The sequence below is a fragment of the Sphingopyxis sp. genome, from assembly GCF_035998965.1.
Classification (GTDB): Bacteria; Pseudomonadota; Alphaproteobacteria; order Sphingomonadales; family Sphingomonadaceae; genus Sphingopyxis.
The window spans coordinates 1-41,330 of record NZ_DASYHE010000013.1; the positions used below are offsets into that span (position 1 = coordinate 1).

The 41,330-nt window shown below is 63.6% G+C and carries 42 protein-coding genes and 1 tRNA gene; 19 read left to right on the plus strand and 24 right to left on the minus strand.

Annotated elements, in window-relative coordinates:
* Positions 1-64 precede the first annotated feature (64 nt).
* Together VGN68_RS01195 and VGN68_RS01200 are read left to right on the plus strand one after the other, a co-directional pair.
* Positions 65-760: a GcrA family cell cycle regulator gene (locus VGN68_RS01195; RefSeq protein WP_327473083.1), complete on the plus strand. Its 696-nt coding sequence runs from the start codon at positions 65-67 to the stop codon at positions 758-760.
* A gap of 10 nt (positions 761-770) precedes the next feature.
* Positions 771-1,169: a PaaI family thioesterase gene (locus VGN68_RS01200; protein WP_327473085.1), complete on the plus strand. Its 399-nt coding sequence runs from the start codon at positions 771-773 to the stop codon at positions 1,167-1,169.
* 56 nt (positions 1,170-1,225) lie between these two features.
* Here the strand turns inward: VGN68_RS01200 and VGN68_RS01205 are convergent, their stop codons facing one another.
* Positions 1,226-2,056, minus strand: a complete 831-nt coding sequence (locus VGN68_RS01205; RefSeq protein ID WP_327473088.1) for an outer membrane protein — start codon at positions 2,054-2,056, stop codon at positions 1,226-1,228.
* Positions 2,057-2,224: 168 nt separating this feature from the next.
* On the opposite strand from VGN68_RS01205, the gene parE reads away from it, so the two are divergent.
* Together parE and VGN68_RS01215 are read left to right on the plus strand one after the other, a co-directional pair.
* Positions 2,225-4,204: a DNA topoisomerase IV subunit B gene (gene parE, locus VGN68_RS01210; protein ID WP_327473090.1), complete on the plus strand. Its 1,980-nt coding sequence runs from the start codon at positions 2,225-2,227 to the stop codon at positions 4,202-4,204.
* Between the two features lie 10 nt (positions 4,205-4,214).
* Positions 4,215-5,531: a serine hydrolase gene (locus tag VGN68_RS01215; RefSeq protein ID WP_327473092.1), complete on the plus strand. Its 1,317-nt coding sequence runs from the start codon at positions 4,215-4,217 to the stop codon at positions 5,529-5,531.
* Positions 5,532-5,541: 10 nt separating this feature from the next.
* Here the strand turns inward: VGN68_RS01215 and VGN68_RS01220 are convergent, their stop codons facing one another.
* The 9 genes from VGN68_RS01220 to uvrC form a co-directional block, all read right to left on the minus strand.
* Positions 5,542-6,021 (minus strand): YkgB family protein, encoded by a 480-nt coding sequence (locus tag VGN68_RS01220; RefSeq protein ID WP_327473094.1) that lies wholly within the window; start codon positions 6,019-6,021, stop codon positions 5,542-5,544.
* A gap of 61 nt (positions 6,022-6,082) precedes the next feature.
* Positions 6,083-6,877, minus strand: a complete 795-nt coding sequence (locus tag VGN68_RS01225; RefSeq protein ID WP_327473096.1) for a LysR family transcriptional regulator — start codon at positions 6,875-6,877, stop codon at positions 6,083-6,085.
* Entirely contained in the window at positions 6,874-7,275 is a 402-nt protein-coding gene (apaG, locus tag VGN68_RS01230) for a Co2+/Mg2+ efflux protein ApaG (protein ID WP_327473164.1), read from the minus strand. The genes VGN68_RS01225 and apaG overlap by 4 nt, the downstream gene beginning before the upstream one ends.
* Before the next feature lie 17 nt (positions 7,276-7,292).
* Positions 7,293-8,498 carry a trans-sulfuration enzyme family protein gene (locus VGN68_RS01235; protein WP_327473098.1) on the minus strand — a complete coding sequence of 402 codons (1,206 nt, stop codon included), beginning with the start codon at positions 8,496-8,498 and terminating at the stop codon, positions 7,293-7,295.
* Between the two features lie 5 nt (positions 8,499-8,503).
* A complete protein-coding gene (gene leuB, locus VGN68_RS01240) occupies positions 8,504-9,550 on the minus strand; it encodes a 3-isopropylmalate dehydrogenase (protein ID WP_327473100.1) in 1,047 nt (348 codons plus the stop codon).
* A 164-nt stretch (positions 9,551-9,714) separates the two neighbouring features.
* Positions 9,715-10,452 carry a DNA repair protein RecO gene (gene recO, locus VGN68_RS01245; protein ID WP_327473103.1) on the minus strand — a complete coding sequence of 246 codons (738 nt, stop codon included), beginning with the start codon at positions 10,450-10,452 and terminating at the stop codon, positions 9,715-9,717.
* A complete protein-coding gene (locus tag VGN68_RS01250; protein WP_327473105.1) occupies positions 10,452-11,237 on the minus strand; it encodes a putative phage abortive infection protein in 786 nt (261 codons plus the stop codon). The genes recO and VGN68_RS01250 overlap by 1 nt, the downstream gene beginning before the upstream one ends.
* Positions 11,238-11,258: 21 nt before the next feature.
* Positions 11,259-11,636, minus strand: a complete 378-nt coding sequence (locus VGN68_RS01255) for a PaaI family thioesterase (RefSeq protein WP_327473107.1) — start codon at positions 11,634-11,636, stop codon at positions 11,259-11,261.
* 165 nt (positions 11,637-11,801) lie between these two features.
* Positions 11,802-13,736: an excinuclease ABC subunit UvrC gene (uvrC, locus tag VGN68_RS01260; RefSeq protein ID WP_327473109.1), complete on the minus strand. Its 1,935-nt coding sequence runs from the start codon at positions 13,734-13,736 to the stop codon at positions 11,802-11,804.
* A 70-nt stretch (positions 13,737-13,806) separates the two neighbouring features.
* Here uvrC and VGN68_RS01265 point away from each other — a divergent pair, with 70 nt between their 5' ends.
* On the plus strand, positions 13,807-14,526 hold the full coding sequence (locus tag VGN68_RS01265; protein WP_327473111.1) for an SDR family oxidoreductase: 720 nt from the start codon (positions 13,807-13,809) through the stop codon (positions 14,524-14,526).
* A gap of 478 nt (positions 14,527-15,004) precedes the next feature.
* Here the strand turns inward: VGN68_RS01265 and VGN68_RS01270 are convergent, their stop codons facing one another.
* The 8 genes from VGN68_RS01270 to VGN68_RS01305 all read right to left on the minus strand — a co-directional run bounded on the left by VGN68_RS01270 (position 15,005) and on the right by VGN68_RS01305 (position 21,558).
* Positions 15,005-15,535 (minus strand): F0F1 ATP synthase subunit B, encoded by a 531-nt coding sequence (locus VGN68_RS01270; RefSeq protein ID WP_327473113.1) that lies wholly within the window; start codon positions 15,533-15,535, stop codon positions 15,005-15,007.
* Positions 15,528-16,028, minus strand: coding sequence for an ATPase (locus tag VGN68_RS01275; protein WP_327473115.1), 501 nt, complete (start codon positions 16,026-16,028; stop codon positions 15,528-15,530). The genes VGN68_RS01270 and VGN68_RS01275 overlap by 8 nt, the downstream gene beginning before the upstream one ends.
* Before the next feature lie 79 nt (positions 16,029-16,107).
* Positions 16,108-16,335 carry a F0F1 ATP synthase subunit C gene (locus VGN68_RS01280; RefSeq protein ID WP_003044110.1) on the minus strand — a complete coding sequence of 76 codons (228 nt, stop codon included), beginning with the start codon at positions 16,333-16,335 and terminating at the stop codon, positions 16,108-16,110.
* A 42-nt stretch (positions 16,336-16,377) separates the two neighbouring features.
* Complete coding sequence (locus tag VGN68_RS01285) at positions 16,378-17,163, minus strand: F0F1 ATP synthase subunit A (protein WP_327473118.1); 786 nt, start codon at positions 17,161-17,163, stop codon at positions 16,378-16,380.
* A gap of 67 nt (positions 17,164-17,230) precedes the next feature.
* A complete protein-coding gene (locus tag VGN68_RS01290) occupies positions 17,231-17,551 on the minus strand; it encodes an AtpZ/AtpI family protein (protein ID WP_327473120.1) in 321 nt (106 codons plus the stop codon).
* 208 nt (positions 17,552-17,759) lie between these two features.
* Positions 17,760-18,179, minus strand: a complete 420-nt coding sequence (locus VGN68_RS01295) for a YdbL family protein (protein WP_414712994.1) — start codon at positions 18,177-18,179, stop codon at positions 17,760-17,762.
* Entirely contained in the window at positions 18,179-18,394 is a 216-nt protein-coding gene (locus VGN68_RS01300; RefSeq protein WP_327473122.1) for a YnbE family lipoprotein, read from the minus strand. Before VGN68_RS01300 ends, VGN68_RS01295 begins: the two co-directional genes overlap by 1 nt.
* Entirely contained in the window at positions 18,391-21,558 is a 3,168-nt protein-coding gene (locus VGN68_RS01305) for a YdbH domain-containing protein (protein WP_327473124.1), read from the minus strand. The genes VGN68_RS01300 and VGN68_RS01305 overlap by 4 nt, the downstream gene beginning before the upstream one ends.
* Before the next feature lie 190 nt (positions 21,559-21,748).
* Here VGN68_RS01305 and radC point away from each other — a divergent pair, with 190 nt between their 5' ends.
* Positions 21,749-22,447 (plus strand): RadC family protein, encoded by a 699-nt coding sequence (gene radC, locus VGN68_RS01310; protein WP_327473126.1) that lies wholly within the window; start codon positions 21,749-21,751, stop codon positions 22,445-22,447.
* A 76-nt stretch (positions 22,448-22,523) separates the two neighbouring features.
* Here the strand turns inward: radC and VGN68_RS01315 are convergent, their stop codons facing one another.
* Together VGN68_RS01315 and VGN68_RS01320 are read right to left on the minus strand one after the other, a co-directional pair.
* A complete protein-coding gene (locus tag VGN68_RS01315) occupies positions 22,524-22,988 on the minus strand; it encodes a calcium-binding protein (protein ID WP_327473128.1) in 465 nt (154 codons plus the stop codon).
* 30 nt (positions 22,989-23,018) lie between these two features.
* Complete coding sequence (locus VGN68_RS01320; protein ID WP_327473130.1) at positions 23,019-23,315, minus strand: hypothetical protein; 297 nt, start codon at positions 23,313-23,315, stop codon at positions 23,019-23,021.
* Between the two features lie 199 nt (positions 23,316-23,514).
* On the opposite strand from VGN68_RS01320, the gene purB reads away from it, so the two are divergent.
* The 8 genes from purB (at position 23,515) to VGN68_RS01360 (ending at position 31,013) form a co-directional block, all read left to right on the plus strand.
* Positions 23,515-24,831 carry an adenylosuccinate lyase gene (gene purB / locus VGN68_RS01325; protein ID WP_327473132.1) on the plus strand — a complete coding sequence of 439 codons (1,317 nt, stop codon included), beginning with the start codon at positions 23,515-23,517 and terminating at the stop codon, positions 24,829-24,831.
* A gap of 65 nt (positions 24,832-24,896) precedes the next feature.
* Entirely contained in the window at positions 24,897-25,250 is a 354-nt protein-coding gene (locus VGN68_RS01330; RefSeq protein WP_327473134.1) for a LapA family protein, read from the plus strand.
* Positions 25,247-25,921: an orotidine-5'-phosphate decarboxylase gene (gene pyrF, locus VGN68_RS01335; protein WP_327473136.1), complete on the plus strand. Its 675-nt coding sequence runs from the start codon at positions 25,247-25,249 to the stop codon at positions 25,919-25,921. The genes VGN68_RS01330 and pyrF overlap by 4 nt, the downstream gene beginning before the upstream one ends.
* Before the next feature lie 114 nt (positions 25,922-26,035).
* Positions 26,036-26,665 carry a phosphoribosylanthranilate isomerase gene (locus VGN68_RS01340; protein ID WP_327473168.1) on the plus strand — a complete coding sequence of 210 codons (630 nt, stop codon included), beginning with the start codon at positions 26,036-26,038 and terminating at the stop codon, positions 26,663-26,665.
* Complete coding sequence (gene trpB / locus VGN68_RS01345; protein ID WP_327473138.1) at positions 26,662-27,894, plus strand: tryptophan synthase subunit beta; 1,233 nt, start codon at positions 26,662-26,664, stop codon at positions 27,892-27,894. The genes VGN68_RS01340 and trpB overlap by 4 nt, the downstream gene beginning before the upstream one ends.
* Positions 27,891-28,682: a tryptophan synthase subunit alpha gene (gene trpA, locus VGN68_RS01350; protein ID WP_327473140.1), complete on the plus strand. Its 792-nt coding sequence runs from the start codon at positions 27,891-27,893 to the stop codon at positions 28,680-28,682. Before trpB ends, trpA begins: the two co-directional genes overlap by 4 nt.
* Positions 28,679-29,530: an acetyl-CoA carboxylase, carboxyltransferase subunit beta gene (gene accD / locus VGN68_RS01355; protein WP_327473142.1), complete on the plus strand. Its 852-nt coding sequence runs from the start codon at positions 28,679-28,681 to the stop codon at positions 29,528-29,530. Before trpA ends, accD begins: the two co-directional genes overlap by 4 nt.
* 142 nt (positions 29,531-29,672) lie before the next feature.
* Positions 29,673-31,013, plus strand: a complete 1,341-nt coding sequence (locus VGN68_RS01360) for a bifunctional folylpolyglutamate synthase/dihydrofolate synthase (protein WP_327473144.1) — start codon at positions 29,673-29,675, stop codon at positions 31,011-31,013.
* A gap of 48 nt (positions 31,014-31,061) precedes the next feature.
* Here the strand turns inward: VGN68_RS01360 and VGN68_RS01365 are convergent, their stop codons facing one another.
* The gene (locus VGN68_RS01365; RefSeq protein ID WP_327473146.1) at positions 31,062-32,624 is read right to left on the minus strand and encodes an AmpG family muropeptide MFS transporter; all 1,563 of its coding nucleotides are present in this window, start codon (positions 32,622-32,624) and stop codon (positions 31,062-31,064) included.
* A 113-nt stretch (positions 32,625-32,737) separates the two neighbouring features.
* Positions 32,738-33,175, minus strand: coding sequence for a response regulator (locus VGN68_RS01370; protein ID WP_293700513.1), 438 nt, complete (start codon positions 33,173-33,175; stop codon positions 32,738-32,740).
* A gap of 154 nt (positions 33,176-33,329) precedes the next feature.
* Between VGN68_RS01370 and VGN68_RS01375 the strand changes: the two genes are divergently transcribed.
* The 4 genes from VGN68_RS01375 (at position 33,330) to VGN68_RS01390 (ending at position 38,402) form a co-directional block, all read left to right on the plus strand.
* Positions 33,330-34,193: a pseudouridine synthase gene (locus VGN68_RS01375; RefSeq protein WP_327473152.1), complete on the plus strand. Its 864-nt coding sequence runs from the start codon at positions 33,330-33,332 to the stop codon at positions 34,191-34,193.
* Positions 34,194-34,198: 5 nt separating this feature from the next.
* Entirely contained in the window at positions 34,199-34,741 is a 543-nt protein-coding gene (gene rsmD, locus VGN68_RS01380; protein ID WP_327473154.1) for a 16S rRNA (guanine(966)-N(2))-methyltransferase RsmD, read from the plus strand.
* Positions 34,742-34,795: 54 nt separating this feature from the next.
* The gene (locus VGN68_RS01385; RefSeq protein WP_327473156.1) at positions 34,796-37,108 is read left to right on the plus strand and encodes an ATP-dependent helicase; all 2,313 of its coding nucleotides are present in this window, start codon (positions 34,796-34,798) and stop codon (positions 37,106-37,108) included.
* A 130-nt stretch (positions 37,109-37,238) separates the two neighbouring features.
* Positions 37,239-38,402 (plus strand): acyl-CoA dehydrogenase family protein, encoded by a 1,164-nt coding sequence (locus tag VGN68_RS01390; RefSeq protein WP_327473158.1) that lies wholly within the window; start codon positions 37,239-37,241, stop codon positions 38,400-38,402.
* Between the two features lie 17 nt (positions 38,403-38,419).
* On the opposite strand, the gene VGN68_RS01395 is transcribed toward VGN68_RS01390, so the two are convergent.
* Positions 38,420-38,495: transfer RNA gene (locus VGN68_RS01395), tRNA-Ala, on the minus strand.
* A 96-nt stretch (positions 38,496-38,591) separates the two neighbouring features.
* On the opposite strand from VGN68_RS01395, the gene VGN68_RS01400 reads away from it, so the two are divergent.
* Entirely contained in the window at positions 38,592-39,608 is a 1,017-nt protein-coding gene (locus tag VGN68_RS01400; RefSeq protein WP_327473160.1) for an NADP-dependent oxidoreductase, read from the plus strand.
* A 206-nt stretch (positions 39,609-39,814) separates the two neighbouring features.
* Here the strand turns inward: VGN68_RS01400 and VGN68_RS01405 are convergent, their stop codons facing one another.
* The gene (locus VGN68_RS01405; protein WP_327473162.1) at positions 39,815-41,224 is read right to left on the minus strand and encodes a DEAD/DEAH box helicase; all 1,410 of its coding nucleotides are present in this window, start codon (positions 41,222-41,224) and stop codon (positions 39,815-39,817) included.
* Between the last annotated feature and the right edge of the window lie 106 nt (positions 41,225-41,330).

The window sequence follows — 41,330 nt, forward strand, 5'->3', positions numbered from 1 at the left end:
GTCCGCAAGGATCGCATCGATAACCGCGACATAGCCCGCGGCGTGGAATGATAAGGAATAGAATATGTCTTGGACCGATGAGCGCATCGAAAGCCTGCGCACCATGTGGGAAAAAGGGCTGACCGCCAGCCAGATCGCCGACGAACTCGGCGGCGTCAGCCGCAATGCGGTAATCGGCAAGGCGCATCGCCTGGGCCTGAAATCGCGCCCTTCGCCGGTGAAAGCAACCGATAAGGTCAAGCCTGCCAAGGCAACTGCTCCTGCGGCGCCGAAGCCGGTTGCTCCCGCCGCGGCCCCGCGCGCCGCAGCGCCCGTCGCACCGCGCCCCGTCGCCCCTACCCCGCCAAGGTCTGAAGCGCGCCCGACGGTCGACACGCCGACCGCCGACGGGTCGGTCGGTGAGCAGATTCCCAAGGCCGACCAGCCGCGGATCGTCTCGATCGGCCCCGGTGGCTTTATCCGCCAGGGTCCGGGCGATCAGCAGGCGCCGATCCCGCCCGCGCCGCCGCGCCGTCTAGTGCCCGCCAAGCCGAGCCCCGAGATCGCCGACAAGACGACCCTGCTCGATCTCAATGATCGCATCTGCCGTTGGCCGATGGGGCATCCGGGCGAGCCCGACTTCCATTTTTGCGGTCAGGCCGTGAACCCTGGCTTCCCCTATTGCGTCGAGCATTGCGGCCGCGCCTATCAGGCGCAGCTGCCGCGCGGCACGCGCCGCCCCCCCCCGCCGCCGCCGTTCGGAGGCCCCCGAGTTCGGTAGGGCGCGTTCGGTGAAGCCGTTCGCGCAGGATTTCGAATTTGCGCGCGCGCTCGGCCTGCAAATGGTCGAGCGCGGCGACGGCCGCTGCACGATGGCGATCGACGTCAATCCGCAGCAGCATTTCAGCCCGCAAGGCGCCGCGCATGGCGGCGTCGCTTATTCGCTTGCCGACACCGCCATGGGCGGCGCGCTGACCAGTCTGCTCGATCCCGAGCAATGGTGCGCGACGCTGGAAATCAAGTTCAACTATCATGTCCGCGTCGGCGAAGGTCGGCTGACCTGCGAAGCGGCGGTGCTTCACCGCGGCAAACGCGTCGCCAATATCGACGCCAAGCTGTATCAGGGTGGCCGACTGGTCAGCAGCGCCAACGGCAATTTCGCGATCTTCGCGGCGCCCGGTTCCAAATAATCAAAAGGCGCCGGATCTTTCGATCCGACGCCCTTCGATTACCGCTTCGATAAATGTCAGAAGCGGAAGCTGAGCGTCCCGCGCACACTGTGGGTGCGGAAATGGTCGCTGCTGCGCTTCATATCCGTTCCGCCACCATTGAGCAGGAAGGGGTTGGTCGGCGGCGCGGTGCCGGGACCGACGTTGACAACAAAATCGTCGTCTTTGATGTCGGTGTAAAGATACTCAAGGCCGAGTGCGATGTTGTTCGTCACCATGACTTCAGCGCCGCCACCAGCGGTGTAGCCCCAGCCATGGGTTTTCCCGTTGTCGGCAAAGCTGTTGGCGCCATTGCTGGTCGAGAAACGGTTGTCGAGACGCGCGTAGGCGCCGCCGCCGGTCACATAGAACAGGGCGCCGCCGCCGGGCGTATAACCTGCGCGCAGGCGGGCATTGGCCTGATAATCGGCTTCGCGGCTGAACGTGTAGCTGGCGGGCGTCGTCGAAAACGCCGAGACGCTGTCACGCGCTTCGCTACGACCACCTTCGATCACTGCGCCGAGCACGAAATTGCCCATACGCTTGTCGAAACCCAGACGCGCAAAATACTCGGGGCCGTCCTTGTCATTGCGGCAGTCGATATTCGCGCTACTAGTCGCGGCGCCATTACAGAAGCCGGTCGAAAACGCGTTCAGACCGCCGACGGTGGTGACCTGGTCGCCATAGGTGCCATCGCGATTGGTATCGAACAGCACGGTTTCGCCGCGATCATTGCCCTGCAACGTGCCGCCACCGCCGATGCTGACATAAGGACCGTTAAAATCCTGCGACGGGTCGCGGTCCTGTGCGAAAGCCGGGACGGCAACTGTGCTGGCCGCCAGAATGGCGAGGAGAGAGAGAGTTTTCATTTTATACTCCGCTTTTTGAATGACTTTTTAGTCTCGGGCCAAACCCTCACGACTTTGTGAAAGTTCCCTGACATCATAAAAACGGGACAAGCCGAGAGGCGGTCGTTCGCTCCAAACACCCAAAAACCGCGCTTGCCAGTGGGCTTTCCGGCCCCCTATAGCCTCTCCATGAGTCACGATTTGTTCGACACCGCGACCCCGAGCACCGATAGCTATAACGCCTCGCAGATCGAGGTGCTGGAGGGGCTTGAGCCTGTCCGTCGCCGACCCGGCATGTATATCGGCGGCACCGACGAACGCGCGCTGCATCACCTCGCCGCCGAAGTCATCGACAACAGCATGGATGAGGCGGTGGCGGGCCACGCGAACCGTATCGAAGTGACGCTTGATGTTGGCAACCGGCTGACCGTCACCGACAACGGCCGCGGCATCCCGATCGACCCGCACCCGAAATTCCCGGGGAAATCGGCGCTTGAGGTCATCATGACGACGCTCCATTCGGGGGGCAAGTTCGAAGGCAAGGCTTATGCGACGTCGGGCGGCCTGCACGGCGTCGGGATCAGCGTCGTCAATGCGCTGTCGGTCGAGACGGAGATCGAGGTTGCCCGCAGCAAATTGCTCTATCGCCAGCGCTTTGCGCGTGGCACCCCGGTGGGCGGCCTCGAAGAGCTTGGCCCGACGCCCAACCGCCGTGGCACCAGCGTGTCCTTTATTCCCGACCCCGAAATCTTTGGCGATCATCAGCGTTTCAAGCCGCAGCGCTTGTATCGCATGGCGCGGTCAAAGGCCTATTTGTTCGCGGGCGTCGAAATCCGCTGGAAATGCGCGCCCGAGCTGATCGGTGACGACACCCCCGCCGAGGCGACGTTCCAGTTCCCCGGCGGCCTTGCCGATCATTTGAAGGAACAGATCGGCACCCGCGAATGCGCGACCGCCGAACCGTTCATCGGCCGCCAGGATTTTCCGGGCGATCAGGGCCGCGCCGAATGGGCAATCGCCTGGCCTTTGTGGTCCGACGGATCGTACAGCTGGTATTGCAACACCATCCCAACGCCCGCGGGCGGCACGCATGAGGCAGGGCTGCGCTCAGCACTGACCAAGGGTTTGCGCGGCTTCGGAGAACTGATCGGGCAAAAGAAGGCGGCACAGATCACCGCCGAGGACGTTTTTAACGGCGGCGAGATGATGCTGTCGGTGTTCATTCGCGACCCGCAGTTTCAGAGCCAGACCAAAGATCGTCTGTCGAGCCCCGAAGCAACCCGCTTCGTCGAAAATGCGGTGCGTGATCACTTCGACCATTTCCTGTCGGACAATATGGACCGCGGCCGCGCGCTGCTTGGGCTGATTCTCGACCGGATGGACGAGCGGCTGAAACGCAAGGCGGAACGGGAGGTCAAGCGCAAGACGGCGACCAGCGGGCGCAAGCTGCGTCTGCCCGGCAAGCTCACAGACTGTGCGAATGACGGTCCTGAAGGCACGGAATTATTTATCGTCGAAGGCGACAGCGCCGGCGGCAGCGCGAAGCAGGCGCGCGACCGCAAGACCCAGGCGATCCTGCCGATCCGCGGCAAGATCCTGAACGTCGCGAGCGCCAGCAATGACAAGATCCGTGCCAATCAGGAAATCGCCGACCTCGCGCTCGCACTCGGCTGTGGAATGCGCAAGGATTGCGACGCCGACCGGCTGCGGTACGAAAAAATTGTGATTATGACTGACGCCGACGTGGACGGCGCGCATATCGCGACCCTGCTAATGACCTTTTTCTTTCAGGAAATGCCCGACATCGTTCGAAAAGGGCATGTTTATCTGGCGCAGCCGCCGCTCTATCGTATCACGTCGGGCAGCACCTCGGTGTATGCCCGCGATGATGCCCACCGCGCTGAGATCGAAGCGAAGCAGTTCAAAGGCAAAAAGGTCGATGTCGGGCGCTTCAAAGGGCTGGGCGAGATGAACCCGAACCAGCTCAAGGAAACGACGATGGACCCGGCGACACGCTCGATGCTGCGCGTCACGCTACCGCAGGAATATGAAGAGCGGCATCTGGTCAAGGATCTGGTTGATCGGTTGATGGGCAAGCATCCCGAACACCGCTTCCAGTTCATTCAGGCAAACGCGGCAACGCTCGACGAGGCCGCGATTGACGCCTGAGGAGGGCGGCATGGTACGTCGGAGTTCGTGGGGAATGGCGGTGGCGGTTCTGGCCGTTCTTGCGCCGCTCTCCTCCGCAGCCCAATCGCCAATGGCGGTGGCCCCAGCCACCCAGACTCCATTTGATCGGCGCGCGGCGCAGCTGGTGGACCTGCTTCGCGGCAACATCGTCTTTTCCGACTATTTCGCCCCGTCGTTCCAGACCGCGATCCCCGAGGCGCAGTTCAGGACCATTTCCGCCAGCCTGATCGCCCAATATGGCCAGCCGCTTCGCATCGATAAGGCAACATCGACCGACGGCCAGTCGGGAACGGTCCTGCTACGGTTCGAAAAAGGGGTCGGCACGATTGTGCTCGACGTCGATACCTTAGCCAACAACCGGGTCACCGGGCTGCGTCTAACGGGTTTTGTCGTCGCCAACGACAGTTACACCCAGATCGCCACGGAAATGGCGGCGCTGCCGGGAAAAACCGGGTTTCTTGTTGCCGAGCTTGGCGACGCCGAGATGCGCACGATCGCCTCCGCCAACGCCGACACGCAGTTTGCCGTGGGATCGGTCTTCAAGCTCTATGTGCTCGCCGAACTCGCGGCGCAAATTGAGGCTGGCCAGCGGCGCTGGTCGGACGTTGTGCCGCTTTCGCATTTCAGCTTTTCGTCGGCGGCCACCGCAAACTGGCCCCGCGACACACCAGTGACGCTGCAAACGCTGGCCAATTGGATGATCTCTGTCAGCGACAATGGTGCCGCCGATACGCTGATCCACCTGCTCGGCCGGGAAAACATCGAAACCCGGATGCGCGCCGCAGGGCATAGCGCCCCGTCCCGGAACATCCCATTCCTGACGACGGTCGAAGCCTTTGCCCTGAAGGGCAATAATTTCGGCGATGTGCGCCCACATTTTATCGCGGGTGACGATATCACGCAGCGGCGGCTGATCGCCGACCATCGCGACCGGTTGATCCTGCCTAATGTTGACGGCGTTAGTTTCACCGCTGGACCGCGCTTTATCGATAGTCTCGAATGGTTCGCCAGCCCAAAGGATGTCGCGCGGTTGATGACTCACCTGCGCGCCCAGCGCGGGAAGCCGGTGCTTGCCGCGATGGCGATCAATCAGGGCGTCAGTCCGGTCGCCGCCGCCGATTGGCGCTATCTGGGCTATAAGGGCGGATCGGAAAATGGCGTGTTGTCGATGGCGCTGCTCGGCGAACGCAAGTCCGACGGTCGCTGGGTCGTGGTCACGGCGAGTTGGAACAACTCCGATGCCAATGTCGCACCCGAGCCGCTGATCGGGCTGGTGACGCGGCTATTGACCTTGGCCGCCAAATAAGCGGGAGCGATCAGTCCGCGCCTGCGACACCGCGCAGGCGGAGCGCGTGTCCGGCGTGCAGCGTCAGCACCAGACATCCGGCCAGCAGGACGGCATCCTTGAACAGGAATTGCGCAAGCGAGCCCATGAAGGGAAAACCATAGCCCTCTTCCCACAACGGCACGCCAAACGTGAAACTGAGCGTCACCAGAAAGGTCGCCATCCCCATCAGGCCGCCGATCAGTCCGGCGCGATGCGACCATGCCCCCAGTGCGATCAGGGCGCCAGTCACCAGTTCAATGCTTCCGATGACATTGCTGGTCCCCTGTTCGCCGATCAGCGGATACATCCACGCAAACAGCGGATAGTGCATGGCGATACGCGCGACCCCCTCGGCTTCATAAGCGGCGAATTTCGCGATTCCGAAAAGCGTGAAGACAAAAAGCAGCGACCAGCGAAGCGCGCCGATCCCCACTCCCTGCTGCGGCAGTTTGTCCAGAATTTTTAGCATGAAATTGGTGCCCCGAATGACCGTTCCCGACCTATTCGGCTGCTAAGCGATTTTGGTTACATCAATCGGCCGTCAGCGCCGCGACCAGCGCCTTGACCTTGGCCTGTCGCCATTGCGGCGTCGGGGCGACGAGCCAGTAACCGCGTTTCACCGGCGTCGCCTCACCAATCTGGCGCACGCGACCCGATGCGATGTCGGCTTCGGCCAGCATCGCCGGGACATTGGCATGGCCCAAGCCATTGGCGGCGGCGTCGATTGCCAGCCCCGCATCGCCCAGCCGCAGCGCGGGTTCACCATCGGCGACCGGACAGCCCGGCCAGGCGATCCGCGTGTCGCTGGCGCTACCCGGACCAGCCACGGTCACCATCAGCGGGTCGGAGAGCGCCACGCCTTCATGGTCACCGACACCGTCGGACCAGAAAATCGCAAGATCCAGATTGGCCTCGGTAAAATCGATGCCGCTGTCGGCCGACACCAGGGTGAAGCGCACGTCGGGCGCCTGCTGGCTGTACCGCGCCAGCCGCGGCGCCAGCCATTTGGCGGTCAGGTCGCGCGGGGCAGCGATCGTCAGCGACTGCGACGACTGCCCCGCCTGCATCGCGCGTACCGATTCCTCGAACTGCAGAAATCCCTGCCGCAGCGCATCAAGCCCCGCTTCGGCCTCGCCGGTTAGCTCCAGCCCCTTCGGCGTGCGGCGAAACAGTACCACACCCAGCATATCCTCCAGTGCGCGAATTTGCTGCCCGACGGCAGCAGGCGTCACCGCCAATTCGTCGGCCGCGCGCGTAAAGCTGAGGTGCCGGGCCGCGGCGTCGAACACGCGCAAGGCGTTCAGCGGCAGATGCGTACGCTTCATGCAGCGGTCGCAGGAGCAACAAGCGGGAAATGCGGGATGGCGACCAGCATTTCCGATCCGTCGCCAAGCTCCATCGCATAGCTGCCGACCATCGACCCCTCGGGCGTCGGGAGCGGACAGCCCGAAACATAATCATAAGCCCCGCCCGGTGCGATCAGCGGCTGTTCGCCAACAACCCCCTCGCCCTCAACTTCGCTGATCTGGCCGCGCCCGTCGCTGATCCGCCAGTGGCGGCTGATCAGCTGAACCGCGACGTCGCCATGATTTTCGATCCGGACATGATAGGCCCAGAACCAGCGGCCGAGCGCCGGATGCGACTGTTCGGGCAAATAGCTGACCGACACGCGCACGGTGACGGGGCCGGTCGTTTCGGCAAAGGGGAAGAAGGAGTCGATCATCACGCGGCCAAGGTCGCTCAAAGCCCGACCTTGGTCAATGCCTGGTCCAGATCGGCGATCAGATCGCGCGGATCCTCCAGCCCGATGTTGATCCGCAGCATCCCCTCGACGACCCCCATATCGGCGCGCGCTTCGGCGCTGACACTATAGTGGGTGGTCGACGCCGGATGGCAGCACAGGCTGCGCGAATCGCCGATATTGTTCGAAATATCCACGAGTTCGAGCGCGTTCAGAAATGCCATCGCCTGTTTGCGGTCTTCGAGGATGAACGAAAAGATCGGCCCGCACGCCTCCATCTGGCTCATCGCCAGATTATGCTGCGGATGGCTGGCGAGGCCTGGGTGGAGGATCTTTGGTACCCGCTTTTCAACGAACTTGCCGACTGCCAAGGCATTTTCCGACTGACGCCGCGCGCGCAGATCGAGCGTTTCGAGACCTTTCAGCACCACCCAAGCGTTGAACGGCGACAGGTTCGGCCCGGTGTTGCGCTGAAACGGCAGCAGCACGTCGTTGATGAACTTCTCGGTGCCACAAACGGCGCCGGCGAGCACGCGCCCCTGCCCTTCCATCAGCTTGGTCGCCGAATAGGCGACGACGTCGGCGCCGAAATCGAGCGGACGTTGGAGAACCGCTGTCGCAAAGGCATTATCCACCACAGAGGTGATGCCGTGTGCCTTCGCAACGCCGCACACATGCTTCATGTCGACGATGTCCATCGTCGGATTGGCCGGCGTTTCGAAGAAAAACACCTTGGTATTCGGCTGGATCGCGCGTTCCCACGCGTCATTGTCACGCCCGTCGATCACCGTTGTTTCGATCCCGAAACGCGGACAGAGCTGGTCGACCAGCCACCGGCACGATCCGAACGCGGCCTTCGCGGCAACGATATGATCACCCGCCGACAGCTGGCACAGCAGTGCCGTGGTCATTGCTGCCATGCCCGTCGCCTGCGACCGGCACGCCTCGGCACCCTCCATCAGCGCGATGCGCTCCTCGAGCATCGCCACGGTCGGGTTCTGGAGCCGCGAATAGGTCATGCCCTGCGCTTCGCCCGCAAAGCGCGCCGCGACCGTCTCGGCGTCGTCATAGGTGTAGCCCGACGTCAGGAACAGCGCCTCCGACGTCTCGCCATGTTCGCTGCGCCAGGTGCCACCGCGCACCGCTTGCGTCGCGGGATGCCAGCTGCGGGTGGTGTTGCGATCGAAGCCCGTGGTTTTCTTCATGCCATCTATCCGTTCAAAGTCGCCACGACCGCATCGCCCAGCGCGGCTGTTCCCATCGTTCCACCCAGATCGGCGCCGCGGCAACCGTTGGCCAGCACCTTGGCCACCGCCGCCTCGATCCGCGCCGCGCTTGCTTCGTCGTCGCCCGAATGGCGGAGCAGCATTGCCAGCGACAGGATCATCGCCAGCGGGTTGGCGACGCCCTGCCCGGCAATGTCGGGCGCACTACCGTGGATGGGCTCGTACAGCCCCTGCTTGCCCTCGCTCAGCGACGCCGAAGCGAGCAGGCCGATCGATCCGACGCACATCGACGCCTGATCGGACAAGATGTCGCCGAACAGATTGCCGGTCACGACGACGTCGAACTGGCCAGGGTTGCGCACCAGCTGCATCGCGGCATTATCGACATACATATGGCTGAGCGCCACGTCGGGATAGTCGGCGGAAACCTCGATCACCACGTCGCGCCACAGCTGCGACGTTTCGAGCACATTCGCCTTGTCGACCGAACACAGCCGCCCGCGCCGCCCCTGCGCCGCACGGAAGGCAACATGCGCGATGCGCCGCACCTCACTCTCGCTATAGGACATGATGTCATAGCCTTCGCGCTGGCCATCGGTGGTCGTCCGAGTACCCTTTTCGCCGAAATAGACGTCGCCGTTAAGCTCGCGAACAATCAGCAGGTCGATTGCCGACGCGACTTCGGGGCGCAGCGCCGAGCTGTCCTCCAGACCGGCGAACATCTTGGCGGGGCGCAGATTGGCGAACAGGCCGAGCTCGGCGCGCAGGCCGAGGATTGCCTGTTCGGGGCGCAAATGGCGTTCGACGTTGTCAAAGCGCGGATCGCCAACTGCGCCGAACAGGATCGCATCGGCCGCTTTCGCCTTCACCAGCGTCTCGGGCGGCAGCGGATGGCCGGTCGCTGCATAGGCCGCCCCGCCCACCAGCGCACGGTCCAGCGTCACCGGCAGCGCGAGCGCGGCGAGCACCTTCTCGGCCTCCGCCATGATCTCCGGACCGATACCGTCGCCAGCCAGCAGCAGGATTTTCAACGCTTCGCCCTTCTCGTCCAATTAGGCCGTTTGCCCTGAGCTTGTCGAAGGGCCCTTCTCTCTTTGACGCCGCAAAAGAAAGGACGGTGCTTCGACAAGCTCAGCACAAACGGAACGTGGTATGACCTAGGTTTGACGGGGAGGCTCTAGACAGCGGCGGCGCGTCACGCAACCGCCCTGCCCAGCCGATCGATCAATCGCGCCCGCACGCCAAGCAAATCGCGCGCGCGGCCATCGAGCAGGTCGCGGTCGATAAAATGCCCGGTGATCGCCATTCCGTCGAGGACATCGTTTAGCGACGGGCTGGCATCCGCGCCGTTCAGGAACGGCGGCAGGCGCAGCAGCCGTTCTTCATAACCAGCCGCCGCGGCGACGCTGACGGCGCCGCCCGACTTGCGGCTGACGAACGCCAGATCGCTGGCCGCCCCGGTCACCACACATTCGTCGAGATCGAGCCCGAACCCCAATTCGGCGAGCAACAGCAATTCATAGCGCGCCAGGGCCGCCGCCCATTGCCGCGCCGACGATGCAACGCCGATCGCATCGAGCAGTCCTGACAGCGCCGAATAGAGCGCCGGATAAGGCTGACTTTCGGGCAGGATCGTCGCGGTGACGCTGGTCACCCAGTCGATCGCCGCCGCCGCCAGCGGTTCGGCAAGCAGTGGCGCACGGCTCGCCAGCAGCTCGGCGGTCGCACTCGCCAATTGCTCCTCGGTGCGTGCGCGCAGTTCGAGCGCGATCAAATTGCCCGCCATCAAGATCGGGCGCAGCCGCGTCGACCGCCCGCCGCGGACATAGCCCGCGACCAGCCCCGCCTCCTCGGTCAGCGCGCGCAATATCGCCCCATGCTCGCCATGCGCGCGCACCGCGCAGACGATCGCCGGGGCGGTCAGGCTGGCCATCAGTCCTTGTTAAGCAGGCCGTCGGACCCGCTAGCGATTTCTTTAGAAATGTCGCGATTGCCGAACGCATTTATCTTGAAAGCGTCGATAAGGCCATAAAAGCTGGCGTCGGATGCCGATATGTTATGTAAAAGGGCGTATTTCTCTATGAGGGGCTTGAACTTTTCTCTCCCTCCGCCGACCGCAGCGTTGACACCGATCAGCACGATCTCTGAGTTACTCAACGATGCCCGAAAAATTCGTGCATAAACATCCTTTTCGGCGAGGTTGGATTGGTCAATATATTTAACAACATGATAGCAGGTCCGCAAATAGGACGATAGAACATTTCGGTAGATGTAATACGACGTTTTATACGTATCACTCAGCATTTCGGGGTCGTCTTGGGAATCGCGAACTCCGTTCATGATTGCGTCGACCGCATTCGCGCCCGTGGCGCCTGCGTCGACGGAACCCACTGTTACCGCGTTGAGCGCACTTTTTTTCATTTCTAACAGGTGGAAGAACGTGTTTTCGAAATCGCGTTTCTCTGCACGACCCTTCTCTTCGTCATAAGCTAACTTTACTCTGGTCAGTTCGTTCCGCTGCTCGGAGTAGGCCAGAAAAGCACTGATCGCCGCTATGCAGGCGAATATCGAGCTTAAAGGTCCAAAGGAATCGCCGAACTGCCCAGAATTGTTGAATTTCCATTCAATTCCAGTGGGATTGATCCCCATCCCACTTGCCAAGATCGCGAGAGCGTAAACGACGAATGTCAGAGCGACCGCCCATATCCATTTGTTCATTGTCCCCTTTCCTTTCGCCATTTACGCTGGCCAAAGCACCAGCTGTGTCTGCGTCACCAGCGCGACATCGGCACCGTCTTCGGTCGCGATGCGCGTCTGCCACACCGACACGCGCTTGCCGATCTTCACCGGCGTGGCTTCGCCGACCAGCACCGATCCGACCGGTCCAGCGCCGAGGAAATTGGTCTTGCTCTCGATCGTTGTCGTCCCGCTCGCCCCCTCGGGCAGCGTCAGAAACGCGCCAACCGCGCCCAGACAATCGGCAAAGGCCATGATCGCGCCGCCATGGACGATCCCGCCCGCGGTGCAGATGTCGGGGCGCACGGGCAGCTTGCCCGCGACGCGATCTTTGCTGCCTTCGTGGATGGTCACGCCGAGCGTGGCGGCCAGGGGCATCATTGCGGCGAAATCCATACTCATCCTCTCAAGGCAATTGGGGGCTGCAATCAAAATTCCGTTCGCCCTGAGCTTGCCGAAGGGCCGTTCTTTCTTCTGATGGCGTCAAAGGCAAGGACGGTGCTTCGACAAGCTCAGCACGAACGGATGTGGAGTAGCGCAGAAGGTTCACCGCCCCGCATGATAGAAATCATGCACCGCCTGCGCCACCGCAGCGCTCACCCCCGGCGCCTTCTGCAAATCCTCCAAGCTCGCGCCGCGCACCGCGCGCGCCGTGCCGAAATGCATCAGCAGCGCTTTCTTGCGCGACGGCCCGATGCCCGGCACCTCATCGAGCGGCGACGATCCCATCGCCTTCGACCGCTTCGCGCGGTGCGCGCCGATCGCAAAGCGGTGCGCCTCGTCGCGCAGCCGCTGGATATAGAACAGCGCGGCATTGTTCGGCGGCAGCGTGAACTCGCGCCCGTCGGGCCAGTAAAATGTCTCGCGTCCGGCGTTGCGATCGGGCCCCTTGGCGACCCCGACGAAGGGCAGATCGTCGATCCCCAGCTCGGCGAACACCCCCGCGACCGCCGACACCTGTCCCTTGCCGCCATCGATCAGCACCAGGTCGGGCCATTCGCCCTTGGTGCGCTCGGGATCTTCTTCCAGCGCGCGCGCAAAGCGGCGCTGAAAAACCTCGCGCATCATCGCGAAATCGTCGCCCGGCATCGTTTCGGCGCGTTTGATGTTGAACTTGCGATACGCGCCCTTGATCCAGCCCTCCGGCCCCGCGACCACCATCGCGCCCAGCGCATTGGTGCCCTGGATATGGCTGTTGTCGTAGATCTCAATCCGCTGCGGCGGGTTTTCCAGATCGAACAGCTCAGCGAGCTCGCGGCCCAGCTTGGCCTGCGAACTGCTTTCGGCGAGCCGCCGGTCGAGCTCCTCGCCCGCATTGCGCACCGCCTGTTCGAGCAGGCGCCGCCGGTTGCCGCGCTGCGGGACGCTGATTTCAATCTTGCGTTCGGCGACTTCGCCCAACGCCTCAGCGAGCAGTTCGATCTCGGCGGGCTCGCGATCGACCAGGATCGTCTTGGGCGGCGGCACCCCTTCGTAAAATTGCATCAGGAAGCTCGCCATCACTTCCTCTTCTGGAACGCCAGAGACATGCGCCGGAAAGAAGCTGCGATGCCCCCAGTTCTGGCCGCCGCGGATGAAAAAGCCCGCGACACACAACTGCCCACCCTTTGCCGCCAATGCAAAGACATCGGCGTCGCCCAGGCCGTCGGCATGGACCGACTGGCTGCCCTGAATGAAGGTCAGCGATTTGAGCCGATCGCGCAGCACCGCCGCCTGCTCGAAATCCATCGCTTCAGCCGACTTGGTCATTGCGTCGCCAAGCCGCTTCTGCACCGCCGTGGAGCGTCCCTCCAGAAAGTCCTGCGCGTCGCCGACCAGCGCCGCATAATCCTCTTTCGAGATGCGATCGACGCACGGCGCGCTGCACCGCTTGATCTGATACAGGAGGCACGGCCGCGAGCGGTTGGCGAAGAAACTGTCGGTGCAACTGCGCAGTAGGAATGTTTTTTGCAGCGCATTCAGCGTCTTCGTTACCGATCCGGCGCTCGCGAATGGCCCGTAATAGCGCCCCTTGGCGCGCCGCGCGCCGCGGTGCTTTTGCACCCGCGGAAAATCATGATCCATCCGCAGCAGGATGAAAGGGAAGCTTTTGTCGTCACGCAGCAGCACGTTATACGGCGGGCGATAGCGTTTGATCAGCTGCGCCTCGAGCAACAGCGCCTCGGCCTCGCTGGTTGTCGTGACGATTTCCATCGCGCGCGTTTGCGACACCATCCGCTGCAACCGCTGCGGCAACCGCGCGACTTGCGTGTAATTGGTCACCCGGTTCTTGAGCGCTCGCGCCTTACCGACATAGAGCACGTCCCCGCGCGCATCGAGCATGCGATAGACGCCGGGGCGGGTCGGCAATTTGCGCACAACGCTGCGTATCGCTTCGGCGCCGCGTTCCAGATCAGGCTTGTCATCGGCCTCGCCGCTGCCGCGGATGACGTAGGTGGCCTTCTCTTCATTGAATCGGTCGGGAGCGTTCGGGCGTGCCATGATTTTGCATGTAGGCGAGGACGATGCGACCCGCCATAGTGTGTGAGGTAAACAACATGGGAGGGGTCGCATGGACGTCAGAGGAGAATTGGCACTGGTTACCGGCGGCAGCGACGGCATCGGGCGCGAGATCGCGTTGCAACTGCAGGCGGCGGGTGCCGATGTCATCGTCACCGGGCGATCGATCGAGAAGCTTCAAACAATGGCGGCGCTGGGATTCGGCACGATCGCGAGCGACTTGTCGATCGCTGCGGGGGTCGATGCTGTGGTGGACGGTGTGGCAAGCAAGCCGCTCGCGTTGCTGGTCAACAATGCCGGGGTGGGCAGCGAATATGAGCTGGATGACGCCGCGACGCTGGAAAGCGCGGCGCATTGCATCCGCACCAACCTCGATGCGCCGATTGCGCTGTGTACGCGTCTCCTCGCGACGTTGCGCGCCCAGCCCGAGGCGGCGATCGTCAATGTGACGTCGGGGCTCGCCATCGCGCCGCGGGCCGGCGGCTCGATCTATTGCGCGACCAAGGCCGGGCTGCGCAGTTATACGCAGGCGATCCGCCATCTGCTCAAGGACAGCCATGTCCGGGTGATCGAGGCGCTCCCTCCCGTGGTCGAGACCAACATGACGGCGGGCCGCGCCGGCAAGAAGATGAGCGCCCACGACTGCGCCGCAGAAATCGTCCACGGCATCCGCACCGGCAAAAGCGAGGTCAATGTCGGGATGGTGAAGATATTGCAGCTGGTGCACAGCATCTCGCCGGCGCTGGCGCGGCGGATCATGATCAAGTTTTGACGCCCGGCGGCAATCGACGTGGCGCGTCGGGACCGCGTGATCCAAAGTTCAGGAAAGTTCAGCCCTGTGTGCGCCGCGATCCGGGCCTTGTGCGGCGGCGGATTGGCTGCTGGAAGAAGGCTGACACAGCGGGATAATGTAGGAAAGGCCTTTTTTGAGGCCGGTGTTCAGACGTCTCCCTAGACCGTCGCCCCCGCGAAGGCGGGGGCCGCCATAGGCGTTATCCTGCGCCGCCGAGTACTTCGACCGCGACCCCCGCCTTCGCGGGGGCGACCGAGCATATGCCGTTTCTTGTCTTCGTCATCCCGGCGAAGGTCGGGATATCACCCTATTGTCATAACGCACCGGCGAGATCCCGGCCTCCGCCGGGATGACGATGGAAACTATAGCAGCTTTTGGCCGCTGGCCGCCGCTCACCCCAAAGCAAAACGCCCGCGAAATTCCGCGGGCGTTCTGTATTCGGAAATGACGAAACGCGTCAGCCCCTGGCGACACCCGCAATCGCCTGATCGACCAGCGCCTTGTCGGCCTTGGCATCATGCTTTTCGGCAATCAGCGCCGCGGCAGCAGCGGTCGCTGCCTTGGCGGTAGCAGCGCGGACTTCACTGAGCGCGGTGGCTTCGGCCGCGGCGATGCGGTCTTCTGCCATTTGCTTGCGGCGGCCGATCAGCGCGGTCGCGTCGGCCTTCGCCTTGGCAACCAGCGTTTCCGCTTCGCTTTCGGCACGAGCGCGCATGTCGTCGGCCTCCTTGGCCGCTGCGGCGAGCTTTGCCTCATACTCCGCCTTCAGCGATTCGGCGTCGAGGCGCAGCTGTTCGGCCTCGGTGAGCTGCTTTGAGATCTCAGCAATGCGCTTATCGAGCATCGCCGCAATCGCCGCAGGGACGCCCTTCCAAACAAGGATGCCCAGGAATACGAGCATCGCGATCGATACCCACACCGTCGCGTTCATCCCGAATGCAGTCGGTTCGACAGCGCCTTCGGCAAAAATCAGCGTCAGATTAGCCATGGAGCACCGCCTTTACTGCCGCCTTGGCATCCGCCGGTGCGACTTTCACACCTGACAGCTTGGCGACCAGTTCGCCCGCCGCTTCGGCAGCGACCGATTCGATTTCGGCCATCGCCGATTTGCGCGCCGCTGCCACATCGGCCTCTGCGGCTGCCAGCTTGTCGCCCAGTTCGGCATCGACCTTGGCCAGACGCTTTTCGGCGTCTTTGGCGGCCTTGTCCTTGGCTTCGGCAACCGCCTTTTGCGCCGCGAGACGGCTGGCGTCGCTTTGCTGGCGATAGCTTTCCTCAAGCGCGTCCGCAGCGGCATGCGCCGCTTTCGCCGCCGCCAGATCGTCCGCCACCTTGCGGTCGCGCGCATCGACGGTCGCTTCGATCTTTGGCAGCATGCCGCGACCGATCACCAGGTAGATCCCGGCGAAAACGACCAGCAGCCAAAACAGCTGCGAGGCAAGATACCAATTGTCAGCGGTGAGCTGGGCTATTTGGGGCATGAAAGGCGAACCTTAACTTACTAAAAAACCTGCCGCGAAGCCGATCCCGCCGGGACCGGCCTCGCATATCGTCGTCCAATCAGACGACGAAGAGCAGGATCATCGCAACGACGAACGCCAGCAGGCCGAGAAGTTCGGCAGCGGCGAAGCCGATGAACAGGCGACCCTGCTGGCCGTCGGCGGCTGCCGGATTGCGCAGCGCGCTTTCGAGGAAGCTACCGAACACGTTGCCCACGCCGATGGCGGCCATGCCGGCACCGATGGCTGCCAGACCGGCACCGATCAGCTTTGCTGCTTCTGCGTCCATTATCATTACTCCTTGGTATAATCGTTTGAAATTAAACGTAACTTAGTGAAGATTGACCGCGTCGTTGATGTACAGCGAAGTCAACAGGGCGAAAACATAAGCCTGGATACCGGCGACCAGCAGCTCAAGCGCGCTGATCCCGATCATCAGGATGAAGCTGAGCACCGACACGATCGAACCGAGCCAGAGCGTTTCGGCGTTGAAGCCGTTGATCACGAAGCCCGACAGCACTTTCAGCAGCACGTGGCCCGCGGTCATCGCGACGAACAGGCGCAGGCCGAGGCTGAACGGGCGGACCATGAACGATACGAACTCTATCGGCGCGATGATCGGGATCATCGGCAGCGGCGTGCCGTGCGGCACGAACAGCGAGAAGAAGTGCAGGCCATGGCGCCAGAAGCCGACAATGAGGACGATCGCGAAGCTGATCAGCGCCAGCACGCCGGTGATCGCGATATGACTGGTGACGGTGAAGGGATGGAGCCCCAGCACGCCCAGCGGCAACATGCCGAGCAGGTTGCAGAACAGGATGAACATGAACAGCGAGAAGACATAGGGCGTATATTTGCGGCCTTCGGTGCCGATATTCGCCATCATCATGTTCGAAATGAAGCCAGTGAAGCCTTCGACCGCGGCCTGCCAGCGACCCGGGACCAGCTGACGGCGCATCCCGCCCCACATGAAAAGGCCGAGTGCAATCGCCGCGACGACCATCCACAGCGCGCTGTTGGTGAACAGGATGTCATGCCCGGCCAAGTTGAAGCCGCCGCCAAGCGGGGTCACCTCGAACTGGTGCATCGGGTCGATCTTGCCGGATTCCGCCGCCACTCTTCACTCCACGCGTCTGGCGAGGCGGCAGATGCGCCGTCTCGCTGAGAATATCTTGTGCACCGCGCTAGTTGCGCGGCGTCTTGGACAGGCGAATGATGTTCCGAAAGGCCACAATTATGCCCATGAACAACATCACCAACAAACCCCAGGGCGACGTTCCCGCGAACCGGTCGATCAGCCAGCCAAACAAAGCGCCGCCGATCAATCCGCCCAGCAGTTCGGCCAGAACGCGGTTGCCGAGCCGGTAATTGGCATCGGATTCCGGTCCGGCGTTCACCGCAGTCCGTTTTGCCTCTGCGGCTTCGGCCCGGTCCAATCGCTCGGTGAGCGAGACCAGGCGCGAATCCTCCGAGCCAAGTTCCGGATCGCTGCCGTTCCCCGTCATTTTGTGCCATCCTCCTGAAACAGAACCGGAAAGCCCCGATTCCGCCTGCGAAAAAAGGCCCGAAAATTCGGGGGACCCCTAAGGCGCGGTTCGTTTAGGAATGACGCCCGATGAAGTCAATGCTTGTGCGCAAGTGCACAAAAATGCCGCCGCGTTTAGGGGCGCGGCGGCATGTGGCGCCCGCGGGCGCCTTTGGAAGACCGAGAGCTTACGGGCAGCTGGCGTTGCGCACCGGCGGACTGTTGTCACGCGTCAGCCAGCGGCCGTCGGGCGCCTGATATTTCTCGCCCGGTTTTGTGTTTGCAATCAGGTTGCAACCGCTGGTGAAGGCAAATTGTTCGACGGTGCTGCCGGTCGCCTGCGCGCGTTCGGTATAGGCAGCCTTGCGCTTGATATTCAGGTCCTGAACCAGCGCCCGGATTGCCGGGGTCGGAGTGCTGGCAAAGCCCAGATAGCCGTCGGGCTGCTCGCCAATCTGGCCCGCGGCGCGCGCCGCGGCATAGGCGGGATCGCGCTGCGCCATCGCAGACGGCACCGCAAGAGCAACGGCGGCGGTCGCCGCAATCGCGGCCAGCGCCAGTCCGGTCGGTTTCCACTTCTTCAAACGCATCATATCTTTCCCTGTCATCAGAATATCTCGCTATTCTGCTCGATGAGCTTTTTGGCGTCACCATCCAACCTGTACACCACTTCCTGACGAATGTTGATGTTCAGGTTGATTTCGATCGGCTTGTCGGGCGTTTCGATCTGGACGCAGCCGCTCAGGACTGTCGCACCGATCAGAGCCGCCAGACCGTAACCGACGATGGCCCGCCTCCTTGCTCCTGTCTTGGGTGTGTTCATCGCATAGGCTCGCTTTCTGGAGGCTGAACGGGGGCAGATCGGGCCTTTTCGGCCGCTTCGGCTTCTTCCTGGGCGCGCATCAGCGCGGGCAGATTTTGTTCGATCAACAGTGACGGATCGTAAAATCCTTTCGCTGAGGTCAGCAACTGGCGGAACGGCGCGGTAATCTTGACATTGAACACGAGCGGGATCCTGGCCACGGCATTGGTCAGGAAATTGCGCGTCGCGCCTTCGCCCTGCCCCACGCCGCCAAAGCGGATGTCGGTCACCATTTCGCCGTCAAGATCCCCGTTCAGCACGATCGTGAGATCATCATATTTCAGGCTGCGGAGCGCGCCAAAGGCAAAATTGGCGATCACCCCCAGATTGCGGTTCGACAATTCGCCGACATAGGCGAGCGTGCCGCCGCCAGCGCGCGAATCGATGCGTCCGCCGACAATGCGCCCGCCCAGTCCGCTGAATTCAACGGGCAGTGTTCCGTCGAATTTGCCTGTCGCATTGATATTGTCGAACCCGAAACTTTGCAGGAACACCGCGGCATCAACCTCGACGATGTCGAACGACAGCCGCCGCGTCTGCTCAGCGCCAAAGTCGAGCGTCGTCGGGTGGAGCAACAATTGGCCCCCGGCAAAGGGCCAGCTACCGCCCTCGACCCGCACCCGATTGTCGCCGAGCAGCTGATATTCGATTTCGCCGTCGAGCACCGGGATGCCGGGATTGATTTCCCTGATTTTCGCAATCTGGCCGGGCGCCGAGCGCAGCCCGATCAAATCGTCAAAGGTCAACGTCGACGTCAGCCCGCTCACCGGTCCGAACGCTGCGGCCAGACTGGCGTCGGCGGTGGCAAAGGTGCCGCGGCTGGTCACCCCGTCGGCGGTCCACTCGATGCGCCCGTCGCCGACGACCGAGCCGCGGACATTGGCGACGACGCCGAGCGCGAGGCTGGTCAGCTGGTCGGGCTGGAACCGCTCGTCGAACCGCAGTTCCTTGACCAGCAGGTCCGCCGAACCGCTGCTATCGGCCAACCGGTGCCGAATGATCGTGTCGAGAATTTTCGTGCCGGTCGAACGCTCGTTGAATGCCGCCTTGGCGTCGATCAGCCCATCGGCAAAGCGCAAAGTCGCGTCATTGCTGACCAGCGGCGCAAAGCGCGCCTCCGGCGCTGCATCGGTCAGCAGCAGCCCACCGTTGAGCGTCAGCGCGCCATCCGCCCAGCGCCATGCGCCCGCGATCTCGCTGATATTCAGCGGCACCGCGCCGATTTTGCCGCTGGCGCCAACCAGCTCGCCGACCATGCCCTGCGCCGTGGCCCGTCCGGCGATGCTCTGGGCGCTAAAGCGGGTGACGCTCTCGCCCTCCCCCAGCCGGAAATCGGCGAGCGCGAGCGACCAGCGCATCGCGGTCAGATCGACATTTGCCGGGCCGCTGGTCACAACGAAAGGCGAACCGCCGCTGGTGCCGCGCAGGTTGACGCCGGGAATGCGGACTTGCCCGCGCAGTCCGCCTGGCCCTGCGCTGAGCAACGGCGCGCCAGGGCGGCTACACAGATCGATGGCGCTGCGGCCAATCTGGAAACCCGATAGGACGATACGATCGGCGCTGACCCGGCTGCACCCGCCGTCGAGCGCCAGCGCGCCGGTGGGCGCGAGAAAGCCGTTCAGCGGGACGCTCAGTCGCTCGATTCGCCCGCCCGCGAGCCGTCCCGACAGCTCGGCGCGCGTGGTAAAGCGCAGCAAGCCGCTGCGGTCGCCCGAAAAGCGCACCGGCGCCAGCGCGAGCCGGGCGCCTTCCGACTGATAGGGGGCGAGGTTCGCAAGTCCCGCGACCGACCCGTCGCCGCGACGATCGAGGCTGATCGAACCCGTCGGCAAGTCGCCGCCGCCAAAGCTCCAGCGGCCCGCTGCCAGAACGGCGGGCTGCGCGGATCCGTAAACGTAGCTGATGCGGCTGTCGGGGCTGCCCGTGAAACGCGCGCCGCTCGCGCTCGCCAGCTGCGGTGCGACCAGGTCGATGCGGGCCAAATCTCCTTCGCCAGCCAGCGTGAAATCGGCGCTGCCGCCGACATCGGCCAGCATCCGGCTGAGCGCGGCGCTGGCTTTGGTCGCCAGCGGCCCGAGCGGCGTTTCGGCGAAGCTGCCGACACTCTCCGTCAGCGCGCGCCGCATTGCCGCGCTGCCGCTGGCGCGCACAAAGCGGATCTGGCCGTCGAGTTTTGGCGCGGCGCGGCCGACGACACCCTTGGCATTGATGCTCACCATGCCGGCGGCAAAGTCGGCACCGCTGACCCGCGCCATATCGGCGTCCACGTCGATCTTTGTCGCCGCCGCAGTGCCTTCGAACTTGGCCAGCAGCCCCAAACGATCGGCTCGAACCGGACCCGCGTCGAACGCCGCAACGCTGGCGTCAGCCTCGCCCTTCCAGCTTTGCAAATCCTCCGACAGTGACAAATCCAGCGCGACCTGCGGTGACGCAGCGGTCACCGCGCCATCGGCGCACGACAGGCCGCTTCCGCGCAATGGACCGACAAGCTGCGGGCGGACATCGCGAACGAGCAAAGTGCCGTAAAAGCTGACGTCGCGGCCGCTGCATCCCGCAGCGGCGATACTGGGCGCGACGAGCGCGAGCTTGCCGGTGAAATCGCGGCGCAGATTGCCGCCGCCGTTCAGCGCCGCGCCGACATTGCCCCACGGCGTTTCGACCCGTGCGCGAGCATCGCGCAGCACAACGGTCAGGTCGGGTAAGGCAAAGGGGTCGGTGCTGGTCGGGTCACGAAACTTGTCGAGCGCGCCGAACGACAGCCGGTCGTCGATGAAACGGCCATAAAGCCGGACGCCCTCGGCGCGGATTTCGGTGACATAGGGGCCAGACCAGCCATAGCCCAACAGCACTTCGACCTTTTTTGCCGTCAGATCGGGATTGGCGGGATCGCCGATGACGACATTCGACAGCCGCTCGCTGCGGAAACCGATGGCATCTATCTGATACCGGGCCGGAACGCCGCGACTGCCGAGTTCATCGCTGATAAAACGGTCGGCAATCGGTTCGCGCGCCACCCAAATTCCGGCGACGACCACGATTACCGCACCTGCTGTCATCCAGCGCTTTTTGAACAGCACCGTCCGGTGCCGCCACCTTGGTTTCGGGCTGTCGTCCGCCTCGCTCACGATGCTGGCGACCTGCGAAACAACGTGTCAGCGGGTGACGTCATGGCGTCCATTCGTCCTCCGGCCCAGTCCACGTTCCTCGGGAGCAACGCCGGACATCCCGTTTCGCTGCAACAAATTGGTCCGGATCGCCATCGTCGGTGTCCTATGCCCGTTGAGTGCGCCTCACAAGGCGGTTATTCGGACAGCGATGGCCGATGCCGACACGCCCGCTCCTCCCCCCGACCATGCGGGCCACCGTGCGCGCTTGCGCGGTCGGCTGCTGGGCGGCAACGCCGACGGCATGGCCGATTATGAGCTGGTCGAATATCTGCTGGCGCTCGCCATTCCGCGCCGCGATACCAAGCCGCTGGCCAAGGCGCTGCTGCGGGAATTCGGATCGCTGGCCCAGCTGGTCAGCGCCGATCCCGAATCGTTGCGCCGGGTCGATGGCTTAGGCGACACCGGAATCGCAGCGCTGAAGATTGTCCACGCGACCAGTCTGCGGCTGCTCAAGGGTGAATTTCGTGACAAGCCGCTGCTGTCGAGCTGGGATGCGTTGATCGACTGGCTGCGCGCCGACATGGCGCCGCTCGATATCGAGCGCGTCCGCGTCCTCTACCTCAATTCGCGCAACATGCTGATCCGCGACGAACTCGCGAGCGAAGGGTCGATCGACCAGTCGGCGATCTATGTTCGTGAGGTTGCCAAGCGCGCGCTGGAGCTTGGCGCGTCGGCGATCATCCTGGTTCACAACCACCCCAGCGGCAGCCCCGAACCCAGCCGTCAGGATATCGCCATGACCCGCGATATCGCCGACGCGGCCAGCCGGCTGGGCATCGCGCTGCACGATCATATCGTCATCGGCGGGTCCGAATTTCGCAGTTTTCGAGCCATGGGGCTTTTGTAACGCACAAAATTTGGGGCGCGCAAACGGATGCAGCCGCCGGATCGCTCCGACGGCTGCACCACCCCGCGCGTGGCTGTTAAGCGCCGCGCGAAAGGAACCCGGTGAGTTCGGTCTTGTTGACCGCGCCCGATTTGTCACCATCCGCGGCAGCAAAGGCCTGACCGATCCATGTTTTCACATCGGCCGATTCAGGATCGACACCCGGCTCGGTCGCGGCGCGGAGCTTTTTCATCCATGCCGCAAATTCGGCTTCGTTCAGATCGCCATTCGTATCGGCATCATAGGTGGGAAATTCCGCTTCCACGATCTGCGCGATCTGGGCCGGCGTTGCTGCGGCGCCCGACGGGGCGGGTTCCGATGCTGCCGGGGGAGCCGATGCATCGGGGGCGGGTGCCGGACTGGTCGGCGTCGTCGGGCTCGAGGTGGGAGCCGGCTCAGTTGCGGCGGGCGGCGCCATCGGGTCAGCGGCCGGCGCGGTGGTCTGCGCCAGCGCCGGGAAACTCACGGCGGCGGCACCGATCAAAAGCATCTGTTTCAACATAGTCATTCTCCTTAAATCGTTTATCAGCGGTTATTCCGGATCCGGTTCGGGGGTTGGTTCGGGTTCCGGAGTGGGCTGGTCAGCCGGCGGATTCGGCTCGGCTGCCGGGGGTGTGTCGGTCGGCATGGCATCCTCGGTCGGGGCCGTGTCGTCCGTCGGGTTGGCATCGTCGGCGGGTTTTTCATCCGGCGCCGGTGCCGTGGTATCGGTGGGGGCGGGCGGCGTCTGACTGGTGGGCGCCGGTTCCTCACCCGTCGGTGCAGTCGTCTGCGCCAACGCCGGGAAGCTGACGGCCGCCGCGCCGATCAAAAGCATTTGTTTCAACACAGAATTTCTCCTTTCGCGGCGACTTTCTGGGTGTTTGCGACCCGTCGCCTTGTTAGTGGGGCATGAAAGCAACCCGCCAAATTACGTCATGGTTGCGGTACGGCGGCGTTTGGCGAAACGGCCCGTCCCTGCTACGGGGCGGCCCGTCACGGTTCCGCTGCGATTCCGCGACAGAGCGCCCGATAAGGAAGGAAATTCAATGGTTCCGCGTTACGCCAGGCCGGAAATGACCGCGATCTGGTCGGCCGAAAATCGGTTTCGAATCTGGTTCGAGATCGAAGCGCACGCCACCGACGCCCTCGCCGAACTCGGAACGGTACCCAAATCCGCTGCGAAAGCCCTGTGGGATTGGTGGGCGACGAAGCCCGTCATCGACGTCGCCGCGATCGACGCAATCGAGGCGGTCACCAAGCATGACGTCATCGCCTTTCTGACCTGGGTGTCGGAAAATGTCGGCGAGGAAGCGCGCTTCATGCATCAGGGCATGACCAGCTCCGACGTCCTCGACACCTGCCTGGCCGTCCAGCTCGCGCAGGCCGCCGACCTGTTGATTGCCGACATCGACGCGTTGCTCGCCGCCATCAAGCGCCGTGCCTTTGAACATAAACTGACCCCCACGATCGGCCGCAGCCATGGCATCCATGCCGAACCTGTCACCTTCGGGCTCAAGCTGGCGCAGGCTTATGCCGAGTTCGACCGTTGCAAGGCGCGCCTGATCGCGGCCCGCGCCGAAGTCGCCACCTGCGCAATCTCCGGCGCGGTCGGCACCTTCGCCAACATCGACCCGCGGGTCGAGGCGCATGTTGCGGCAAAGCTGGGCTTGTCGATCGAACCGGTTTCGACGCAAGTGATCCCGCGCGACCGTCACGCGATGTTCTTTGCGACACTCGGCGTTGTCGCCGGATCGATCGAACGCCTTGCGACCGAAGTCCGCCATTTGCAGCGCACCGAGGTGCTGGAGGCCGAGGAGTATTTCTCGCCGGGCCAAAAGGGCAGCTCGGCCATGCCGCACAAGCGCAATCCGATTCTGACCGAGAACCTCACCGGCCTTGCGCGCATGGTGCGCAGCGCCGTCGTCCCGGCGCTGGAGAATGTCGCGCTGTGGCACGAACGCGATATCAGCCATTCGTCGGTCGAACGCTTCATCGGCCCCGACGCCACGATCACGCTCGACTTCGCGCTCGGCCGCCTGACCGGGGTGATCGACAAGCTGTTGATCTATCCCGAACGGATGCAGAAGAACCTCGATCGCATGGGCGGTTTGGTGCATTCGCAGCGCGTGCTGCTGGCACTGACCCAGGCGGGCGCGAGCCGCGAGGACAGCTATCTGCTGGTCCAGCGCAATGCGATGCGGGTGTGGCAAAGCGACGGGCAATTGTCGCTGCTCGAACTCCTGAAAGCAGATGCAGACGTCACCGCGCGGCTGTCCGATGCACAGCTGACGGAACTTTTCGACCTCGGATATCATATGAAGCATGTCGACACGATCTTCGATCGCGTCTTCGGCGCGGCATAGCCGGACTGGAAAGCCGCGCCAATCTGGCTTAGGGTCGAAATCGACCGACAGAGGAGCATGGAATAGTGGGAATTCTGCGGACGATCATCTGGGTTTTGCTGACCGCGATCCTGGTCATTTTTGCCATGGCCAACTGGCTCGCCGTTACCGTCACCATCTGGCCGGGCCAAGTGCTCGACACCAAATTGCCGGTGCTTATCCTGGCATCGTTCCTGATCGGCAGTGTGCCGATGTGGATCGCGCTGCGCACGACGCGCTGGTCGCTCAAGCGTCGCCTCGACGCCAGCGAGCGCCAGCTCGCGGACATGCGCGCGCTCGCCAACCGGCCCGTCGAGCCTGCGCAGGTGGTGACGCCCGCGTCTTCCCCCGCGCCCGCCCCAGGCACCGCCTCCCCCACCCTGCCACTGGATATTCCATGAGCTCACCGCTTTATCTCGCCATCGACCATCCCCACCTCGACGCTGCCGTCACGCTGGCGCAAAAGGTGCGGCATCATGTTGGCGGGCTGAAGCTCGGGCTCGAATTTTTCTGCGCCAACGGCCACCATGGCGTGCATGAAATGGCGAAGCTCGGCTTGCCGATCTTCCTCGACCTCAAGCTGCACGACATTCCCAACACCGTCGCCAAGGCGATCCAGGCGCTGCGCCCGCTCGAACCCGCGATCCTGACCGTCCACGCCGCGGGCGGCCGCGCGATGCTCGAAGAGGCGAAGGCGGTGGCGGGCCTCAATACCAAGGTGGTCGCCGTCACGGTGCTGACCAGTCTCGACGCCCCCGACCTCGACGACATCGGCGTCGGCGGCACCCCGCACGATCAGGTCGTCCGTCTCGCCGCCCTCGCACGCGAATCCGGGCTCGATGGCATCGTTTGCTCGGGTCAAGAAGTGAAAGCAGCGCGCAAGGCGTGGCCGGGCGGCTTTTTCGTGGTGCCAGGGGTGCGTCCCTCGAACGGCAGCGCGGGCGACCAGAAGCGGGTCGTCACCCCGGCACAGGCGATGGCCGATGGCGCGTCGATCCTGGTGGTCGGCCGCCCGATCAGCCAGTCGCCCGACCCCGACCTCGCCGCCCGGGCGATCGAAGCCACGCTGTAATCAACAATATCAACCCATCCGTCATCCCGGCGCAGGCCGGGATCTCGCCCTCGCGGACCGCCGCACCGTCGAGATCCCGGCCTGCGCCGGGATGACGACAGGATAAAGATGACCATGTCCCTCCTCGTCAAAATCTGTGGCCTCTCCACCCCCGAAACGGTCGACGCCGCCATCGAACTAGGCGCCACGCATATCGGCCTCGTCCATTACGAGCCGAGCCCGCGCCACGTCGATCTCACGACCGCTGCGGAGCTGCGCAAGCGCGCCGGGCGTCACGTTCAGGTGGCGCTGTTGCTCGTCAACGCATCGCAGCAGCTGACCGGCGAGGCGCTGGCCGCGGTGCGTCCCGACATCATTCAATTCCACGGCAATGAAAGCCCCGAATGGCTCGCCGTGGTTAAACGGATCGCACCGGCAGAAGTCTGGAAGGCCGTCGGCCTGAAGGACGCCGGAACGCTCGAGCGGATCCAGAAATATCAGGGCGCGGCCGACCGCATCCTGTTCGACGCCCCCGCCGCCGCGCTTCCCGGCGGCACTGGCACGCGTTTCGACTGGTCGCTGCTTCAAAATCATCGTCACACCATGGATTGGGGCATTGCTGGCGGTCTGACCCCCGCCAATGTCGCCGAAGCGATCGCCGCGACCGGCGCGCCGTTGGTCGACGTGTCGTCGGGCGTCGAAAGCGCTCCGGGCGTGAAGGATGTGGACAAGATCGCCGCTTTCCTTAAAGCGGCGCGGTTATGAGCACCCAGCCCAACAGCTTTCGCACCCAGCCCGACGAGCGCGGCCATTTCGGGATTTTTGGCGGGCGCTTCGTCGCCGAAACGTTGATGCCGCTCGTCCTCGACCTCGAACGCGAATATCGCGCCGCGCAAAGCGATCCCGCCTTCGCCGCCGAATTCGACGATCTGCTCACCCATTATGTCGGGCGCCCCAGCCCGCTCTATTATGCCGAACGGCTGACCGAGGAACTTCGCAAGAACGCTCCCGCGGGCAAGGGCGCCCAAATCTGGTTCAAGCGCGACGAGCTCAACCATACCGGCGCGCACAAGATCAACAATTGCATCGGCCAGATCCTGCTTGCGCGCCGCATGGGCAAAACGCGGATCATCGCCGAGACCGGCGCGGGCCAGCATGGCGTCGCGACCGCGACCGTCTGCGCCCGCTTCGGCCTGCCCTGCGTCATCTATATGGGCGCACGCGACATGGAGCGACAGCAGCCGAACGTGTTCCGCATGAAGCTGCTCGGCGCCGAAGTGATCGGGGTCGAAAGCGGCGCGCGGACGCTGAAGGATGCGATGAACGAGGCGCTGCGCGATTGGGTCGCCAACGTCCACGACACCTTCTACATCATCGGCACCGCCGCCGGACCGCACCCCTATCCCGAACTCGTCCGCGATTTCCAGAGTGTGATCGGCAAGGAAGCGCGCGCACAATTGCTCGAACGCACCGGGCGGCTGCCCGACCTGCTGGTTGCCGCGATCGGTGGCGGATCAAACGCGATCGGGCTGTTCCATCCATTTCTCGACGACCCGTCGGTGCGGATGCTCGGTGTTGAAGCCGCCGGGCATGGGCTCGACAAGGAACATGCCGCCAGCCTCGCTGGCGGCGCGCCGGGCATTCTCCACGGCAACCGCACCTATCTGCTCCAGGACGAGGACGGGCAGATCGACGAAGCGCACTCGATCAGCGCCGGGCTCGACTATCCCGGCATCGGCCCGGAACATGCGTGGCTGCGCGACATCGGCCGCGTCGAATATACCAGCGCGACCGACAAGGAAGCGCTCGATGCCTTCCAGATGCTTTGCCGCACCGAAGGCATCATCCCCGCGCTCGAACCATCGCACGCCATCGCCGCCGTGACCAAGGTCGCGCCCGGGATGGACCGCGATGCAATCATCATCGTCAATCTGTGCGGTCGCGGCGACAAGGACATCTTCACCGTCGCCGAGGCGCTGGGGACGCAGATATGACCCGCTTCTCCGCCGCCTTTGCCAAACCCCACGCTGCGCTCGTCACGTTCGTCACCGCGGGTGACGGCGACACGGCTGCAATCCTCGATGCACTCGTCGCAGGGGGAGCCGATGTCATCGAACTGGGTATGCCGTTCACCGATCCGATGGCCGACGGTCCCGCCATACAAGCGGCCAACCTGCGCAGCTTTGCCGCCGGGACGACGACAGCCGACATCCTGGCCATCGCCAAGGGCTTTCGTGCCCGGCATCCCGCTATCCCGCTCGTCCTGATGGGCTACGCCAATCCGATGACGGTGCGCGGCGCCGAGTGGTTCGCCGCCGCCTGCAAGGACGCGGGCGTCGATGGCGTTATCTGCGTCGATATTCCGTTCGAAGAAGACGACAGCCTTGGTCCTGCGCTGCGCGCCGCCGGGGTCGATCAAATACGCCTTGCGACCCCGACCACCGACGCCACGCGGCTGCCCGCCGTGCTCGATGGCGCGGGCGGATTTCTCTATTATGTCAGCGTGGCCGGGATCACCGGGCTGCAACAGGCGGCGCAGGCGAGCATCGAGGAAGCCGTCGCGCGTCTGCGCACCCAGACCGACCTGCCGATCGCGGTCGGCTTCGGCGTGCGTACCCCCGAACAGGCGGCGAATATCGCGCGCGTTGCCGATGGCGTCGTCGTCGGCTCGGCGCTGGTCGAACTCGTGGCGCAGCATGGCGCCGATGCGCCGCGGCACATCGAAACCTTCACCCGCAGCCTGGCCGCTGCTATCCACGGCGCAAAGGAGATCGCCGCATGAGCTGGCTCGACCGCGTCCGCAACGCCCTGCCCTTTACGGCCAAGCGCGACACCGCCGACAATCTGTGGCACAAATGCCGGCAGTGTCAGCAGATGGTGTTCGTCAAGGAATGGGAAGATAATCTCAACGTCTGCCCGCGCTGTGACCACCACGACCGGATCGGCGCCAAGGAACGCTTTGCACAGCTGTTCGATGGCGGCCAGCATGAGATGATCGCGGCACCCGCGGCGCCTGAAGACCCGCTGAAATTTCGCGACACCAAAAAATATGTCGACCGCATCAAGGCGGCGCGCGCGCAGACCGGCGACCGTGACGCCTATCAGAACGCCTTCGGCCGCATCGCAGGTCAGGGCGCGGTGGTCGGCGTTCAGGATTTCGCCTTCATGGGCGGGTCGATGGGCGTCGCAGTCGGCGAAGCCTTTGTGGCCGGGGTCGAACAGGCGATCAAGCGCGGCTGCCCCTATATCTCGATCACCGCGGCGGGCGGCGCGCGGATGCAGGAAGGCACATTGTCGCTGATGCAGATGCCGCGCGCGACCGTGGCCTTGGCCCGCCTGCGCCGTGCGGGACTGCCCTATATCGTGCTGCTCACCGACCCGACGACCGGCGGTGTCACCGCAAGCTATGCGATGCTGGGCGACGTCCAGATCAGCGAACCCAAGGCGCTGATCGGCTTTGCCGGACAACGGGTGATCGAAAACACGATCCGCGAAAAACTGCCCGAAGGCTTCCAGCGCGCCGAATATCTGCTCGATCACGGGATGATCGATATGGTGGTGCACCGGAAAGAGTTGCCGGAGACGCTGGGCCGGTTGATTGGCTATCTCGCGCCGGAAAAGGCGGCGTAAGCCGCTCCAAGCTGACCTCCTTGCTTCGTCACCCCGGACTCGAGCCGGGGTCCATGCCACGGTTGTGCAGATGGATGCCGGATCAAGTCCGGCATGACGAAGATGGAAAAGCTGAGCGCCCTTAACCATCAAGGCACCCACCATGCCCGACCACGCCCACTCCTCCGACCCCGCGGTCCAAATCCAGCTCGATCGCCTCGCCGCGCTGTCGCCGGGCCGCGACATCCTCGGCCTCGAACGCATCGCCGAACTCTGCGCCCGCCTAGGCAACCCGCAAAACCAGCTCCCGCGCATCTTCCACGTCGCGGGTACCAACGGCAAAGGATCGACCTGCGCCTATCTGCGCGCCATCCTCGAAGCGCAGGGACGCCGCGTCCACAGCTACACCAGCCCGCACCTCGTGCGTTTCAACGAACGCATCCGCCTCGCCGGAACACTGATCGACAACGCGCTGCTTGCGGCGCTGCTCGAAGAAGTGCTCGACGTCGCCGCCGACCTGCAAGCCAGCTTCTTCGAAGTCACCACCGCCGCCGCATTTCTGGCCTTTGCCCGCACCCCCGCCGACGATTGCATCATCGAGGTTGGCCTCGGCGGCCGCCTCGACGCCACCAACATTATTCCGGCCCCCGCGGTGTGCGGGATCGCGTCGCTGGGCATCGACCATGAGGCGTTCCTGCTCGCGCCAGAGGAAGGCGTGCCAGCCGAGGCGATCGAACGCATCGCCTGGGAAAAGACCGGCATCTTCAAACGCGGCGCGGCGCTCGCCACGCTCGCTTATCCCGATCATGTGATGAAGCTGGTCCGCGACCGCGCCGCCGCGGTCGATGGCACGCTATTTTCAGAAGGCGATGGATGGGCGGTCGTCCCCGAGATCAACGGCTTCCGCTGGCAATCGAACAGCGGTTCGATCGCGCCGACCCTGCGTTCGCGCATGGCGGGCGCGCATCAGATGCGCAACGCCGGTCTCGCGATTGCCATGCTGCGCAGTACGCCTGACCCGCGACCCACCGACGATGACATAGTAAGGGGGGTCGCCGCGGCCTTCTGGCCCGGGCGAATGCAGCCGCTGGGCAAGGGGCCGCTGACAGGGCTGCTCAGCGACAGCGCCACGATTTGGCTCGACGGCGGCCACAACCCTGATGCGGGGGCGGCGCTGGCGATGGCGCTGGCCGACCAGCCACCGCTGCATATTGTCTGCGGGCTGCTCAAGAACAAGGATGCGATGGGTTTCCTGCGCCCCTTCGCGAACAAGATCGCGTCATTTCAGGCAGTTCCGATCCCCGGTCATGAGCATCATCATCCCAAAGACCTGTGCCATCGGGTGCAAAGCGATCTGGGCATCACCGACGCGCAACCGTGCGAAAACGTAGCGGCGGCGCTCCGCCACATCGCACGGCATCGTCAGGCTGGCGACGTCCTGATCTGCGGTTCGCTCTACCTTGCCGGTGTGGTGCTGGACACGAACGGCGAGATCCCGGTTTAGGAGTATCCGGTCGGGCTTGGCACGACGTCGCCGCTCGCACCCATACTATCACGCGACCTTTGGCGCCGGACCTTTCCACGCCAGCAGCGCCCCGGCGACAAGGGCGGCGAGCGACGCGTACATGATGGTCGATACCAGTTCGAGTTGGTTGGCCAGCAGCACGCCGACGACGCCCGCGACGATCAGCGCGAAGCCGACGACACGCGCTGCGCCGACAGGCTTGCGGAGCTTGCCTTCGTCGAGCTCGACCGCGCCGCTCTGGCGGATGGATTGCACGACATAGCCTTTGCGCCACATCATCCACAGCAGGATCATGCCAGGAATCGCGGCGAGCACGGTAAGCCCCCAGAAGCCGGTCCAGCCGAGCTTCTCCGCGGCATAGCCAGCGGGGCCGGCCATGAAGGTCCGCCCGATCACTGCGACCGATGAGAGCAGTGCAAACTGGGTCGCCGTGTAGGCGATGTTCGACAATCCCGAGAGATAGACAGCGACGACGGTCAGGCCGATGCCGCTGGTGATATTCTCGGTCACGATCGCCCCAACCAGCATCCAGTAGTTATTACCCGCTATCGACAGCGCCATGAACATCAGGTTCGAAAACATCATCAGCAGAACCGAAACCAGCAGCGCCCTGCCCATTCCGAGCCACAGCACGAAGGGCGCACCCAAAGCGGACCCGATAATGAGCGCGGCAAAACCCCATATCTTATTCGCCGTAATGTAATCGAGGTCGGCAAAATTCAGGTCGACGATCATCGGGCCAAGCATCGCCTGCCCCATGGCATCGCCGACCTTATAAACCAGGATGAACAGAAGGATCATTATAGCGCCATCGCGGGTCAGGAACTCGCGAAACGGATTGACCACGGTTTCGACGAGCCATTGGCCAGGCTTCATGCCCGATGCATTGCTGAACCGGTCGATAAATTTGCCTTCACCGGCCAAGAAGGCGCCGATGACTGCGGGCAGAACGCAGAGGGTTGTCAGCGCGTACGCCATGGCCCAGCCAAGCCCCAAGCCTTCCTGCGAAGCGAAATAGATTGTCCCGGCGCCCGCGATCAGATTGCCGGTGCGATAGCCGAACTGGTTCGTCGCGGTTCCGTGCGCAAACTCGTCCTCTTCCAAGATTTCGATGCGGTAGGCGTCGATGACGATGTCCTGCGTCGCCGAAAAGAACGCCGTGACGACGGCCCAGAACAGGAACCAGCGATAATCGTCCGGCTGCGGGTCGCTCGCGCCCATCTGCCAAATGGCGATCACTAGGAAGAACTGCACGAAAAATAGCCAGCTTCGCCGCTGGCCCAGCGCCTTGGTCAAAATCGGCAGGGGAAGCTTGTCAACGAGGGGCGCCCACAGGAACTTGATCGTGTAGGGGATGCCGACCATCACCGCAAAGCCGATGGCCGTCGGCGTGAAGCCAACTTTCGCGAGCCAGAAGGTCATGGTGGCGGCAATCAGCGTGAAGGGGAAGCCGCTCGAAATGCCGAGAAGGAAGGCCACCGCTGGATTCTTGCGCAGATAGGGACGGAAGGCGGGGACCGCGAGCGCCACGACGACCAGCCCGGCGAGGACACCAGCGAAAATGAGAAAACGGATAAAGTCGACGGACATTCGGTGCTCCCCGCGGACCGCTGGCGAGCGGTTCTGTGCTTGGCGCCAAGGCCTAATGCCTTGGGGTCAAATTGGAAGCGGGTATTTGCCGCGTACGCGGCTAACCGTGCGACTTACGCTGCCTCAGGCCGCCAATAGGTGACCAGCCCGCTGACCTTGCGCGGCATCTTGTTCTGACAGGTCATCGTTTCCACCGCGCGCAGCGCCGCGACCAGTGCCGAGGCACTATGCGGCTTGCTCAGGCACGCCACCGCGATGTCAGCTGCATCATCGGGGCATTGCCCGGTCACCAACAGCACGGCGATACCGCGATCGCGCGCCAGCCGAGCAACTTCGCGGCCCGTCATGTGCCCCGCCAGCCCCAGGTCGAGCACAACCGCGTCAATCTGTTCGTCGGCGATGATGGGCACCGCCGCCTCGCCCGAATCGACCGTCGCGACGATGTCGTACCCGCTATGCTTCAGCGTCCGCTCATTGTCGAATGCGACCAGCGGATCATCCTCGATGATCAGCAGCCGCTTGATGCAGGACGGGCGGGACGCGAAGAGCATAAGGTCTCCCTTTAATTGCGCCATGACGCGCTCAAAGGCGTCGCGCAAGATTGCTTCAGCTTGCCATCGACGAAGCGACACGTTTCCGGCTATGAGCGTGGCCACAGGGCAACACTCTTGCCCGCATAACGACAAGAAAGCCGTACCCGTTCCCATGACCACCCGCCGACCTCCCCGCGCCGCGCCTCACTCTGTGCCGAAGTCCGCTGGCGACCGCGATGCTCCGAAAGGCCGCCGCGCCGCGCGCGGGGCCGCCTCGGCCCTGAAAGCTAAGCCCGCCGATGCCGAGCGTGACGAGGACGGCCCCCAGCGGATCGCCAAACTGCTCGCGCGCGCCGGAGTCGGCTCGCGGCGCGATGTCGAGCGGATGGTCGAGGAAGGGCGCATTGCGCTCAACGGCGTCGTGGTCGTCCAGCCCGCGCCACTGCTGACCTCGCTCGAAGGGCTCACGGTCGATGGCAACCCGGTCGCCAAGCCCGTCTCGACGCGCCTCTACCGCTTTCACAAACCCTCCGGCTGCATCACCGCCGCGCGCGATCCCAAGGGGCGCAAGACGATTTACGACGTGCTGCCCAAGGATCTGCCGCGCCTGATGCCCGTCGGCCGCCTCGACTATAATACCGAGGGTCTGCTGCTGCTGACCAACGACGGCGAATTCAAGCGCCAGCTGGAACTGCCCGCCAGCGGGGTCGAGCGCACCTATCGCGCCCGCGCCTTTGGCGACATCAGCCAGGAGCAGCTGGAGGAACTGGCTATGGGAATCACCATTGACGGGGTCACCTATGGCAGGATCGACGCCAATCTGGAGCGCCGCACCGGGCGCAACCAGTGGGTGGAAATGACGCTGACCGAGGGAAAGAATCGCGAAGTCCGCAAGGTGCTCGAACATTTCGGGCTGCAAGTCAGCCGCCTGATCCGCACCCGCTACGGCGCGTTCGAGCTCGACGGCTTGCCGATGGGCGCGGTCGATGTCGTCCCGCGCGACGAATTGTTCAAATTCCGTCGGCATATGGGCTGACGGCGATGCGAGTCATTTCCGGCGAATGGCGCGGCCGCAAGCTGCTTGCGCCCAAGGGCGACGCGACGCGCCCCACCGCAGATCGCACCCGCGAGACGTTGTTCTCGATGCTGACCAGCCGCCTGGGCAGTTTCGAAGGGCTGGTCGTCGCGGACCTGTTCGCGGGATCGGGCGCGCTCGGCATCGAAGCCCTGTCGCGCGGCGCCGCCACCTGCCTGTTCGCCGAGCAGGACCGCGACGCGCTCGACGTCCTGCGCGGCAATCTGTCCACTCTGGGCGCCACCGCGCGCGCCGATGTCCGCGCCGGATCGGTGCTCGGCCTCGGCCTGGCGCCGCGGGCCTATGACCTGCTGATGCTCGACCCGCCTTACGGCACCGGTGCCGCTGGCGTCGCGCTGGACAAGCTCCACCGCCTCGGCTGGATCGGGCCCGACAGCTGGGTGTCGGTTGAAACCGGGCATAGCGAAACCGTCGATGTCGCGGGCTTTGCCATCGACGCCGATCGCAAAGTCGGCAAGGCCAGGCTGACGTTGCTGCGGCTTGCGTAACAACCCACCGCGCCACGCTGGACAGCGCCGCCGCTGTTCCCTAATCGTTCGCGCGTGACCCTGCCCCCTGCCTCGCTGCCCGACCTGCCCTCGCCCGACCCGTCGGACCCGCCCTATCTGCAAGGATTGAACGGGCCGCAGCGGCAGGCGGTCCTAACCACCGAAGGGCCGGTGCTGATGCTTGCGGGCGCCGGGACTGGCAAGACTGCGGCGCTCACCGCGCGCCTCGCGCATATTATGGCAACGCGCCGCGCCTGGCCGTCCGAAATCCTCGCGGTCACCTTCACCAACAAGGCCGCGCGCGAGATGCGCGAGCGCATCGGGCGGATGATTGGCGATGCGGTCGAGGGGATGCCATGGCTGGGTACCTTTCACAGCATCGCGGCCAAGATGCTGCGCCGTCACGCCGAACTCGTCGGGCTGCAAAGCAATTTCACCATCCTCGACACCGACGACCAACTCCGCGTTCTCAAACAGCTGATCCAGGCCGACGGGCTCGATGAAAAGCGCTGGCCCGCGCGCCAACTCGCCGGGCTGATCGACAAATGGAAGAACCGCGGGCTAGTCCCCGCCGATCTCGACGCCGCCGACAAGGAAAGCTACGCCGACGGCAAGGGACAACATTTCTATGCGCTCTATCAGGCGCGGCTGAAGACGCTCAACGCCTGCGATTTCGGCGACCTGCTGCTGCACATGCTGGTCATCCTGAAAAACCACCGCGACGTGCTCGAACATTATCAGGAGCGCTTCAAATATATCCTTGTCGACGAATATCAGGACACCAACGCCAGCCAATATCTCTGGCTCCGCCTGCTCGCGCAGCGACGCAAGAATATCTGCTGCGTCGGCGATGACGACCAGTCGATCTATTCGTGGCGCGGCGCTGAAGTGGCGAACATCCTGCGCTTCGAAAAGGATTTCCCCGGCGCGACCGTCATCCGCCTCGAACAAAATTACCGCTCGACCCCGCAGATCTTGGCCGCCGCGTCGGCGCTGATCGCGCAGAACAGCGGGCGGCTGGGCAAGACGCTGTGGACCGACCTTGAACCGGGCGACAAGCTGCGTGTTGTCGGCGTGTGGGATGGACCCGAGGAAGCGCGGCGGATCGGCGAGGAGTTGGAAACGCTTCAGGTTCGCAAGGTCAGCCTCGACCGCGCCGCAATCCTCGTCCGCGCGCAGTTTCAGACGCGCGAGTTCGAAGACCGCTTTATCGCCATTGGGATGCCATACCGGATTGTCGGGGGCTTCCGCTTCTATGAACGCGCCGAAATCCGCGACGCGCTCGCCTATCTGCGACTTGTCCAATCGCATGCCGACGACCTGGCGTTCGAACGCATCATCAACACGCCCAAACGCGGCCTCGGCGACAAGGCCCTCGCGCGTATCCACCAGTTTGCGCGGATCGAGCAGACGCCGCTGCTCCGCGCGGCGGCGCGCATTACCGAAACCGACGAACTGACCCCGCAGGCTCGCCGTCAGCTGGTTAATTTCGTCGCGCTGATGCGCGGATGGCAGGAAAAGGCGGGCAATCTTTCGCACCCCGAGTTGACCCAGCTGATCCTCGACGAGTCGGGCTACACCGCGATGCTGCAAGCCGACCGCAGTGTCGAAGCCGCAGGGCGGCTCGAAAACCTGTCCGAGCTCGTCCGCGCGATGGAGGATTATGATTCGCTGGAGGCGTTCCTCGAGCATGTCAGCCTGGTCATGGACCGCGACCAGAATGACGACACCGAAACCGTCACCATCATGACGATTCACGCCGCCAAGGGCCTGGAATTCGACCATGTGTTCCTCGCCGGGTGGGAGGATGGCGTGTTCCCGTCGCAGCGTTCGATGGACGAAGGCGGCACCGCCAGTCTCGAGGAAGAACGCCGCCTCGCCTATGTCGCGATCACCCGCGCCCGCGTGCGCGCCAGCATTTATCACGCCGCCAACCGCCGCATCTATGGCCAGTGGATGAGCAGCATCCCCAGCCGCTTCATCGCCGAAATCCCTGCCGAGCATGTTGACAGCGAAAACAGTTTCGGCGGCGGGCAAAGCCTGTGGCGCGCCAATTGGTCGGCGCAGGGCGATCCCTTTGCCCATGTCGCGGAACGCCAGCCGTCGCGGACCATGACGCGCGGCCCGGCGTGGCAGCGCGCTGCAGCGCAATCGTCGACGATCACGCGCGCCCCTGCCCCCAGCGAGAAAAGCCCGGCGGCATCGGTCGGCGCCAAGCCGCGCGCCGATCTGGCGATCGGGATGCGGGTTTTTCACGAAAAATTCGGCTATGGCGAAATCGCCGACATCGACGGCAACAAGTTGGAGGTCGCATTTGCGCATGCCGGCCACAAGCGCGTTCTCGACAGCTTTGTGACGCTCGTATGATCGCGGGCAGCGATGCGCGAAAGCAAGTATCGACTATTTGATAAATCGCGCCACGGTGCGCTAGGGTTGGACGACCCCCGCGAATATAGGACCAAGCGAACCAGGCTTTGCGCAAAACGAAAGATCAATAATGACCAATCCGGGAATGGACGCCGACATCTACGATGCCTTCATGGACCAGTTGCAGCGCTATGTTCGCGAACGGCTGCTCCCGGCGGAGGATCAACTCGAAGAGCTGGGCCGCGTCCCCGACGACATATTGGCCGAAATGCGCGATATGGGGTTGTTTGGCGTCACCATGCCCGAACAATATGGCGGCGCCGGGATGAATGTCAGCCAATATGTCGGCTTCATCCGCGAGATCGCCTACGCCTCACCTGCCTATCGCTCGATCGTGTCGATCAACATCGGCATGGTGTGTAAATCGCTGGTCGGTTTCGGGACCGAGCAGCAGAAGGACCATTGGCTGCCCAAGCTGGCGATGGGCAGTATCGCCGCATTCGGCTTGACCGAACCCGACAGCGGATCCGACAGCGCGGCTATGAAAACCCGCGCAGTGCGTGATGGCAATGGCTATGTCCTGAACGGCACCAAACGCTACATCACCAACGCGCCCTTTGCCGACGTCATTCTGGTGATGGCGCGCACCAACGCCGAAGCCTTGCCCAAGAATGCCCATGTCAGCGCGTTCATGGTCCCGCGCAACGCTCCCGGCGTGTCGATCGGCAAACCAGACGGCAAGATGGGACAGGCAGGATCGCAGATCGCCGACGTCATCCTGGAAGACGTCCATGTCGATGGCGACGCGCTGCTCGGCGGCGAAGAGGGTATCGGCTTTCGCGCGGCGATGCAGAGTCTGGATAACGGCCGCCTGTCGGTCGCTGCTGCCAGCGTCGGCTATGCCAAGCGGATGCTCGACGTCGGCCTTAAATATGCGATGGAGCGCAAGGCATTTGGCGAACCAATCGCCAATTTTCAGCTGATCCAGGCCATGCTCGCCGACAGCAAAGCCGAAATCTATGCGGCAGAATGCATGTTGAACGACGCCTGCGCGCGCGCCGATCGCGGCGAGAAAATCCTGGTCGAAGCCGCGGCAGCCAAGATGTTAGCCAGCGAAATGTGCGGCCGCGTTGCCGACCGGGTCGTGCAGATCCACGGCGGTGCGGGGTATCTCAAGGAATATCTCGCCGAACGCTTCTATCGCGACTGCCGCATTTACCGAATTTATGAGGGAACGACGCAGATCCAGCAGCTAGTCATCGCCAAGAACATGATCCGCGATTACGTGGGCTGAAGCTGCGGGAGGGTCGCTGGTGGAGCCGAGGGGAATCGAACCCCTGACCTCTGCAGTGCGATTGCAGCGCTCTCCCATCTGAGCTACGGCCCCGCGACCGCGGCGTAATAAACGCACCGCATTGCAGTGGCAACGGCTTTTCTGACCACCGCCGTCACCGCCACGCGAAATCAGGGAATGGGGGTTCTGATGAGCAAAGCCTGGCATTTGATCAGCCGTCCGCAAGGGCTGCCGACGATGGACAATTTCGCGCTCCGTGACCTGCCCGATGCACCGCTCGAACCCGACCAGCTCCGCGTCCGCAACCTGTGGCTCTCGGTCGATCCCTATATGCGCGGACGGATGAACGACGCGAAAAGCTATGCCGCCAGTTTCCAGATCGACCAGCCGATGACCGGCGGCGCCATTGGCGAAGTGGTGGAAAGCCGGATGGAGGGTTTTGTCCCCGGTGACCTGATCCTGCACATGGGCGGATGGCGCGATGGCGGCATCATCGGGCTCGACATGATGCCCAACAAGCTCCCGCGCGCGGCGCTGGACGCGGGCATGACGCCGCAGACCTTCTTGCACAATATGGGCCTGACCGGCGGCACCGCGTGGATCGGCCTGCTGCGTGTTGCCGCCGCCAAGCTCGGCGATACGATCTTTGTCTCAGCCGCGGCGGGCGCCGTGGGGTCAGCGGTCGTGCAAATCGCCAAGGCGCGCGAGATGACCGTCATCGGATCGGCAGGCGGCGCTGAAAAATGCGCATGGGTCACGCAATTGGGTGCCGATGCGGTCATCGACTACAAAGCTGGACCGGTCCTGCCGGCGCTCATGAAATCGCTCGCCGAACTCGGCAAGCCTGGCATCGATGTCTATTTCGACAATGTCGGCGGCGAACATCTCGACGCTGCCTTTGCGACCGCCAATGATTTCGCGCGCTTTGCAATCTGCGGCATGATCGACGTCTATAACGACGGCAAGGCGCAGGAGATGAAATATCTCATCCGCACGATCCCGGCGCGGATCCGCATGGAAGGCTTTATCTACACCGACCAGTTCTTCGACTGCATGGAAGAATTCTACGCCGATATGGGCGGCCTGATCGCCAGCGGCGCGGTGACGATGCGCGAAACCGTGCATGACGGAATAGAGTCGGTGCCTGATGCGTTTCTGGGGCTGTTTTCGGGCGCCAATATGGGGAAGATGCTCGTTCGGGTGTAGGCTTGTGGCCGCTAATGACCAAAAGCAGACTTACGCTCTCGTCATCCCGGACTTGATCCGGGATCCATCTGCCCTCTCAGCGTAGGCCGGTGCAAGGCCGCATGGACCCCGGATCAAGTCCGGGGTGACGAACGCATGAGGGCCGCATCCCATCCCAAAGCCGACTTCGGCTCCGAGGTTGAGCGCCTCAAAAAGTCAGAAATTTCTCAGCTGCCAAAACCCACCGACAGGAAACCCGGCATCGGGCCGTTCCAGCCGTCGTCGGGACCGTCCTGGTCGTCGCGGCGCGGTGGGGGCGCTGGTTTCGGCGTCACGGCTGCTTTGCGATCATCGCGCGGCTTGGGTGCCTTTGCGGGGGCTGCTTTGGGCTCGTCGATCGGCTCCGCTACAACCTTGTCCGGCTTCGCTGCGCCGCGGCCACGTCCGCCACGTTCCGAACGCGCGCGGCGGGGCTTTTCTTCGGCTTCGCTCGGCGCTGCGGAGGTGGTTTCAGCCGCGGCCGTTTCAACGCCATGAACCGGAATCTTGTATCCAGTCAGCTTCTGAATGCTGTCGATCGCCTCGTCGTCCGACGGGGTCACCAGCGTGAAGGCGCGTCCTTGCGCCCCCGCGCGACCGGTACGGCCAATGCGGTGCACATAGTCGTCGGGGTGCCAGGGGGCGTCGAAGTTGAACACATGGCTGACGCCTTTGACGTCGAGCCCGCGCGCCGCGACGTCCGATGCGACCAGGATATTGATCGTACCGTTCTTGAACCGGTCGAGCTCCGCGGTGCGGCTGGACTGGTCCATGTCGCCCTGAATCTCGCCGGCGCTGTAGCCCGAACGCTGCAAAACCTTCGCCAGCTCGCGCACTGTCGTCTTGCGATTGCAAAAGATGATCGCGGTGTGAACCTTCTCGGATTCGATCAGGCTGCGCAGCGTGTCGCGCTTGCCCCGTTCCGATGTCTTGACCAGAAACTGCTCGATATTCTCGTTACGGCTCGCGGGACGCGCGACTTCGACCGTCTTGGGGTTCGACAGGAACTTGTCGGCGAGCCGCTTGATCGGCGCCGGCATCGTCGCCGAGAACAGCAAAGTCTGGCGGTTCGCGGGCAGCTTGGTGCAGATATTCTCGATATCGGGGATGAACCCCATGTCGAGCATCCGGTCGGCTTCATCGATCACCAGCAAATTACAGCCGGTGAGCAAAATCTTGCCGCGTTCGAACAAATCCATCAGGCGTCCGGGCGTCGCGATCAGCACGTCGACGCCCTTTTCGAGCGCTTTCACCTGATCGCCCATCTGGACCCCGCCGATCAGCAGCGCCATCGACAGCTTGTGATATTTGCCGTATTTTTCGAAATTCTCAGCCACCTGCGCCGCGAGTTCGCGCGTCGGCGCGAGGATCAGCGATCGCGGCATCCGCGCGCGGGCGCGGCCGTGGGCGAGAATGTCGATCATCGGCAGCACGAACGACGCGGTCTTGCCGGTGCCGGTTTGGGCAATGCCGATAATGTCGCGCATCATCAGCACCGAGGGGATGACTCCCGCCTGGATCGGCGTCGCTTCGTCATAGCCCGACTCGTCGATCGCGCGTAACAGTTCGTCGGAAAGGCCGATCTCGGCAAATTTCATAAGATTATCATGTCCGGAAAAAGAGGTGACGCTCAGCCTTCCACGCAGGCGGCGCTGCGCGGGCCTTGGGCAAATAGCGATGAAAAGTCAAGAAATGGCGACGAAA

What these genes read in the sequence shown, in the direction of transcription:
- trpB (WP_327473138.1), top strand. Translation starts at nt 26,662, where the DNA reads ATGAGCACCCAGCCCAACAGCTTTCGCACCCAGCCCGACGAGCGCGGC.
- VGN68_RS01275 (WP_327473115.1), bottom strand. Translation starts at nt 16,028, where the DNA reads ATGCCCCAAATAGCCCAGCTCACCGCTGACAATTGGTATCTTGCCTCG.
- recO (WP_327473103.1), bottom strand. Translation starts at nt 10,452, where the DNA reads ATGGCCAGCCTGACCGCCCCGGCGATCGTCTGCGCGGTGCGCGCGCAT.
- VGN68_RS01370 (WP_293700513.1), bottom strand. Translation starts at nt 33,175, where the DNA reads ATGCTCTTCGCGTCCCGCCCGTCCTGCATCAAGCGGCTGCTGATCATC.
- parE (WP_327473090.1), top strand. Translation starts at nt 2,225, where the DNA reads ATGAGTCACGATTTGTTCGACACCGCGACCCCGAGCACCGATAGCTAT.
- VGN68_RS01235 (WP_327473098.1), bottom strand. Translation starts at nt 8,498, where the DNA reads ATGAAGAAAACCACGGGCTTCGATCGCAACACCACCCGCAGCTGGCAT.
- VGN68_RS01400 (WP_327473160.1), top strand. Translation starts at nt 38,592, where the DNA reads ATGAGCAAAGCCTGGCATTTGATCAGCCGTCCGCAAGGGCTGCCGACG.
- VGN68_RS01255 (WP_327473107.1), bottom strand. Translation starts at nt 11,636, where the DNA reads ATGATGCCCCTGGCCGCCACGCTCGGCGTGACCATCCACGAAGGCAGC.
- VGN68_RS01195 (WP_327473083.1), top strand. Translation starts at nt 65, where the DNA reads ATGTCTTGGACCGATGAGCGCATCGAAAGCCTGCGCACCATGTGGGAA.
- VGN68_RS01375 (WP_327473152.1), top strand. Translation starts at nt 33,330, where the DNA reads ATGACCACCCGCCGACCTCCCCGCGCCGCGCCTCACTCTGTGCCGAAG.
- VGN68_RS01405 (WP_327473162.1), bottom strand. Translation starts at nt 41,224, where the DNA reads ATGAAATTTGCCGAGATCGGCCTTTCCGACGAACTGTTACGCGCGATC.
- VGN68_RS01270 (WP_327473113.1), bottom strand. Translation starts at nt 15,535, where the DNA reads ATGGCTAATCTGACGCTGATTTTTGCCGAAGGCGCTGTCGAACCGACT.
- VGN68_RS01265 (WP_327473111.1), top strand. Translation starts at nt 13,807, where the DNA reads ATGGACGTCAGAGGAGAATTGGCACTGGTTACCGGCGGCAGCGACGGC.
- VGN68_RS01220 (WP_327473094.1), bottom strand. Translation starts at nt 6,021, where the DNA reads ATGCTAAAAATTCTGGACAAACTGCCGCAGCAGGGAGTGGGGATCGGC.
- VGN68_RS01315 (WP_327473128.1), bottom strand. Translation starts at nt 22,988, where the DNA reads ATGTTGAAACAGATGCTTTTGATCGGTGCCGCCGCCGTGAGTTTCCCG.
- VGN68_RS01340 (WP_327473168.1), top strand. Translation starts at nt 26,036, where the DNA reads ATGTCCCTCCTCGTCAAAATCTGTGGCCTCTCCACCCCCGAAACGGTC.
- rsmD (WP_327473154.1), top strand. Translation starts at nt 34,199, where the DNA reads ATGCGAGTCATTTCCGGCGAATGGCGCGGCCGCAAGCTGCTTGCGCCC.
- VGN68_RS01290 (WP_327473120.1), bottom strand. Translation starts at nt 17,551, where the DNA reads ATGACGGGGAACGGCAGCGATCCGGAACTTGGCTCGGAGGATTCGCGC.
- accD (WP_327473142.1), top strand. Translation starts at nt 28,679, where the DNA reads ATGAGCTGGCTCGACCGCGTCCGCAACGCCCTGCCCTTTACGGCCAAG.
- VGN68_RS01215 (WP_327473092.1), top strand. Translation starts at nt 4,215, where the DNA reads ATGGTACGTCGGAGTTCGTGGGGAATGGCGGTGGCGGTTCTGGCCGTT.
- trpA (WP_327473140.1), top strand. Translation starts at nt 27,891, where the DNA reads ATGACCCGCTTCTCCGCCGCCTTTGCCAAACCCCACGCTGCGCTCGTC.
- VGN68_RS01390 (WP_327473158.1), top strand. Translation starts at nt 37,239, where the DNA reads ATGACCAATCCGGGAATGGACGCCGACATCTACGATGCCTTCATGGAC.
- VGN68_RS01300 (WP_327473122.1), bottom strand. Translation starts at nt 18,394, where the DNA reads ATGAACACACCCAAGACAGGAGCAAGGAGGCGGGCCATCGTCGGTTAC.
- radC (WP_327473126.1), top strand. Translation starts at nt 21,749, where the DNA reads ATGGCCGATGCCGACACGCCCGCTCCTCCCCCCGACCATGCGGGCCAC.
- uvrC (WP_327473109.1), bottom strand. Translation starts at nt 13,736, where the DNA reads ATGGCACGCCCGAACGCTCCCGACCGATTCAATGAAGAGAAGGCCACC.
- apaG (WP_327473164.1), bottom strand. Translation starts at nt 7,275, where the DNA reads ATGATCGACTCCTTCTTCCCCTTTGCCGAAACGACCGGCCCCGTCACC.
- VGN68_RS01365 (WP_327473146.1), bottom strand. Translation starts at nt 32,624, where the DNA reads ATGTCCGTCGACTTTATCCGTTTTCTCATTTTCGCTGGTGTCCTCGCC.
- VGN68_RS01225 (WP_327473096.1), bottom strand. Translation starts at nt 6,877, where the DNA reads ATGAAGCGTACGCATCTGCCGCTGAACGCCTTGCGCGTGTTCGACGCC.
- pyrF (WP_327473136.1), top strand. Translation starts at nt 25,247, where the DNA reads ATGAGCTCACCGCTTTATCTCGCCATCGACCATCCCCACCTCGACGCT.
- VGN68_RS01250 (WP_327473105.1), bottom strand. Translation starts at nt 11,237, where the DNA reads ATGAACAAATGGATATGGGCGGTCGCTCTGACATTCGTCGTTTACGCT.
- VGN68_RS01360 (WP_327473144.1), top strand. Translation starts at nt 29,673, where the DNA reads ATGCCCGACCACGCCCACTCCTCCGACCCCGCGGTCCAAATCCAGCTC.
- VGN68_RS01295 (WP_414712994.1), bottom strand. Translation starts at nt 18,179, where the DNA reads ATGACAGGGAAAGATATGATGCGTTTGAAGAAGTGGAAACCGACCGGA.
- VGN68_RS01205 (WP_327473088.1), bottom strand. Translation starts at nt 2,056, where the DNA reads ATGAAAACTCTCTCTCTCCTCGCCATTCTGGCGGCCAGCACAGTTGCC.
- VGN68_RS01280 (WP_003044110.1), bottom strand. Translation starts at nt 16,335, where the DNA reads ATGGACGCAGAAGCAGCAAAGCTGATCGGTGCCGGTCTGGCAGCCATC.
- purB (WP_327473132.1), top strand. Translation starts at nt 23,515, where the DNA reads ATGGTTCCGCGTTACGCCAGGCCGGAAATGACCGCGATCTGGTCGGCC.